General features: G+C 55.4%; 57 protein-coding genes (2 of these 57 cut by a window edge). 10 read left to right on the plus strand and 47 right to left on the minus strand.

The window, feature by feature from the left end; genetic code table 11:
• The 30 genes from DWY95_RS03920 to DWY95_RS04065 all read right to left on the minus strand — a co-directional run.
• Positions 1-77, minus strand: the 5' end (the start) of a protein-coding gene (locus tag DWY95_RS03920) for a hypothetical protein (protein WP_117497652.1). Its footprint begins 619 nt before the window's first position; the window shows 77 of its 696 coding nt (coding positions 1-77); the start codon lies at positions 75-77; its stop codon lies off the left edge, out of view.
• Positions 78-137: 60 nt separating this feature from the next.
• Positions 138-719: a sigma-70 family RNA polymerase sigma factor gene (locus tag DWY95_RS03925; protein WP_118502042.1), complete on the minus strand. Its 582-nt coding sequence runs from the start codon at positions 717-719 to the stop codon at positions 138-140.
• A 16-nt stretch (positions 720-735) separates the two neighbouring features.
• Positions 736-1,158, minus strand: a complete 423-nt coding sequence (locus DWY95_RS03930) for a zinc-finger-containing protein (protein ID WP_118523322.1) — start codon at positions 1,156-1,158, stop codon at positions 736-738.
• A 41-nt stretch (positions 1,159-1,199) separates the two neighbouring features.
• Positions 1,200-1,547 (minus strand): hypothetical protein, encoded by a 348-nt coding sequence (locus DWY95_RS03935; protein ID WP_118523207.1) that lies wholly within the window; start codon positions 1,545-1,547, stop codon positions 1,200-1,202.
• 91 nt (positions 1,548-1,638) lie between these two features.
• Positions 1,639-1,860, minus strand: coding sequence for a DUF6133 family protein (locus tag DWY95_RS03940; protein ID WP_118552417.1), 222 nt, complete (start codon positions 1,858-1,860; stop codon positions 1,639-1,641).
• 60 nt (positions 1,861-1,920) lie between these two features.
• The gene (locus DWY95_RS17170) at positions 1,921-2,067 is read right to left on the minus strand and encodes a hypothetical protein (protein ID WP_006873413.1); all 147 of its coding nucleotides are present in this window, start codon (positions 2,065-2,067) and stop codon (positions 1,921-1,923) included.
• A gap of 185 nt (positions 2,068-2,252) precedes the next feature.
• A complete protein-coding gene (locus DWY95_RS03945; RefSeq protein WP_050624192.1) occupies positions 2,253-3,131 on the minus strand; it encodes a hypothetical protein in 879 nt (292 codons plus the stop codon).
• The gene (locus DWY95_RS03950; protein ID WP_118523206.1) at positions 3,128-4,060 is read right to left on the minus strand and encodes a hypothetical protein; all 933 of its coding nucleotides are present in this window, start codon (positions 4,058-4,060) and stop codon (positions 3,128-3,130) included. Before DWY95_RS03950 ends, DWY95_RS03945 begins: the two co-directional genes overlap by 4 nt.
• Entirely contained in the window at positions 4,061-5,437 is a 1,377-nt protein-coding gene (locus tag DWY95_RS03955) for a CpaF/VirB11 family protein (RefSeq protein ID WP_029465907.1), read from the minus strand. It abuts the gene before it with no gap.
• On the minus strand, positions 5,430-6,224 hold the full coding sequence (locus tag DWY95_RS03960) for a hypothetical protein (protein ID WP_003499635.1): 795 nt from the start codon (positions 6,222-6,224) through the stop codon (positions 5,430-5,432). The genes DWY95_RS03955 and DWY95_RS03960 overlap by 8 nt, the downstream gene beginning before the upstream one ends.
• Before the next feature lie 27 nt (positions 6,225-6,251).
• Positions 6,252-7,091: an RcpC/CpaB family pilus assembly protein gene (locus DWY95_RS03965; protein WP_118552419.1), complete on the minus strand. Its 840-nt coding sequence runs from the start codon at positions 7,089-7,091 to the stop codon at positions 6,252-6,254.
• Between the two features lie 12 nt (positions 7,092-7,103).
• Positions 7,104-7,616 carry a prepilin peptidase gene (locus DWY95_RS03970; RefSeq protein WP_050624195.1) on the minus strand — a complete coding sequence of 171 codons (513 nt, stop codon included), beginning with the start codon at positions 7,614-7,616 and terminating at the stop codon, positions 7,104-7,106.
• Positions 7,588-9,285 (minus strand): hypothetical protein, encoded by a 1,698-nt coding sequence (locus DWY95_RS03975; RefSeq protein ID WP_118552421.1) that lies wholly within the window; start codon positions 9,283-9,285, stop codon positions 7,588-7,590. Before DWY95_RS03975 ends, DWY95_RS03970 begins: the two co-directional genes overlap by 29 nt.
• 80 nt (positions 9,286-9,365) lie before the next feature.
• Complete coding sequence (locus DWY95_RS03980; protein ID WP_118552423.1) at positions 9,366-9,935, minus strand: DUF6550 family protein; 570 nt, start codon at positions 9,933-9,935, stop codon at positions 9,366-9,368.
• Positions 9,936-10,009: 74 nt separating this feature from the next.
• Positions 10,010-10,510 carry a hypothetical protein gene (locus DWY95_RS03985; RefSeq protein ID WP_118552425.1) on the minus strand — a complete coding sequence of 167 codons (501 nt, stop codon included), beginning with the start codon at positions 10,508-10,510 and terminating at the stop codon, positions 10,010-10,012.
• An 8-nt stretch (positions 10,511-10,518) separates the two neighbouring features.
• On the minus strand, positions 10,519-10,941 hold the full coding sequence (locus tag DWY95_RS03990; RefSeq protein ID WP_207724132.1) for a DUF4320 family protein: 423 nt from the start codon (positions 10,939-10,941) through the stop codon (positions 10,519-10,521).
• 192 nt (positions 10,942-11,133) lie between these two features.
• Entirely contained in the window at positions 11,134-11,781 is a 648-nt protein-coding gene (locus tag DWY95_RS03995; protein ID WP_118552427.1) for an RloB family protein, read from the minus strand.
• Between the two features lies 1 nt (position 11,782).
• Positions 11,783-12,979: an ATP-binding protein gene (locus DWY95_RS04000; protein ID WP_118552428.1), complete on the minus strand. Its 1,197-nt coding sequence runs from the start codon at positions 12,977-12,979 to the stop codon at positions 11,783-11,785.
• Between the two features lie 194 nt (positions 12,980-13,173).
• The gene (locus DWY95_RS04005; protein WP_118552430.1) at positions 13,174-14,664 is read right to left on the minus strand and encodes a S1 RNA-binding domain-containing protein; all 1,491 of its coding nucleotides are present in this window, start codon (positions 14,662-14,664) and stop codon (positions 13,174-13,176) included.
• A 34-nt stretch (positions 14,665-14,698) separates the two neighbouring features.
• Positions 14,699-16,633 (minus strand): VirD4-like conjugal transfer protein, CD1115 family, encoded by a 1,935-nt coding sequence (locus tag DWY95_RS04010; protein WP_118552432.1) that lies wholly within the window; start codon positions 16,631-16,633, stop codon positions 14,699-14,701.
• A gap of 17 nt (positions 16,634-16,650) precedes the next feature.
• Positions 16,651-17,736 carry a hypothetical protein gene (locus DWY95_RS04015; protein ID WP_118552434.1) on the minus strand — a complete coding sequence of 362 codons (1,086 nt, stop codon included), beginning with the start codon at positions 17,734-17,736 and terminating at the stop codon, positions 16,651-16,653.
• A gap of 172 nt (positions 17,737-17,908) precedes the next feature.
• Positions 17,909-18,571 (minus strand): DUF6100 family protein, encoded by a 663-nt coding sequence (locus DWY95_RS04020; RefSeq protein WP_118552436.1) that lies wholly within the window; start codon positions 18,569-18,571, stop codon positions 17,909-17,911.
• The gene (locus tag DWY95_RS04025) at positions 18,572-19,099 is read right to left on the minus strand and encodes a DUF5697 family protein (RefSeq protein ID WP_187116957.1); all 528 of its coding nucleotides are present in this window, start codon (positions 19,097-19,099) and stop codon (positions 18,572-18,574) included. It abuts the gene before it with no gap.
• Positions 19,100-19,292: 193 nt separating this feature from the next.
• The gene (locus DWY95_RS04030) at positions 19,293-22,349 is read right to left on the minus strand and encodes an ATP-binding protein (RefSeq protein WP_118552438.1); all 3,057 of its coding nucleotides are present in this window, start codon (positions 22,347-22,349) and stop codon (positions 19,293-19,295) included.
• 33 nt (positions 22,350-22,382) lie between these two features.
• Positions 22,383-23,759: a C39 family peptidase gene (locus DWY95_RS04035; protein WP_118552440.1), complete on the minus strand. Its 1,377-nt coding sequence runs from the start codon at positions 23,757-23,759 to the stop codon at positions 22,383-22,385.
• Complete coding sequence (locus tag DWY95_RS04040) at positions 23,760-24,755, minus strand: hypothetical protein (RefSeq protein ID WP_118024153.1); 996 nt, start codon at positions 24,753-24,755, stop codon at positions 23,760-23,762.
• Between the two features lie 13 nt (positions 24,756-24,768).
• On the minus strand, positions 24,769-25,479 hold the full coding sequence (locus tag DWY95_RS04045) for a hypothetical protein (RefSeq protein ID WP_118552442.1): 711 nt from the start codon (positions 25,477-25,479) through the stop codon (positions 24,769-24,771).
• Between the two features lie 40 nt (positions 25,480-25,519).
• Positions 25,520-25,921: a hypothetical protein gene (locus DWY95_RS04050; RefSeq protein WP_003499603.1), complete on the minus strand. Its 402-nt coding sequence runs from the start codon at positions 25,919-25,921 to the stop codon at positions 25,520-25,522.
• Positions 25,922-26,171: 250 nt separating this feature from the next.
• Positions 26,172-26,723: a hypothetical protein gene (locus DWY95_RS04060; RefSeq protein WP_118024152.1), complete on the minus strand. Its 552-nt coding sequence runs from the start codon at positions 26,721-26,723 to the stop codon at positions 26,172-26,174.
• Positions 26,720-27,880 (minus strand): MarR family transcriptional regulator, encoded by a 1,161-nt coding sequence (locus tag DWY95_RS04065; protein ID WP_118552446.1) that lies wholly within the window; start codon positions 27,878-27,880, stop codon positions 26,720-26,722. Before DWY95_RS04065 ends, DWY95_RS04060 begins: the two co-directional genes overlap by 4 nt.
• A 720-nt stretch (positions 27,881-28,600) precedes the next feature.
• Here DWY95_RS04065 and DWY95_RS04070 point away from each other — a divergent pair.
• The gene (locus tag DWY95_RS04070; RefSeq protein WP_118552448.1) at positions 28,601-28,849 is read left to right on the plus strand and encodes a DUF6061 family protein; all 249 of its coding nucleotides are present in this window, start codon (positions 28,601-28,603) and stop codon (positions 28,847-28,849) included.
• A 71-nt stretch (positions 28,850-28,920) separates the two neighbouring features.
• Here the strand turns inward: DWY95_RS04070 and DWY95_RS04075 are convergent, their stop codons facing one another.
• The 7 genes from DWY95_RS04075 to DWY95_RS04105 all read right to left on the minus strand — a co-directional run bounded on the left by DWY95_RS04075 (position 28,921) and on the right by DWY95_RS04105 (position 33,613).
• Positions 28,921-29,457, minus strand: coding sequence for a hypothetical protein (locus DWY95_RS04075; RefSeq protein ID WP_118552450.1), 537 nt, complete (start codon positions 29,455-29,457; stop codon positions 28,921-28,923).
• Entirely contained in the window at positions 29,454-30,302 is an 849-nt protein-coding gene (locus tag DWY95_RS04080) for a metal ABC transporter permease (RefSeq protein WP_118552452.1), read from the minus strand. The genes DWY95_RS04075 and DWY95_RS04080 overlap by 4 nt, the downstream gene beginning before the upstream one ends.
• Positions 30,299-31,009, minus strand: a complete 711-nt coding sequence (locus DWY95_RS04085) for an ABC transporter ATP-binding protein (RefSeq protein ID WP_118552454.1) — start codon at positions 31,007-31,009, stop codon at positions 30,299-30,301. Before DWY95_RS04085 ends, DWY95_RS04080 begins: the two co-directional genes overlap by 4 nt.
• 14 nt (positions 31,010-31,023) lie before the next feature.
• The gene (locus tag DWY95_RS04090; protein ID WP_118552456.1) at positions 31,024-32,034 is read right to left on the minus strand and encodes a metal ABC transporter substrate-binding protein; all 1,011 of its coding nucleotides are present in this window, start codon (positions 32,032-32,034) and stop codon (positions 31,024-31,026) included.
• A 50-nt stretch (positions 32,035-32,084) separates the two neighbouring features.
• A complete protein-coding gene (locus tag DWY95_RS04095) occupies positions 32,085-32,387 on the minus strand; it encodes a hypothetical protein (RefSeq protein ID WP_118552458.1) in 303 nt (100 codons plus the stop codon).
• 261 nt (positions 32,388-32,648) lie between these two features.
• Positions 32,649-33,062, minus strand: a complete 414-nt coding sequence (locus tag DWY95_RS04100; RefSeq protein WP_118552460.1) for an EamA family transporter — start codon at positions 33,060-33,062, stop codon at positions 32,649-32,651.
• Between the two features lie 119 nt (positions 33,063-33,181).
• Positions 33,182-33,613, minus strand: a complete 432-nt coding sequence (locus DWY95_RS04105; RefSeq protein ID WP_097791649.1) for an RrF2 family transcriptional regulator — start codon at positions 33,611-33,613, stop codon at positions 33,182-33,184.
• Between the two features lie 326 nt (positions 33,614-33,939).
• Here DWY95_RS04105 and cysK point away from each other — a divergent pair, with 326 nt between their 5' ends.
• Both cysK and DWY95_RS04115 read left to right on the plus strand, forming a co-directional pair.
• A complete protein-coding gene (gene cysK, locus DWY95_RS04110) occupies positions 33,940-34,872 on the plus strand; it encodes a cysteine synthase A (RefSeq protein WP_118552462.1) in 933 nt (310 codons plus the stop codon).
• Between the two features lie 93 nt (positions 34,873-34,965).
• The gene (locus DWY95_RS04115; protein WP_118552464.1) at positions 34,966-35,907 is read left to right on the plus strand and encodes a tRNA-dihydrouridine synthase family protein; all 942 of its coding nucleotides are present in this window, start codon (positions 34,966-34,968) and stop codon (positions 35,905-35,907) included.
• 51 nt (positions 35,908-35,958) lie between these two features.
• Here the strand turns inward: DWY95_RS04115 and DWY95_RS04120 are convergent, their stop codons facing one another.
• Positions 35,959-36,204: an IreB family regulatory phosphoprotein gene (locus DWY95_RS04120; RefSeq protein ID WP_097791652.1), complete on the minus strand. Its 246-nt coding sequence runs from the start codon at positions 36,202-36,204 to the stop codon at positions 35,959-35,961.
• A gap of 186 nt (positions 36,205-36,390) precedes the next feature.
• Between DWY95_RS04120 and DWY95_RS04125 the strand changes: the two genes are divergently transcribed.
• Together DWY95_RS04125 and DWY95_RS04130 are read left to right on the plus strand one after the other, a co-directional pair.
• Positions 36,391-36,810 carry a holo-ACP synthase gene (locus DWY95_RS04125; RefSeq protein WP_118552466.1) on the plus strand — a complete coding sequence of 140 codons (420 nt, stop codon included), beginning with the start codon at positions 36,391-36,393 and terminating at the stop codon, positions 36,808-36,810.
• Positions 36,811-36,903: 93 nt separating this feature from the next.
• Positions 36,904-37,254 carry a type II toxin-antitoxin system PemK/MazF family toxin gene (locus tag DWY95_RS04130; protein ID WP_097791654.1) on the plus strand — a complete coding sequence of 117 codons (351 nt, stop codon included), beginning with the start codon at positions 36,904-36,906 and terminating at the stop codon, positions 37,252-37,254.
• A gap of 57 nt (positions 37,255-37,311) precedes the next feature.
• On the opposite strand, the gene DWY95_RS04135 is transcribed toward DWY95_RS04130, so the two are convergent.
• From DWY95_RS04135 to DWY95_RS04150, 4 genes are all read right to left on the minus strand, one after another.
• Positions 37,312-37,707: a metal-dependent transcriptional regulator gene (locus DWY95_RS04135; protein ID WP_097791655.1), complete on the minus strand. Its 396-nt coding sequence runs from the start codon at positions 37,705-37,707 to the stop codon at positions 37,312-37,314.
• A gap of 196 nt (positions 37,708-37,903) precedes the next feature.
• A complete protein-coding gene (locus DWY95_RS04140) occupies positions 37,904-38,458 on the minus strand; it encodes a Fe-S-containing hydro-lyase (protein ID WP_097791722.1) in 555 nt (184 codons plus the stop codon).
• Positions 38,459-38,508: 50 nt separating this feature from the next.
• Positions 38,509-39,348 carry a fumarate hydratase gene (locus DWY95_RS04145; RefSeq protein ID WP_097791656.1) on the minus strand — a complete coding sequence of 280 codons (840 nt, stop codon included), beginning with the start codon at positions 39,346-39,348 and terminating at the stop codon, positions 38,509-38,511.
• 12 nt (positions 39,349-39,360) lie between these two features.
• Positions 39,361-40,533, minus strand: coding sequence for a malic enzyme-like NAD(P)-binding protein (locus DWY95_RS04150; RefSeq protein ID WP_118552468.1), 1,173 nt, complete (start codon positions 40,531-40,533; stop codon positions 39,361-39,363).
• A 650-nt stretch (positions 40,534-41,183) separates the two neighbouring features.
• On the opposite strand from DWY95_RS04150, the gene tig reads away from it, so the two are divergent.
• The gene (tig, locus tag DWY95_RS04160; RefSeq protein WP_243082565.1) at positions 41,184-42,326 is read left to right on the plus strand and encodes a trigger factor; all 1,143 of its coding nucleotides are present in this window, start codon (positions 41,184-41,186) and stop codon (positions 42,324-42,326) included.
• Positions 42,327-42,392: 66 nt separating this feature from the next.
• On the opposite strand, the gene DWY95_RS04165 is transcribed toward tig, so the two are convergent.
• The 5 genes from DWY95_RS04165 to DWY95_RS04185 form a co-directional block, all read right to left on the minus strand.
• Positions 42,393-44,972, minus strand: coding sequence for a response regulator (locus DWY95_RS04165; protein WP_118552472.1), 2,580 nt, complete (start codon positions 44,970-44,972; stop codon positions 42,393-42,395).
• Complete coding sequence (locus tag DWY95_RS04170; RefSeq protein WP_118552474.1) at positions 44,962-45,789, minus strand: transporter substrate-binding domain-containing protein; 828 nt, start codon at positions 45,787-45,789, stop codon at positions 44,962-44,964. Before DWY95_RS04170 ends, DWY95_RS04165 begins: the two co-directional genes overlap by 11 nt.
• 22 nt (positions 45,790-45,811) lie before the next feature.
• Positions 45,812-47,551, minus strand: coding sequence for a diguanylate cyclase (locus tag DWY95_RS04175; protein ID WP_118552476.1), 1,740 nt, complete (start codon positions 47,549-47,551; stop codon positions 45,812-45,814).
• Positions 47,552-47,624: 73 nt separating this feature from the next.
• Positions 47,625-50,171 (minus strand): ATP-binding protein, encoded by a 2,547-nt coding sequence (locus DWY95_RS17305; RefSeq protein WP_243082568.1) that lies wholly within the window; start codon positions 50,169-50,171, stop codon positions 47,625-47,627.
• 4 nt (positions 50,172-50,175) lie between these two features.
• The gene (locus DWY95_RS04185) at positions 50,176-52,086 is read right to left on the minus strand and encodes a 5'-nucleotidase C-terminal domain-containing protein (protein ID WP_158577515.1); all 1,911 of its coding nucleotides are present in this window, start codon (positions 52,084-52,086) and stop codon (positions 50,176-50,178) included.
• A gap of 383 nt (positions 52,087-52,469) precedes the next feature.
• Between DWY95_RS04185 and DWY95_RS04190 the strand changes: the two genes are divergently transcribed.
• The 4 genes in view from DWY95_RS04190 to pelF are tightly spaced (at most 3 nt apart) and all read left to right on the plus strand, a layout consistent with a single transcriptional unit that may run on beyond the window.
• Positions 52,470-54,239 carry an NAD(P)-dependent oxidoreductase gene (locus DWY95_RS04190; protein ID WP_147365918.1) on the plus strand — a complete coding sequence of 590 codons (1,770 nt, stop codon included), beginning with the start codon at positions 52,470-52,472 and terminating at the stop codon, positions 54,237-54,239.
• Complete coding sequence (locus DWY95_RS04195; protein WP_118552482.1) at positions 54,236-54,970, plus strand: hypothetical protein; 735 nt, start codon at positions 54,236-54,238, stop codon at positions 54,968-54,970. Before DWY95_RS04190 ends, DWY95_RS04195 begins: the two co-directional genes overlap by 4 nt.
• A complete protein-coding gene (locus DWY95_RS04200) occupies positions 54,967-56,814 on the plus strand; it encodes a DUF2194 domain-containing protein (protein WP_118552484.1) in 1,848 nt (615 codons plus the stop codon). Before DWY95_RS04195 ends, DWY95_RS04200 begins: the two co-directional genes overlap by 4 nt.
• A gap of 3 nt (positions 56,815-56,817) precedes the next feature.
• Positions 56,818-57,671, plus strand: partial view of a GT4 family glycosyltransferase PelF gene (pelF, locus tag DWY95_RS04205; RefSeq protein WP_118552486.1) — the 5' portion only. The gene runs 607 nt beyond the window's last position; only the first 854 of its 1,461 coding nucleotides appear in the window; it begins with the start codon at positions 56,818-56,820; the stop codon falls past the right edge of the window.

Here is a 57,671-nt window from a genome sequence, read left to right on the forward strand (position 1 = left end):
ATTGGACAACTGCGGTTGCAGCCGTTTGTCCTTCGTTCAAACCGGCCGACCGCAGTGTATAGGGTTTTGATTGCCATATTTCGATACCTCCTTTTTATACATATCCCTTACTGTTATTGATGCTGATTTTCAACAAATCAAAGCAGGCAGGTCAAAAAGTCAGGGTCGTTGCGAAGTTTTTCCAGTGAGCGGGAAATCCAGGCACCCACATGGGAAGGAGGGACTTGATAGAGGGCGGCGATGTCTGTAATGCGCATTCCCTGAACCTTCAGTGCTAGCGCTTCGATGCCGAGTCTGGCAACGCCCTGATAGTTCTGTTTGCTGGCTTCCAGCAGATCAAGGGTCTCCAGACGAGAAAGGTGGGAGTCAAAATGGTCGTCGGGCTGGTCTATCTGTTCTCCATCTGCAGCCAGTTCGCCCTGTTCTCCGATGATTAGCCGACTGATGTGCCGTCCCTGACTACATATTTTGCGGCAGTAGGAGAGGAGTCCATTTTTCACAACCTTTTTGGCGTAGGTTGAAAACTGTGCCTGTCCGGCATGGTAGGTAAAGGCGGCCTTGCAGAGCCACAGGCACCCTTCCTGAAACAGATCTCCATACTCCAAACCACAGATGCCGGGATTTACATGGATGTTGTTGACAATGACCCAGTGAACGATGGACAAGTTTTTTTCTACCAGAGTCTGCTGGTCTTTGGTAAGCTTAAAGTTTTGCTTCATCAGGCTTCACCTCCGTTCAGGCAGCACGCCCGGATGTGTACGCCGGAGCCTGCTGACAGAGGGAAATGACTTGCTCACACATATATTCGGAAAACTGGCCGATGTGAGTCTGGCGCGCATCCAGCCCCAGCTTGGCTTGCAGCCAGATATAGACCTCCCATTTTTCCATATGGCAGTCCTGCTGCAGTTTTTTTAGGGCACGATGGGCCAAAATGCGTTTGTGGCGCAGATCGCCATTCGCCAGTGTCCCCATTGGGAGCAGTGTGCGCTCATGAGCACTGACATAGGCATTGCAGGCCGGCCATCTGTCGCAGACATACAGGTACTTCCCTCTGGTTTGCGGGGTAGATCCATACACAAGGCTTGCAGGTCGAAGAGAAGCGTGCGCATGACAGTACGGACATTTGATTTGCTTTTGTTTCAATAAAATCACCTCCATTACGCGCCGATGACGGCGGCATTGCGTCTTAACAGGCAGAATCATCCGAAGTAGTTATCCCGGTCTGGGCATAGCTGTAAAAATGGACATACATGGTCCGAAGAGGTATGCCATTCCAGAAACTTGGTATAAGCAGTCCGGAACGAGCGGCACTCCAGAATTGCAGAGCATTCTTCGGGGTCTACTGCTTCTCCACTCAGCTTCCGCACTGTCTGGACGGACAGAAAGATCGGCTGACAGCCTGCGTCTGTTGCCATCAGGAACCCCTCACAGGATGCCTGCCGGATCATTGGACAAAGTGAACCGCTGCAGCGGATGAACAGGGCGTTACGCCAGTTACCCCGGACTGCCTGCAGAAAGGAATAGAACTGACACGGTTTTTGATTCATGCTTTCACCTCCGTTACAGTACATTTGCATTTCTAAAAATAAAAAGGGGGCCAGCTGCAGAAGTTCTGCAAACTGGCCCCTGATTTGGTGCTTAGGAGAACAGACTTTCAATCTCCTCAGTGATGCGGGGGATGACCGTATCGTTGAAGATGAGGGTCAGAGCCGACAGGAGCAGCGCACCCAAAACTACGGCGATAATGATCTTGACGGCGTCCGAAATGTAAAAATCGCCGCGCTGATTGGACAATGCCATACGGCCGCAGTTGAGCAGATAGTTGGCTTTGGTATAGATACGGGTCGTGAATTTTCTCATGGGTAACCTCCTGTTATATGTTTGATGATTGAGTGGATGGTATATCAAGTCCACCGTCTGTTAAGCGCGGCGGATAGGCTTGATCAGATTGTTCTTGTTGGAACGGGGCCGGTTCGGATATGCTTTAGGCCGTTGGAACAGCAAGCAACGAAAGCGGCGTTTTTTGGTGCCGGTATCATTCGGCGGATAAAATTTCTTTTTGGGCATAGGCATTCTCCTGTAAAAAATGAAGCCGGGCTGATGAAACAGTTCGGCTCGGTTCAGATGAAAAGAAATGATGTGCCTACCGCTATGGAAAATCGCTTGGGTACAAATGCTCACCTCCCTGTGTATCTGTCTTCCATATGAGGAGCAGGTATGAAAACGCCCGGAAGTACCATGGCGGATGCCGATTAGCCAAAGAACGCCCCGAGCGAACTCATAACCTCGGTACAGAGCACCACCAGGTAGATGATCATAATGCAAATCAGCATCATCATAGAGTAGCGCTGAATCTTTTTGGGGCGCTTGGCAGCTTCCTTTTTCAGATTGTTCTGCTCGATCTGACGCATATCGAAGGTAATCATTTTGAAGTACATCCGCTGGTCATCACCGCGCAGGACACCAATCAGGCCACGGATCACATCGGATAGCATGGGGCTGCCAATGCGGGTTTCAAATCGAATGAGAGCATTTTCATAGTTGCCGGTCTTCATATCAGCAATGGTCTGATCCAGTTCGGCACCGAAGTCTTTCCCAGCCACACGGCGGTAGGAAGTCAGGATTTTAAGCACATCCCTATCATTTTCAAGGCTTTGTCCGACGGTCAAAGCAAATCGGGGAATCTCGCCCTCGATCAGTTTGCGGCGTTTTTTAACAAAATCAAAGGCTGCATAGTAGGTTGAAAACCACAGTGCCACCGCAAGGCCAATCAAAATAGGCACCAGCAGTGGAATAAGAAATGCCATGGGGATGGCACACAGGCCAACTGCCCCTGCAGTTACCCAGGCTCTGGCCGTATAGACCTCTGGGGTAAGCTGCAGACCTGCAATGTCCAAAGCGCGTTGCACCTTATTGCGCTTGAGCCGGTCCAGCCGCAAATAAGGGGCGATCCAACCGGCGATTTTTGTCACATAGACATCAAGCAGCTTTTCGTTTTTGGTGCCTTGCTGTTTGCGGGAGAGCATCATCATTTGTGAGGTCTTCTTGGTCGGGATGTCCACAAAGGCGCAGGTCAGGTTGTAAACGGCAAAACCGAAGAAGATGATGGCGATGAGCGCCAGAAAGGTCATACGCTGTCACCTCCATATTCGATGGGCTTGCTCAGTTTCATGATCTGGGTCAGCGCAAACAGGATGATGGCTGCGCAGATCGCCAGTGCAATTTTGCCCGGTGTGGTGAAGATAAGGGTGTGGAACCAATCCTCATTCAAGAAATAGAGCAGCGGCACATTGGCGATAACCAGAAATATCATAGTGATGGCTTCACGTCGCGGCCCTTGCATCATTGCCTCCAGTTCCGACTGCACCACACGCACATCGGAGAATTTCTGGTTGATGGTAGGAAGGGTATTCTTCATACTGCGGTCGGACTGGCACTGGATGAGGGTGCCGCACCATTCATGGAAGACCCGGTTGGGAATCTTCATCTTCAGGCTGTTGATAGCGCTGGTGATGTTGGCATTGATCAGTTCCGCTTCATAAACGAAGGCTTCAAAGTTGGCTTTTACCGGCTCATTGATATAGGGCAGGTTTTCCTTGACAGAACGGATCAGATCCTCGGTACGCAGGTAGGAAGTCGTGATGATGGAAATAGCGGTTTCCAGTTCTTCATTCAGGTGCTTTTTATAGCTGGCGGCAGTGCTGCGCAGATACCAGATCGGTATAAGAGAAAAACCGATACCCAGAATGGGCACCATGTACACATTCCCAATCAAAAGGGCAAGTACAGCCCCCACAGCGAACAGGATCAGGGACAGTCGTTTTACCGCTTCATAGCGGTCCGCCCGTCCAGTGCCCTTCAAGATCTGTTTCAGTTCGTAATCCTGATTAAAAAAGCCCTTGGCTGGTGTACCCAGAAGAACATTCAGTTCATCCGACAAGGTGGCGGATTTTCGCTGGGAGCGGAAGAGGGCGTCAATAAAATCACCCGGCTTCACACCAAACAGAGCCAAAAGCCCGGCACTGAGCAGGATAAAACAGATAAGATAGATCCATTGCAATTAACCCACCTCCTTTGGCGGCTGCATGAATTCTTCCAATTCCTTGTTGGAAATGCCATTGTCCAACAGCCTTTTTTTTAAGGAATCGGAGATCAAGCCGATTTTTTTATGGTGCCCCACCACACGGGTTTCACCACGGTCATCAGTTACATTGTCCTCCACTTCATATTTGTATAGGGAATGGGCGATCAACCGCCCGTCCTGGTAGTCCTCGCCCTCGATGATTTCCATGATCTTACGGGAACGGTCCTCCAGCTGCTTGGTAAAGACGATGATGGGATACGCCTCTACCATGATCTGCATGAGGATGGAGTCATCCATGTTGTACTTGCGTTTGGCAAGGGTCATCATCCTGCGGTAAGTACTGTTGCAGGAGTTGGAGTGGATGGTGGTACATACAGTATGGCCGGTACGGGAACTTTCGGCTGCGGACAGGCTTTCTGCCGCTGACCGCATTTCACCTACACCGATGACATCCGGATGCTTACGCAGCACCCGCTCCAGAAGAAAATCCTGATTGATGTTCAACGCAGGGTTCTCGCTGGGGCGGGTCAGCAGATGTACTACGGAATTAAGGATATTGCCCTGCGCATCCCGCTTGACCAGATCAAATTCGCGGCTGCCTTCTTCAATGGTAATAAGGCGCCGGTTATTGGGCACATTGGACAGCAGCCAGGCCATGATCGTGGTTTTGCCGGAGCCGGTGGAGCCAGCAATGCAGACGGACACCCCATATCGGATACAGGCAGTCAGAAAGTGAAGCATTTCAGCGGTGGCACTGCCGGAGTTCAGCAGTTTTTCTTCACTGACGGTCTGTTGGTTGACAATACGGATGGAGGCATTGACGCCTACATCTGCATCCACAATGGGAGTTTTGTCCACCGAAATGCGGATGTTCTTGTCCAGAAATCCCACAATGCTGGGCATGGTGTCATCAATGACCATGCCGCAGGCGTTGAGCATCCTGCGGATCACATCGATGGCGTGCTGGGGCGAACTGAATTTATCAGGGATCTTGATGCTGCGCCCACTGGATTCGATTACTTCAATGTCGTTGTAGGCATTGATGTTGACCTCCTCAACACCGGGTTTATAGATCCATTTCTTCAAAAAGGAGTAGCCGGCCATATCCTCATAGAGCTTGGAACACAGTTCTTTTGTAGAGAGCCCGTCAAGGGCATACTTTCGCTTGACAATGTAGTGTTCCATCAGTTCTTTGAGCAGGCTTGTGGCACGCTCTGCATTGCCTTCCCCGGCTTCGGCAATGGTGGAAGCATGGTTTTCGGCAAAATACCGCTGCACATCCTCCAGTACCTGGTCATAGGTCAGCTCCTGATTGGCGGCCGGTGTGAAGAATATATCATTCAAATTACTCATCGGCATCCTCCTCACATTCATACGCCGCATCATCCTCTGACTGCTCGGCCAGTTCCATTTGCTCCAGAATTTCCAGTACCTTGTTCAGTGAAGCAGTGTATTTGGGGTTACAGTAGGTGATAGCCTTGAACATACCGCCTTCGGTAGCACAGCGGTCGATCTCCTTACTGTAGGGAAGCAGGCCGTCAAACCCGCCAATGATATAGCCCATTTCATCCAAGGCGTGGAAGGGACGGGCCAGACCGGCGAATGTCATATGCTCAGAAAACCGGAAGCGCTCGTCCACAAGCAGAGGTTGATGGGCTTTCAGGTAGTTGATGCCCTTTAGGTCCGGGGTGAGGATACGGATGACCACATCGCCGGCTTCAATGGCGGCGGGAGTGAACACATTGGTCATGCTGGTGCTGCAGTCCAGAATGACGAAATCTACCAGTTTGGCGGCAGCATGAATGAGCTGCAGTACCATGGTATATTTGACCTCTGGGTAGCTCAGCGGGTTTTCTCCTGCCGCATAGCCCATCATCCCAATGAAGGGATAGTTTTTCAGCACTGTCACATGACTGGCAACCAGAGATGTATCAATCTCCACACTGCTCAAAACCTGGCCGATAGAGGTATTGGTCTGGATGATCTGCTCCGGCAGCCAGACCGGCAGCATAGGGACATTCATATCGGCATTGATAATGATGGCTTTCCGCTTGTCCCGGGTCAGGGCTTTGGCCAGAATACAGCAGAACATGGATTTGCCGCTGCCTGGGCTTCCCCAGACGGTGATAACTTTACCCATAACGAAGATCCTCCTTCCTTGATTTGATTATTCTGCCGAGGGTGCAGTTTCATTGGTGGATTGTGCAGTCTCTGCATTTACCGTTTCCTGGGGTTCACCTTCAGCGTCAGAATTTTCCGCATCTGCAGCTTCTTCCTCAATCAAAGTTTCGGGGAAGTAGATTTCCTGCAGAGTCTTATCCTGCTCGGCAAGCAGCTCATCTGCCAGTTTGTCATTGTTGCGGGAGATAAGAGCCACATGAGCTACGCCGTCATTTTCAAGACCGGTAATGATCTTCGCCTGTTCAGGGCTTGCCAGCACAGTGATAGTGGCTGACTGCTGCTTTTCTTCATCCTCCGTGGGCTCCTTGGCATTATCCACATTGATGCCGTCTGAGTCTGTAACGGACAATACTTTGACAAAACGCAGTTCCGGTACTTCGGCCGCCGTATCAAGAAAGTGGTAAATACGGATGATGTCACCGGGCTGAAGCTTGTCAGAGAGGCCGGAAGCAAGTGTTTTAACGGTCAGCGAGATAGCAACCTTACCGGAAGGGATGCTGTTGAGCGCCACATCGGACGAAACCGGTACAGAGCTGATCTTGCTGGTAAGGATATAGTCACCCACAGCCAAGTCGGCGGTAGCGTAAAGACCATTTACATCGGAGAGCAGATGGGCGATATTGGAGGGGAGGTTATAGCCGCCTACCTCAACCACCTCGGCATTTTCTGACGAGATTTGCTCGCCTTTCAATACCGGCTGGGTGATACGGACGATTTCCTCTTTTCCATTGGTCTGACGGGCGATGGTTGGAAGTGCCACAAAGGCGATAACTGCCGCCAACAGCAGAGAGAGGATACCGAAGATGAATCGGTTATTCAGTTTCATAAGCGTTGTCTCCTATCTTAAAAATAATTGGGCCAGGGTCGCTGTACAGCAGCCACAGGCGAGAAATGGCAGGAACGGGATAGCAAGGGGCTGCCCAGTTCGATAAAGCCGCCTGAGAAGAAAGATCACAGGCATTGCAGTAACAGCGGCAGTCAGAAAGACCAGCGCCATGCCAGAAGGGCCATAGACCAGCCCTAATATCCCGCAGAACTTGATATCCCCGCCGCCCAGACCGGTGCCGTTTGTTGCCAGTGCAGCTGCCAATGGAATACAAAAGCCGAGCAGGGCGCCTACCAGGGCATGGGTAGCGACCGGCCAGAGGAAGAGCGGCGGGAGCCCATGATTTAACAGGAAATACCCCTGCAGGACCGGCGCCAGAGCAGCTAAGGGGATAAAAAAGACGAGTGCCCAGTCAGGCACCCGTCTGTAAAGCACATCGTAGACAGCAAAGCCGGCCACCACAAAAAATATGGTAAGCAGGTAAGCTGTCCAGAGGTTATTCTCGATTGGTATACCAGTCATCATAAAGGCTCCCTTGGATCGAAACATAGTCATTTAGGTTGATGGATAACATGCCGTCAGGAGTCCAGGTATCCCACACCTGTGTATAGATGGTGTAGTCGGTGGCATCGGGGAACCACAGCGGTGTGAAATGCACTGTCCGGTCATAGGTGGAAAACTCGTTGGGCTTGAAGATGAATTTTGCACTTTGGCCGCCGGAACGCTGCAGAAGCCGCAGATAGGTCTGATACTGGAACTCAGGGAATACGGAAAAAGCAGTTTGAGGATAAGTAATGTGGCTGGTCGGGGCATCTGTGGACAGCGTTGCCCGCACTTCGGTTTTAACGCCGTACCCGCTTTTCATCGTCTTGCCGGATGCTGTGGGTACAATATCATCTGGCATTAGAGACATCTCGCCGCTGATGGAAGCGGAGTAGCCCGTATATTCGTATTCCCAATATCCTTCATCAACCCAGTGCCCGCCATCTTCACCGTGGTCGCACCATACCCATACAGGCACCCAGTAGCAGCTCCAGACGCCCCAGTTGGCAGTGAGCTTCTGCGTTTCATTGGGCAGGGACGGCACAGAGTAGCCGGGATTCGTGTCGGTTGCCACAGGGTCAGGCGGAATGTGCTCATTCAGATCCACGATCTTTGCGACAAAGGTATCCTGAGCGGTATAGGCGCCGCTGACAGATACTGTAATGGTCACGGTCTGTGGGGTGGAGGGGGTATGCCATTTGACCCAGACTACCTGACTGTCACCGGCTGGGATCACTATATCATTGACACGGTAGGTGGTGCCGAGAATATGGAAGGTAACCGATGCCGGATTATCCGGCGTCAGATCCTGATCTGTCCGCAGTGTGACGGCGGTGATCACATCCGTATCTACTCGGTATTCGACATCAGGGGCCTCAATTTCTCCTTCCGGCGGAGCTTCATCAAACCAGACGATACCAACGCCGAGGGTGCTGATGATGTCGGAATTGTTCTGCTTTCCAGTGGTGCTGCCTGTCCAGGCGGAGATGCCAAGGTCGCTGAATTCCAGGAACATTGACAGCGGCAGATTTTTATGGGTAAGCGAGGTCATGGTTTTCCGCAGATTGCCGCCGGACATCTGATCATACAGGCCGGCTTCAGTAGCTGTCATACAGTAATACTGGCCGTTGTGCGTGAAATAGGCAATGGGCTCGATCAGCAGCTTGTACTCGCCGGCAATCATCCGCTCATAATCGACTCCGGCTGCCTGAGCGACCATCATGCACGCATATTCAGAACAGAAATACCGTTTGACGGCTTCGATGTTGCTCTGCCCCTTGCTGCTGACGATTGTGGGCATAGATTGCGTAGGTCTAATGCAGGAATAGGCAACGCCGGACTGGAGGGAGAGGCCGGCGCCGCCCAGGTATTGCAGTTTGTCGACTTTCCCAAAATGGAGAAGACTGGTCTTCTGCGTCCGGTTTGAAAAGTCCAGCGGAGAAGATACGGCAGTTCCGCTGGATGCGTTAACAACAGTAATGCGGACGCCATCGTTGCCTGAGTTCCAGAAGTTGCTGCTTGTGCCGTGACCCATGCTGCCACCGCCGCCATCTATGTTTCCATTTCCGCCCGTTGCAAAGGCAGAGGAGGGGAATAGACAGAAAACAAGGGTAAAGCAGCATAGGAAGGCGAGAAGTCGTTTCAAATACATCACGCTCCATTCCTTTTGAAAATAGGAAGGCCGCCACAATCCTGTGACGGCCAAGTAGTGCCATATTCAGTTGTAGTAAATCAGCCCATATTGCCGACCTGTTTGTTCAGATCCCCATCGCTGTCACCGGTGGACTGCTGTACATCGCCGGGAACAACCCAGCCAAATACCGGATCGTATATAGCTCCATTTCCATTGCTGGAGCCTGGAGCCGGCTCATTGCTGGGCAGCGCTTGCTCGGCGGGCGGGGCAGTAACCTCCGGAACTGACGGGTCGGGATTGACGGTATGCTCCTGACCAGGATCTTTGATTTCGGTCTTACCTTCCGGCACCGGAGGAGGCGTTTCTTCAAGCTTTTCAGTATCGGTGAAGTCGATCACAATCTCATCCTCCGTTTGGGAGGTTACTTTGGGATATTCTTCTTCGGCATCTGTGGACTGGCCGGGAGCATAAGCATCTGCTCCATTATCACCATCTGTTTGTGTGCCACCATCTGACCAATCGCCGGTGACGCTGCTGGGTGGGGATTCATCCGGTCTAAAATCTCCGGTACGGTCGCGGCTTACGAACCAGCAGACACCCAGAATAGTGACGCAGAGGAGAGCCAGCGAGGAAACAATAAAGCCTTTGGATTGGAAAAACTTCTTCATATTTTACATACACTCCTTTTTTGCTGTTATATAAAGCCTATACGGTAGAATGTGCCGGGATTTCAACAGTATTGTTAGAATTTTGTGTTGTGGTAGCCTGTCAGCTCCACCCGTTGGGTGATAGCCGGATAACTGTGACCGAACATCCGCACATAGAACTCCACGTCACAGTAAAAGATGTACTCAACCCGTCCATCCTCTACATTGAACTCCAGACTGATGTTGGAAACCTTGTAATCCTCCGTTGAAAGCGGAATCTTGGAGTCCAGGCCGCCTGCCACTGTAGCCTCCAGCATGTCGGCATAGTCACTGCTGGAGTAAAGGGTATTTAGGTACTCTTCAAAGTTAGTTTCACGCTGGGAACGGTAGGTATCTGCATAAATCGTGCCGCTAAGGTTATTTAACTCCATTTTAGCGCCGTTGCGGATGTTGATGCAGGTGATCCGGATGGAAGCGTACAGGAGCAGGAAGGAAATCAGCATCACGATGCCTACCACAAAAAAGCAGGCGAAAAAGGTGATCTCGCCCCGTTCATTTCGCAGCGGCTGTTTCAGCCGCAGGAATATACGTTTCATAGGTCACCTCACTTCCAGTAGTGCTCACTGACGCCGCTGCCACGGGCAACCACTGTGATGTTTACCAGGTCAAAATTCCAGAACCCGCCCAGTTTGGCATCTCCCTCGATAGTAATGAAGAAGGGGGTGCCCAACTGGATGGCATTTGTCATACCGGATGGCCTGGGTGATGTGTAGGTAGCGTCAATGGAGTAGGAAATATTTTCGGCTCCTTCGATCTGAGAACTCAAAAATTCAAACAGCTCATCGGTCTCGCCGTTGACGCCGCCGGAAAGCTGGATCTGTTTGACCATCTGATCGGCGGCATGGTCAAGTTCCTGCTTGGTGGAAATGATGCTGAACAGGTCAATAATGAAGGCCAGCAGCAGGACGGCGATGAAGATGAAGACCACCGTACTGAAATAGTTGGCTTCGCCCCGCTCGTTGTTCAGCACTTTCCGGGCTTTTTGAAAGAGAATAGAAACCACCACCTTTACTGAAATTGAAAACAGCCGCTCCAAACCGGAGCGGCTGCTATACAAAGTTTTGACTGTACCAAGTATAACAGATATGGATTTACGGCGAAAGGGCAGGACTGTGCCAATGTAGAGACAATTTTGTGCCAACCATGTTTCTTTGAGACATTACAGCAGTGATTCCACCAGCTTATAGATGTCGGTAAATGGATTGACAGCAATTCCAAACGGTTTGCTGCTGTCATTTTGAAGATGGTATTGCTCTACACGTTTGGCGTTCTGAATCGCAATGGCTGTATGTTCTGCTAACTGGGTATATACATCGCCAGCTTTCTCATAATCAGGGAGATAAGTGGTCAATGCGTTTTTCACTGCGGGGTAGTCTTTGAAAAATTTGGTGGTGTACTGGAAATGCAACAGATACCAAAATTCAAAGCAGGGATTGGAGAGTGCAATATGAATCCCCTTCGCATCTGCCATTTTCCTTGCCTTGGAGAGCAGACTGTCCTTTGCAGTGATGGGGTCAGGGTTGTTGTAGTTCACATCGCCGTCTGCAACTACCCATACAGAGTCTCCCTCTGATACGGAAATCTGATTTTTGTTCTGATATTCCACGGCTTTCCTGATCAGGCTGAGGTAATCAGTTTCACCTCCGCTGGTGCGGCTGCCGACCACACGAATATCAATGTTTGTCTGACGGTTGCGGTAGTGTTCAAAATACTTAGGCTCAGTTTGAGAGCCCTCCGTCACAATCAGAATGACAGGCTTTATTTTTCTGCGTCGCTGTCCACGCTTTTCAATTTTTCCACGTGCCATTTTACAGCCCTCCCTTGATAAAGGGGATCGCACCATAACGGCCAATCAGATAGCCCTTCTCCACCTTGGCATCCTTGCGGATGGAAAAATCGTAAAGGGAGAACAGATCGGTAGCCGCTGTTTGCTCGTCTTTTTCGGTAAACCAAATCTGATCTCTCCTCAGCACATCCAGGTCAAGAAGATTGGTGTTGTGTGATGTGAAAATCAACTGGGCTCCATTTGGATTGAACTCCACGCTGTTAAAAAGCGAGACCAGATGCTTTGTCAGAAGAGGATGCAGATGAGCGTCCATCTCGTCAGCGACAAGAAGCGTTCCTTCATCCAGCACCTTTTTTACAACACCGATCAGTTTGAAATAACTGTTGGTGCCATCAGATTCCTCTGCCATGTTCAGCGCGTAGGAAGAAGTATTTCCCTCTGTATCCTGTACCGTGTGAATGGCCTCAATATTGGTAAAGATATCATTGTGCTGAGAAGGAGCGGGTTCTGTATCACGCATTTGAAGGGACTGTATGCCAAAATCTGCAACACGCAGCATAGAGGCGATCACATGCCGGTAATCATCATCTTTGAGCTGTTCTGCTTCAAGGCCGTAGGCGTCTGCAACAGAATTTTTCGTGATGATCTGGCAGGAAGCAAACCATTCCAGAACCGGAATCACTTTGGAATAGCTCCAGTTTGATGCGACAGACAGATAGAGCTTGTTGGCCGAAGTGCGATCCTTGAGAGTGTTTTGTTCATCGATATCAACGGTAAAGCGAAAATCTTTTGTGTCTTTTCGCTCAAAAATGAGTGCCTGCCTGCCATTGGGATAGTAATACAGATATTCTTCGATAACAGCTTTGTCTGTTACAGAAAAGCCATACGCATATCGGATGCCATTTGTGGTGAAGATGACCTCAAAGTTGCTGGGGCGAGAGGGTGTTTCCCGGTCAAACTTGAACGGCGAACGCTCAATGGTTTTGTGGAGCTGCTGGTTATGCGAAGTCAGCACATAATTTACCATGAACCAAAACGCATTCAAGACATTGGACTTTCCGGAAGCATTGGCGCCGTAAATCACGGCAGACTTCAAATGCTTTTTGTTTCCGTCCACAATCAGGTGCTCTGGATGTTCGTTATCCTTACTGGCAAGCAGGGATAACACGACATTATCTTTGATAGAGAGAAAGTTCTCTACACTAAATTGAATCAGCATAAAACAACCTCCTAAATCCTTGTTATAATATATTATATCCGCATTTTTGTGAAAAATCAACGCAAACGAAAAATAAAAATCTATATAGAGGATTTAAGAGAACAGTCGTGTGGAGAGGATATGCGGCGGGAGTTTCGGTAATGATAAAAAGCAAGCCTGGGAAACAGTTCGCCGCTGCTTCCCAGGCACTTTGCTTACAGGTTCTGACGGATGATCCGGGTGATAATACCTACGGCCACACCCCGCTCCATATCCAGACGGGTGACGGCAAAAGATACATCGTCCTTTTTGCCGGGCATCCGGTAGTCATAGCAGGAGTGGGCTACCGCATTGACACCGTTGGAGAGGCGCACATAGACAACACCCTTGTGGACATCTGTGACACGGCCGGCATACTTGCCCTGGATACGGCACTTCTGCAGGTTGTCTCTGTCGGTGTTCTCGGAAATACTCTTGATGTCAGCCTTGATGCCCAAGTCTTCCAGACTGTTGCGCCGCACACTGAGAATCCGGACCAGCACCTCATCGCCTACGGAAAAACGCTCATGGGCGTCACCGATCCAGTCCCAGGCAAGGTCACGGGCAAGGATGGAGGTTTCAACGCCGAAAACTTCCACGCGCACAACCTTTTCAGCTACTGCAATCACACGCGCCTGGACGATGCGGCCCTCATAGACACGGTACATACCGGCAGCATCCGTATCCAGATAGAAAATCTGGCGTTTGCGCAGCATGGCCTCCTTGCGGCTGGCAACTACGCTGCGGGTTTTGGAGTCGATACCACGCACGATGAAGTCAATGTCAGCGCCGAGCATGTTGCCAAGGATCTTATTTTGGCGCAGCATAAGGTCGGCGTATTCCTGACCGGAAGGGCTGCGGCCCAGATTGATCATCATTTCCTTGATAGGGATAATGACACGGAACCCCTTGTAATCCACAACTGCCACCGTCTTGCGGTTGTCCAGCTGTTCAATGCCGCCCAGCTTGCCGGTGATGATCTTGCGGGTGCGGTAGGCATTATGGATTTCATGCCAGATTACATCATCACGGTCTTCGGCAGTCTCGACATCATCCCGGCTGCGGATGGTAAGGACGGGGGCCTCGCTGCGCTGGGGGCGGGGCTGACGCCGGGGAGGAGAAGGAGTGGGTGCAGGAGCGGCAGCTTCCTCCACGGCAGGAACATCAGGCTCCACAGCAGGTTCCTCCGTATCAAGAATAGTGTCGGCTGTATCCACCGGCTCGGCGGTCTCGGCATGGATTTCCTCTGTGACAGTTTCTTCAGGAGCAACTGCTTTTTTCTTCTTTCGGCTGGTACGCTTGGGAGATGCAGGGGGTTCCTGCACAGCGTCGGCGTTATCTTCGTAAACATCAGGCGGCTGCACATCAGAGTCTTCCGGCATATCAGTGGGAGCAGCGCTTTGATCGTCTGTTTCAGCAGGCGTATCCCCGAACATTTCCTCCTCGGTAAGTTCAGGAAGGGGATCTTCAGCCATATCTTCGGCAGAGGTGTCCTCCAGGGGCTGATCCATCTGCCCCAGCAGTTCGTTCAAATCCAGACCATCGCCAGCGTCAGCAGGAAGGGATTCAGGTTGAGCGGTATCGGCCAGCAGAGTTTCGCCTTCCGACATAACGGTTTCGGTAACAGGAGCGTCCTGTTCCAGAAGTTCTTTTTTCTTGGTTGCCATAGATTAAAACCTCCTATGAATTTGATAGTTTTGTTCAAGACAGGATGGAATCCTTGTCTGTGGTGATAATGCCTTCCGGCGTACCGGCAGATTTGGGAGCCGGAGCCTCTTTGGGTGATTTATCTGTGGGGGATGCCGGTTTGGTGGCTTTGCGCTTTGCCGGTTTCTTTGCTGCAGGAGCCGGTTTCGGCGCAGGCTGCGGTGTTTTGGCGGCTTCTTCTTCCAAGCGGCGCCATTCCGGCACATGGGCAGATGCTTTGCAGGAACGCAGGTACTTGGCTTCCGGGTGTTTGGAGTAATCCATTTTGTCTACCTGCAGAACCTTCTTGCCACGGATGATGATGAGCGCCTGATCCAGCGGGAGCCGCAGGACTTCATCAGGAGTAAGTACAGGGCGTTTTCCAACACCGGAGGTCTCACGAAACTCCGGTGTATAGTTGGAGATACGCCAGGTGCCCAGCTGTTTGGATTTACTGGATACTGCTACAGAGGCAAGCCCTGTCCTGGCAGAAATAAATTCGGCAGTAAGCTGGTCTGTACAGCCTAAAAACAACTGCGCGTCACAGTTTCCAATGATTTCCTGCCACAAATTCTGCGGGTATCTGTTCTGCAATCCTGCGAGATTTTGGAACACACAGGACATGGAGATATTCCGGGAGCGTATTACGCTGAGCCGGCGGGAGAGGTCTGGGATTGTGCCGCACGCTGTCAGTTCTTCCCCAAGGATATGGACAGGCACAGGCAGTTTGCCGCCCTCGCAGTTGTGGTCTGCATATCGCACCAGTTTGATGAAGCAGAAAGATAGAAACAGCGAGGCCAGAAAATCAAAGGTGCTGTCCTGGTCGCTGGTAACGAGGAAGTAGGCACAGGGCTGCTGACCCGGAAGTTCCAGATCGATCTCATTCTTAGCGGTAATTTTTTTGATCAGCTCAGACTGGAATACCTGCAGGCGGCTGCCCAGACCGATAATCACGCCGCTTCGCACTGTGTCGCTGGCCTGCTTGAACAGGCTGTAGGGTGCTTTGGCAGGGTGCGTGGAAGGAAGCGCCTCGAACAATGTGTCAAGTTGGGATTCCCCATTGAGAGTCAGCAACCGGTAGACTTCGCCAATGTTGCGGTTTTCTTCCGCATAGCCTTGATCCACATACAGTACCAAGGCCTTGAGCAGATTCATCTCGCAGGCATCCCAGAAATGGTCGCTCTTGCCGTTGTTCGTGGTGTTCTTGATGATGACATCTACAAAAAGCTGGGCCATTAGTTCCTGTCCCTCAACTTCGGCAAGGCAACACCAGGAATCTGAGTTTTCAGGCGAAACGAGGTTGAATACCTTGACACAATAGCCCCGGCTGCGGAGAAATTCGCTTGACTTCTCGTACAATTCCGATTTGGGATCGCAGATGATCAACGATTCTCCGGCGCCATTTTCGCCTCGGACAGTGGCCTGAAGGATACGGTTCATACAAAACGAACGGGTTTTCATGGAACCACTGGCGCCGTAGACTGCCAGATTACTGTTGATTCTGGTATCTTCCGGTATGCAGACTGCTTTGCCATCCAGCATACCCAGTACAACACCCTTGTGTTTGCGCAGATCGGGCACCAGATCCAGTACGCCGGACATCTCTTTGCGGGACATCCAGCCGGAGGTGCCATAAGTGCCTTTGGCGGAGTAGGAGAAATTACGGTCTTCGTCATACTCGCCGGCATCACCATATCCCATGCGCATGACCATGATGAGCAGCACTGCTAACAAGCCAATGCAGATCAAAATGCCATACACGCCATAAGGCGGTCGGAGCACAGAGGAAAGGCAGAGAAGGAAGTCGGGCGAAGCGGCCAGCGGTGAAGTACCATCGCCGGGAATACCGCCGCCCTGTTTCCAGGTTGCATAGTTACCCAAAAGCTGTGCCAGAAAGCCGCCTGCGTATAGGATTGCAAGAATGGCAAAGGGCGCTGCAATCAGGCTCACGATCAGTTTTTTCTTGTTTATGGGAACAACCTCCCCTCGAATTTTGTGAAGTCAATGGTCTGGAAGCGCACCCGAGAACCGCAGTAGCTGCGAAGTACCTCTGCCTGGAAGTCAAAGCAGATCAGTGTGCCCGGGCGCTCGGATAGTTCGAGAGAGGTGTTAAAGCGTGCGATACGGGGCAGATCGCAGAAATAGCCAAATAGGACTGGTGAGCCATCCGGTGAAATGCCGTCATGCTCAATAGCCAGTCCGGGCTGCCTCGCAGTAAGACCTTGGAGCAGAATGCGATCCAGCTCCGCAGTTTTCCCAGGGTCGCACAACAGTGCAAGTATCACCTCCCCCTGATGGTCGTTGGTAAGATAAAGAAAATGCTCATAGCTGCCATCCAGCATGAAGAAATCATGTTTGCGTCCTCCGGTGCTGGTCAAAATCTGGTAAGCCAGATCCATGCTGTTGCCCAGAATCAGTCCATGAACATCCTCATGGCGAAACTGTGGGGACAGGCGCTGTTGGCAGATTACGCTCCAAATCAATGCCTTGACCCGCATTTCCGATTTGTAGCGCCACTTCATCAGGGCGCTGCTGCTGTTGTAGGTCACGAAGATGCCGGAGGGCGCAAGGAGTATTCCAGTGGAGCGGGAACTGCGGATCTTCGTGGTGTCGATCCCCATTTCTTTCACTTCTCTGGAACTGAAAAAAGCAGGATAGACAATCCTGCCGCCAGCGTAACCCTCCGGCGCAAAAATTGCCGGTTTTTCATCCTGATACACACATACACCCGCATTATCCATGGTCACATAGGTTTCTGCCAGGCGGTGTAGCCGGAGTCTTCGGTCAATTTCGCATTTCAAACGGTTGGTGTCGGTATCTCCTGTCAGGTAGCTGGCAAACCTGTCCGGCCGACTTTCCAGCAGAGTGGCTTTGGCTCGCGGCCCCAGACGGTAGCCGCGCAGTTTATCCCGGTAATAGGTACGCAGCAGCCCGTCTTTTTTCAGTGCAGTGACAACAGACTCCAGATAATATGGACTGCCGGGAAGTCTGTTAAGCTGGTCTGTGGGGAACTCGCCGGAGATGGCAGTCAGAGAGAGAAGCCTGTACGCCATCGTGTCTGGCTGTGGGAATTTCCCAAGTGATCACCTCCTTGTGGTGTGTGGCTTTTACCGAGACTGCAAGGAACTTCGGTAAAAATCCGTGGTGTAACGACAGAAAAAAGCCCCGAAATCCGGAGCGAAATACGATGTTGCGGCAGGTCGGACAAGCAATGGCTGAAAATGCTCAAAAATCCGAGATGGATTTTAGGGTGTTTTCATGCTCAGCAAGCCAGGCGGGAAACCGCTTTTTTTCCATGACACTGATTCTGGTACAGTCCTTTTCGCCCAGCGCAGCGGTGTTGTAGGCATCGCAGAGCAGGCCGGTATCGTCAGCCATGACGAAGGTGGAGAGGACATCCAGAAGCTGCTTTTCTTCCAGATTGTCGTAGTCACGGATACGCCGGGTGGGAAGGCACTGGTCATAAACCTGCGTAAAGCACACCACACAATCGCTGAAGCGGGGCATGGGATGCTCTTTGGCGTATTGCTCCAATGAGAAGTAGAACGGGTCGAGCAGAAACTCAGTGTTTTGCCTCTGCTTGCGTTTTGGGAGCAGCCCGGGCAGGGTGACCTCCAGTACACCGTCCTCATAGATAACCTCAATTCCGTGTACAATACCGGCGGATGTCAGGTAATCGCCTTTGCGGATGGTGGTGCTGGAATATATCAAATGCCGCAGCCTGCAGGCAATTTTCTCTGCCCGCAGGGCGGCATCAGTGGATAAGACTTCATAGTTGTCCGGATAGCGCTGAATATCCGTGGTATCCATCGCGTAAAGAGCATTGCTCAAACGGGATATATCATCAAGAATGCTTCCAATCCGGTGCGAGATGATTTTTCGTTCCAATCAAGTTCCTCCTGTTTTCTTAAAGTAATGCACCTGGCCCGCTGCATCCACGGTGCAGAAACCGGAAATGCCAGGGCAGTCAATGCGGCGAATGTCTTCCGGATTATCGACCAAAATGATGCGGCGTCCACCGCTGCGGTCATCCCGAAGCGCATGGTTGATTAGGGCCTCCTGGCCGGAAGCTGCGTAGACGATTTCGTATAGTTCACCGTTTGCAAAGAAGATAAGCTTGACCGGAAAATCACCGGGAGCATGGTATTCCACCTGCCCGATAAAATCCAAGAGTACCCAGGCAGCCCGTATCAGGGAGCTGTCCGATTTTGCTGCCCAACCAGACGGAAAGTAACCGCCTGTATCAGTTTGAAAAATACGGCCCTGCTTTTGCAGATGGGAGAGCAGGGTCTTGATGATTTCTTCTTTGCCAGGGTGAAAGCAAAGAAGCTGCTGCATATTGAGACCGGGATACATCGTGACGATCCGCAGCAGAGCCGCAGCTTCATTTCCATAGATTTCAGCCCTGGTCCTCATGGGTATCACCTCCAATGGCGTAATATAGGCGTATTCAAGACGCATTAAATAGGAAGGAAAGCCAGTCAGTGTAAGCTAAAAAGATGATCTGGCTGGCAAAACTGGCTTTTAGGCGTAATACAGACGCAAAGCAGACGCATAGCGGCGTCTGGAAGGAAAGTTGCACATGGGAATCACCTCGCTTTTCAAATTGTTATATCTGCTGTTCGGCAGATGCGGATTGTTCACGGCGTTTTCGCTCTACGATTTCACGCAGCTCGCGGCGGTCGGTAGTGATCAGATCCTTTTCCAGAGGGCTGGCTTTGAACTCCACCATAATATTGTTGTTATTGGTAGAAATCAGACCGTGACCTCTTTCAAAGTGAGTGATCTCCATTGTTTCAGCATCGGACAGGTGCAGGGCTTCCTGTACCCGCTGGGCTTCGTCGTCCTCCAGATTCAGAATGATCTTGGTCTTGGAGTTGTTGATGATGCCCTTACCAAATCTGCCGCCGTCAAGGTCAAAGAAATCGGCAAGATCCTGGCTTGCAAAAATCGAGGCGCCGCCGTAACCGCGTATGGTTTTGGCAATTTCCAAAAGAAAATCGCCGGCCAATCTTACACCAGCAGCACCGGCGCCGGATAGAAGCTGCCAACACTCATCAATGAAGATGGCTTTTTCTTCTGTACGGTCGGCTTTGGCTCTGTCCCAAACAAAGTCCAGCGCCACAAACATACCTACGGTGAGCAGGTCTCCGGTGAGGGAGGAAATATCCAAAACAGTGTACTTGTTGTCGAGCCGAACATTGGTCTGCTTATTGAAGGTGCTGGCGCTTCCGTTTACCAGACGATTTAGGATGTGGGCCATGCGCATCGTTTCCTTGGAGGTTTTCAAAATTTCGTACAGGTCACCAAGCACCGGCATCTCACGGTACTGGCCGGGCTTTGCAGGGTCTTCCAAAGAGGCATTATCATGAGTGATGCCTTTTGTGTTATAGGTACGAACAAGGGCTTCGTCCAAAAGCTGTCGTTCCTCGTGAGACATATCGGGGATCAGCAGACTGAAAAATATGTGGAGCTGCTGGATCTTTGCTGCAAGTTCAGATAACTGGATGCCTGGACCGTCCAGAAGTTCATTCACCGAGCGGTCTACCCGCCGAATCTCCATGACATTGATGCAGTGGGGACTGGCCGGTGAAATCTGGATAAAGGAGCCGCCCACATTGGAGCAGGCGCGATGGAATTCATGGCCTTTTAGGGGCGCAACAATGAAAATGGGGATATTTTTCCGCCTCATTCGCAGCGCCATCAACTGCATGGTAAAGGTTTTGCCGGCTCCGCTCGTGCCAAGGATCGACATATTGGCGTTCTTATAGACCGCAGAATTGAAGATGTCCACGATAATAAGGGAACTGTTGTACTTGTTGACGCCCAGCAGGATACCGTTATCATCACACATCTCATAGGATGTAAAGGGATAACAGCTTGCCGCACCGCCTGTCAGCAGGTTGCGCTTACCCCGCTCATACAGTTTCTTTTCCATTGCCACCAATGGCAGGGCAGATAAAAACGCCTGTTCCTCCCGAAAATGGCAGGTGCAGGCGTTCATGTCCTGTGAGAGCAGGAGCTTTTTCATTTCGCTGACCTTCCATTCCAAGTCTTCCTCGTTGGAGGCAGTAATGGTAATCAGCAGGTTCAAGTAGTAGAAGTCCTCGTTGTTGGCAAGACCCTCTTTGAGAAAGTACCCGCTTCGGATAGCACCATCAATGTCATCAAAGTCGGTGTTGGTGTCGCTGGCGTCCTTGATTTTGGAACGGTTGATACGCAGCTGCTGTCCGACTTTCTGGATGATGGTTTCTTTGGGCTGACGGGAGAGGAACATATCCATATCGATCCCATCACCGGCATTGACGATAAGACTGAGCCAGCCGGCTGGAACCTGCGTTTTGTAGCCATCAGAGGGCACCAGCAAATAAGCATAATACAGACCGTCAATGCAGATATGGTGACCGTGCGTGAAGTCAATGCTTTTTGGCGCACAGAATTCGGCGGCAGGGATATGGTCGATCTCACTGTCGCGCCCTTTGGCAAGGTACTCAGCCACAACCTCCTGTGCCCGGACGGAGAGCGGCTTTACAGCACTTTCATTTCTGCAGAGCAGGTTATAGAGGACATCTACGGTAAACTCATCCCAGTTTTCCGGAACGATGACCTCGTTACCGCACTGACGGAGGTAGTTGGTAGCAGTATGGACTGCACTTTGCAGGGCATTGATTGCCTCGCCTTCTTCATCAGAGCGCTTGGTGTTGCTCCACGGCTCATATTCAAAAATCAGGAAGAAACGTCGGGTAATTGCCTCACGGGAACCGATCTGCTGAACGAACTGGAGGTAGTCTTCCTGCATGAGCAGACACTGTTCATTGGTCTCCTGTTCCATCTCCTTCCGAACGGTATCCAGATGGCGGTTGATCTCTGCCCGGCGTGTCAGTACCTTGATTTGCAGCTTGATGGGGCTGATTTTCAAGTAGGAGACAAAGGAATAGATGATGTTCCGCTGTTCCTGGGCGCTGCGCAGCATAAAATTGATGGGTACTACCTCGACGACCTTGACATAGCGGTGGTCTTTCGTGTAGATGATGCCGTTTTCAATTTTGGAAATCGGCAGATAATCTGCTACCGGGTTAAGGCAGGCGGGCTTCGGCTCCTGAGTGCGGATAGGGCGTTTTACTTTGCGCTCCTTGGAGACCTTCTTTTTTTGCTTGGCGGCTTTCTTCTCCTTGGCAGGCTTCTGCTTTTTCACAGGACGGAGTTTTTGGCGGATCTCGTAGCTACGAACCTCATCAAACTCCGCTGGGAAATCCTCTCTGCCGGAGCGCCGTGACCGCCTGGGAGCCTTATCGGGCTTGTGTGCCTTCTTTTTAATATGCTTGCCGCCATGCTCTGTCGCAGGAACCGCATCTTCTGCGCTGTTACCGCCTACAATGCGGCGGTTTCGCAGGTACTTTATGAAAATCAGCAGAAAAGAGGAAAGGCTCTCACCGGAAACTCCGATAAGCGCCACCAATGCTGCTGGCAGTGCGGTCAGGCACAAAGCGATGATACGGGCAGTCAGGCCAAGAGGGAGCAATGAAAAAACCGGCACGCCAATGGCAAATGCCAGGATGCCGGCTTCAATCACATTGCGGGCTTTGAACATACCACCGAAGAAGGTGCCTGACTCGATGAAATTCGGTGGTATTATGTAGGTATCTCGGTCGATTTTATGATTCATGATTAACCTCGTTTCCGAAGCCGGGCGGGCACATCAGCCGATAATCCAGAACGGACCGCCAGCTCCAGCGCGCCGGCTGGCCTCATTTAAGATAATGGACAGATCCCAGAGCTGTTCGCTCCGTGTGTAACTGGCAGGGTCAGCCACCATGATCTTGCCGTCTTTTACGCCACGCAGGACAATGAAGTGACCGGAAGAGGTAAAGTGGCCTTCAGACATGATCGCTACTACCAGTTTACCATTAGCCAGTGCGTCTGTGATGCGCTGTGGTTCCGCAGTGGTACAGCCGGAAACCGGAAGCCCCCATTCCCCAGCGGCGGCAGGTATCAGCGCATGGTAAGAACCACTGCTTTTACACCAGTAGCCGTTGTTGTAAGACCACTCGGCCATCTCCACAGGGTCAACCATATCGTCCGTCAGAGAGGACACCACGATTGCCATAGCGGTAGGGCCGCAGCCATAACCGCCAATATTGTCCGTACCATATGCTTTACCGGCATAGCGTTCATCCAGTTGATTGTAGTAAACAACAGGTGTGATCCCGTCAGTGAAAGTAACATCGCCCAGAGCGGTGATGCTGTTTCCGGTCCACGCTTCCAGATTTTGCAGCAGACCATCGCCCAAGAACAGGCTTAGGTTGGAAGCGTAATCAGATGCAAGCTCCTTTTGGTCATCGGTAAGCTGGAATACAACATCAGAAAAATAGGACTCACCGTTGTAACGGACAGTATAGACCATCCATGTTTCGGACACCGTTGTTTCTTCCCCAGTCTCCGGATCAGTCACGGTGCTCTCACGAATCTCTTGCTTGCTGGTGTAGGAATATAGATGCTGCTTGTTTTCCCGCAGGGTGGCGGCAAGGTCATTCAGAGAAATGCTTTCAAAATCCTTGTCTTTGGCCGCACAATACTGAGAGATAAACAGGTTGGCGTTATAAATGGGACCGCCGGAATAGGCATTTTTGACCTCCATATGGTCGGCTCCCGATGCCGCAAAGTCAGCTTCGATCCGGGCAAGTACATCATCCAGTGCCTCGCCCAAGATGCCGTTGAGGGTAAAGGTGATCTCGTTGGCGTTCTCAATAATCGCTGTTTCGCTATTCAAAATCGGAATTTCGGGGTCAGATGGCGAAAAGGCATTGGTCAGTCCGCCGAAAATAAGACCGGGGAGCATGAGAACAAATAATACCGGCAGCATAAGCAGGGCAATGACTGCCACAATGATTTTCCCGATATGCTTCCGGCCTGCCCACACTGCGCCTGCAACTGCACCGTAAGGACCGCCTGCGGCAGCGCCTTTGGCAGCGGAGGAAATAGCTTTTCCGGTTTTGATTGCGCCGCGGATGGTATGCGCTGCGGAGGCGCCGGTCTCCACAGCTTCGGAAAAACCGCTTTTTTGATCTTCTGGCATTTATATCTTGTCCTTTCTCCTCGGGGCTGGAGGCAGCTTTTTGACAATGGACTCGTTGAAGGCGATAGAACCGTCAGGAGCCATATAGGGCGATTTGTCAACAGCATCCACAGCGTACTGCTTATACCATGCTGTGCCATCCACGGCATGAACGGTGGTGTACTGGCCTTCCGGGGCAACATATTGGTCTGCGTGGTACATACCAAAGGAGATGCCTTCGGGATGTTCCTCGGTCACTTCTGTTCCGGTGATGCGGCCGCCGCCGATTTCGACATTTTGGAAGGTTGGAATATTTTCAGCTCCGGATTCCAGTGCCGCATATCCCATGTAAGAGTGCAGGGCTTCGGCGGCTTTTTCACCGGAAATGGAACCCATCTGGCTGATACTGCCCGTGGCTACGCTGCCGATTACATTGTTGGCAAAATTGCCGCCCTTACTGACGGAAGAAGCGTACATATGGCCGCCGATCCCTCCGGCTGCAGCATCGCCTAAAAGACTGCCAAGACCGGAAGGCTTGGAGCCGGGAGTTGTGGTGGCTGTTTTGATGGCGCTGTTTGTGACTTTTCGGCTCACCACTCCAGCAAGACCGCCGCTGGCAAACCCTGCTCCAAAGCCGCCGCTGCCTTTACCACCGTTTGAGTTGACATTGGTGGAACTGCTGTTTCTCCCGCCGCCAAAGTGGTGACTGGAAAAGTTCTTGATGCCGCCGATGCCTCTGGCAGCAATCATAGCCTCAGCCAGCATGCTGCCGCCGGTATGTCCTACATTGACACCAAGACTGGAGAGGAAGGAATCGATTTTCTGGCCGACTTTGAGAAAGCCGATAGCACAGAGAAACCAGATAAACACATTGCCGGAAACGGCTTCTTTTCCCACAGCGTCTACCTGAGCCTGCACATCGCTTTCGGAGATAGCGGCAAAAGCCGGCTGGCAGAGCAGGCAGGAGAGAATTGCGACTGTAAAGGCCGCAAACAAAATTTTTTTGAGTTTCTTCAAGGATAAGACCTCCTTACAACGAAAGCGGGTTCGCAAGGAAGGACCCCACCATGCTTGTGAACAGGCGCAGGCACCAGGCGTTCATGACCAATAGGAAAATTTGGCCGCCAAGCATCCGGCACCAGGATTTCCAGATGTTTGCTGTGGTCTGGCTGGCGCCCATAGAAAAAGCCACAGGAGCCGTGTAGACCAGTACACCGAGCAGCACATACCGTTCGGCTGCCTCGAACAGAAGTTTTAGGTAATTCCAGGCCAGGATGAGAACCAAAATCAAGGTAATCAGCGCCACAGCCCCATTGGCACACACACCGATGATGACCAGCATCACGGAATTGAAGTCTGCAAAGCTTAATGCAGGAAGGTCGGACTCCATGATCCAGTGGTAGGGGGTGCCGCCGATGGTAAGAACAATATTGACGATCTCATCTGAAAAGAGCGTCAGCAGGATAAAAATAACGGAACGGATACTCAGCTTTATCGGGTCTTCTGCTTCCACACCTGCGCCAAGACCGAAGTTTTTGAATAACTGCCAGACCCAGTTGAGCAGGATGATCCCGATTGCCAGAGCCACGAAAACAGAGTACATAGTCTCTGCTGCGGGAAAATAACGCAGAAATACAGCCATATCACAGCCCAGCGCACCCAAAACCGATGTGGTCACCAGATCAAGACCGGCCATTACCTGTTCTGCGATCCATTCCACTATGCCGTCTAAAATGCCCATAAATGCAAGCCTCCTTTCCGGCGAGCAATCAGACGGTCAATCAGCCTGTCCATTGTCCGCCACTAAAGAGCGGCGTCACATATGCCATGATAAAGCCCAAGCCATTGAGGATAGCCCAGGTGATACAGATTCGTTTGAGCCAGGCGCGGCTTTCATCCACCGTCCGTCCGGAACGGGAGAAGTTCATGAGCAGCAAGGCTACCGAAGCAGTGACGATGGCGGCGATAGTGGAGATGGCAAGGATTTGGGTGTATACATCCTGCATGATCTCTTTGGCCTTGGTCCATACATCTGTTGCCGCATAAGCCGGCTGACAGAACATCATGGACATCATCACACACAGGAAGGCGCTGTAAGCCACTTTGGGCAGCGAAAGCCTGCGCTTGGACTGGGTATCCGGCTCCTGAAGCTGCGGAGTTTGAGGGGTTTTCGTTTTCTTCAATTTGCGATCCTCCAATTCTGAATGATTTTTTGATGCTCAATAGGGAACAGAAAAACCCACACCTGTCAAAACAAATGTGGGCTTTCAAATGGTCGGGCGGCCATCTGGGCAGCAAAAAAGCACCCTGATGAAAGGTGCCGTTACTGTCCTGTTCGGTTTTGGGTGCAAGTTTGAGCATATTCAGTTTAACACATCGGTATTTACACTGAAAGAGCAGAACCATGCCAATTTTGTTCCCGAAATGTGCCAATTATTTGCCCGATTGTCCGGAAGGTGATTTTGTCTCTGGAAAGAACTGTTCCAGCATGTCTAAACTGTCCTTGGAGGTATAGCCCCAAAGGACGGAACTGAGGGCTTCAATAGCTTCCCGGCGTTTGCGGTAGTAGGTTCTGAAACTGATGTCACGAATGTGCGGCCGCAGGGTCTCGATGATTTCCTCAACATTTTTGAGCTGCTGGGGCGAGAGGAAGGAGTAGTACAGTAGCCAGTAATATGCCTCACCGTTTTTGTGCTTGGTACGCAGCAATTCGACTGCGGAATCCAGCAGCTTGAGCATTTTGTGGCTGCGTTCAATGCATTTGGCATGATGCTCGATGTCGCTTCCGGCCAAATCAGCGCCAGCCAGATAGACTGAATCCAGAAAATCCTCGATGGAGGTGCCATACTCGATCTCAAACTTGGTGCGGACATGCTGGACAGAAAGCTCCAGACTCCACACAACATCCCGGTATTTTTTCAGCAGTTTCCAGGTATCATGGTACAGGGGATTATCAGCAACATCAGGTTCAACAAATTTTCTCATTTCAGGTTCCTCCTATTTTCGTGCTCCTCAAAGGGAGTGAGTGTAAGTTCAAAAGTGGCGATTGAAGTGTTTGTGCCGCAGAGGATGGTCAGACCAAAGTGGGCTGTGGATTTCCCTCGCGCACGCGGAATCAACTCTTCCCAGCAGTCGTCCGATAAGGGATATAACTTATAGCGGGAGAGCGGGCAGGAAAAGCAGGAAATCCCTTGCGTAGATAGGATGTCAGCCATCTTGCGGAGTATCGTTTCAATGTGCGATTTTGAAACGCTGGAAAGTGCATCCGAAACAATGACCTCATGCTCAGAGATGGAATGGCTCTCTTCGGTTTCAGCAGTTTCCGGAAGCTCCAGATGAATGTTTAAGGTCATGGCAACTTCCTCCTTGTCGATTAAAACATCGGAAATCTCAAACATGGTGGACAGGTAGTTCTGCAGGTAGATCACGCTTCCATGCCGGCCGGGAAATGACATGATAGAGATATACCCAAGACCGTCCAGCTTTTTCAGTATCCGGCATACGGTAGCGCGTGACAGCCCCCAGCGGCAGGAGAGTTCGGTATAACTGACCAACGGGTTTCCTGTACCATTGCGAAAGTAGGCTACCGGACCGACCTCTGACCCTTGCACCTGCGTATCGTTGTAGACAGCGGATACCCACAGATCCAGAACGATGTCCATTTCAGAGCAGCGGGCAGAGCTGACCAGTTCCAGGGCAACAGAGACTGGCAGGAAGAAAAAACCGGTATCCTTTTGGCATGGGGCATTGTACTCCAGTGCGGAATTGTGGCGGGCCCAGTGGAGGATTTTATATTTGACTACATTGCCACGGCCCAGCAGTGTATAGGAAATCAAGTGCTGATTCTGAAGGGTATCCAGCATGGACAGCGCCTGCCGATGAAAGCGGGTGCGGAACCAGCAAGACAGTTCCTTGACGGTGCACACCCATTCGCCGGGCGAGACTGTATAACTGATCCCGTCAATACGGCGGTATGAGGTGCGGAAGTTTGCATAGCTGCAAAGTACAGTAAAATGAAAAAGGCCGGAGCCTCCGTTTATGCGGATGCTCCGGTCGTTGATCAGCTTGTGGATGAACTCACGATAAATTCGGCATCGTGGGTAATCTACCACTTGTTTAATTTGAAGTTGGTATTCTGGCATGACAGTCTCCTCTTTATTATGTATTATGTATTAAAGGTGGGGCAATAAAAGTAATAAAATGTTTCGATAAAATCGTTGACTTAGATGGAATTGAAGGTTATTATATAATAATGTATGCGTCTGCGGTTAAACAATCAAGCCGTTCTTTGTGTAGAGATCATGCTAGATATAGCATCCTGAGTAACGCAGCAAATTTTTGCCATTTCTATGCCAGCGATATGCCATAACAGGCGCACTACAACTTTCTACAACTTTTCTACAACTTTTGAAGCGAAAAGGACGGCACAAGAGGACACGAGACGAATGAAAGAAATTTCACGAATCGAGTATTGTGCGGGTTTTGAACCCTTACAGAGCGGCATGGAACAGGATGAAGGGAGCCGAATTTTGCTCCCCACGATGAAGCCGATTGAGCAGTAAATTTCCAATTTAAGCAAAACAAAGCCTGAAACTTCTTGATAAACCGAGAAGTTTCAGGCTTTTTCTTTTGATGGATTTCCAGCGAGAACTACGCCATACGCCAATTTTACGCCAAACGATGTAGGATTTTGTGCAGAGCAAAAAGAGCGTTGTTCGCATCTAGCGTAAAATTGGAGCGTGTGGTGGATGGATGTAGACCTGCAAAGGACTGCATCAGAAAGTGGATTCATGGATTTGCAAACGGACAGCCGGAACTTTCCACCGCGAAAGAAGCAAATGTGAAGAACTTGGAGGTTTCCTATGAACAAACTGCTTTCCTGCTGCTACAACATGGACACCAACCGGGTAGAATCCCGGTTCGTCGACGGCTCTGCTGTTGCCATCGACTGCACCGCCATTGAGGACGAGTACGGCAATACCCCGGCACAGCGGGCAGAACTGGACTGGCTGCTGTACAACAAACCTCTGGAATACACACAGCTTGTGCTGAGTGGGGAGATTGAGTACTATCTGTCACTGGGATGTGAGCATGGCAGACTGGAAGATTAAGCCCAACATAACAACAAATCCCGGCAGGTGTTCTACAAGGTAGGCACTTGCCGGGATTCGTTTTGTTTGATTTACTTTTCCCTTACTCCATCCACCAGATGAAAATAATCATAATAGGGCGTAGTATAGGTTTCATACCGCCCCACTACGGTAATGGTTGTGCCTTCTTCCGGGTAATCGCCATCGGTCAGCACGAACTCCACTCCCTGCTGGCAGCAGGCAAGCGCATCGTAGATGACGCAGGAATGGTACAGCTCACCAGTCTGCTCATCTGTGTACTCCTGATATTCGCCCGTCATACGAACAATTTTATCGGTGTAGTTCTCCGGGGTAACGAGCATATTGTAAACTTCTGCGTTCACAACCGTATCGCTGAGTAAGGTCAGGTCAATGTCTGCATCCATACCGGTGTGAATATCGCTTGCGCCAGCAGTGCTGCTTTCCGGGAGCTGCACAGAATGTTCCGGGGCGGGTGCAGTAACAGCACTAGAAGATGCAGACTCCGGCAAGACCGTCGCCACGGAAGATGCCGCTTCGGGCTTTGCACCGCAGGCGGTCAATGCAGCGGCGGCACAGAGCAGCAGAAAGCCCTTCAAAAGTCGTTTCATGATGCCCTCCCCAGCAGTTTTCCGGCCAGACAGCACAGGCCAAACGCCGCCATGTCAACCGCAACAATGGTCGAACCAACCGGCGTTCCGGCCAGGACGGAAGCCACGATGCCCACAAAGGCACAGCTCACGGACAATACCGCCGAGCAGATGGTGACAGCGCGGAAATTCTTGCACAGGCGCATCGCCGAAAGAGCCGGAAAAATCACCAGTGCAGAAATCAGCAGAGAGCCGACAAGGTTCATTGCCAGCACAATGATGACGGCAATGACAATGGCAATCAGCAGATTGTATCCGTTTGCATTGGTTCCGACGGCCTGTGCAAAGGTTTCGTCAAAGGTGACTGCAAAGATCTTGTTGTAGAACAGCATAAACACTGCGACCACGATGATGGAAAGCCCGATGCAGAGCCAAACTTCCGATTTTGTCAGGGTCAGGATCGAGGTAGAGCCGAACAGGGTGCTGCACACATCGCCAGACAGATTCGCCGAGGTCGAGAACAGATTCATCAGCAGATAGCCCATTGCAAGCGCGCCAACGGACACCATAGCAATGGCAGCGTCACCTTTGATTTGGGTGTTTTGTCCGGTATGCAGCAACAGGACTGCGCAGGCCACAGTCACGGCCAGCGTCAGCGGCATATGGTCGGACATTCCCAGCACGGTCGCAATGGCCATGCCGCCGAACGCCACATGAGAAAGGCCATCTCCGATAAAGGAAAACCGTTTCAGCACCAGCGTCACGCCCAGCAGCGAAGAACACAGGGCAATCAGAACGCCCACGATGAGCGCATAGCGGACAAAGGGATAGTTCCAGTAAAAGATCAGCTTTTCCAACACGTTCATACGGCACCGCCTTTCCCAGCCGCAAACAGCCGCCCCTGCGGGCTTTGCAGATACGCTTCCCGTGTGCCGAAAAAGATCGTTTCACCAACATGAAGAATGTGGCTTGCGTAGCAAACCGCAGCCTGAATATCGTGGGAGATCATCAGGACGGTAATGCCCTCCTGCTGGTTCAGTTTTTCAATCAGATGGTACATTTCCGTAGTCACTTTTGGGTCAAGACCGGAAACAGGCTCGTCCAGAAGCAGCATTTTCCGGGTAGCGCAGAGGGCGCGCGCCAGCAAGACGCGCTGCTGCTGACCGCCGGAAAGCTCCCGGTAACAGCATTTTGCCAGCGATCCGATCTGCATTTTGTGCATGGCATCCTGCGCAAGCTGCTTTTCCTCTCGACTGTAAAATGGGCGGAGTCCACAACGGCTCTGGCAACCAGACAGCACGATTTCCTGCACCGACGCTGGAAAATCCCTCTGCACGATGGTCTGCTGAGGCAGATAGCCGATCTCGTTCCGGCGCAGGCCATCGCCCATCTCGATTTGCCCGGAAATAGGCTGCTGCAAACCGAGCAGAGTTTTCATCAAGGTACTTTTTCCTGCACCGTTTTCACCAACTACACAAAGATAGTCGCCTGCGTGAATCTCAAAGTTCAGAGGATCCAGAATGGCCTTTCCCTCATAGCCAACGAGAAGGTTCTTACAAATGAGCTGAGACATGACGGTTCCTTCCTTTAGTTCAGAGCCTGTTTCAGCACATCCAGATTGCTTTCCATCACGGAAAGGTAGGTCGTGCCGTTTGCCACATCGGTGGATGTGGTGGACTGCATGGAATCCAACGTCAGGATGGACTGATTCTTTTCGGCGGTATTCTGCACGATAGTTTCGGCAATTTTGTGCTGTGCGCCCTCAATGGTCAGTACACAGGGCAGCCCCAGTTCATCCACTTTGCCAGCAAGGAAAGAAATGGTCTCAAAGCTGGCTTCCGTTTCCGCAGAGCAGCCTGCAAACGCGGCATAATAGCTCAGACCGTAATCGTCCACCAGATAGCGGAACGGGAAACGGTCGCCGAACAGCACAGTTTTCCGGGCGGCATTGTCCACCACCGTCTGATATTCGCCATCCAGAGCGGCCAGCTTTTCCAGATAGGATGCAGCGTTAGTAGCGTAGGCATCTTTGTTAGCCGGGTCGATTTCTTCCAGTGCGTCGGTGATGGCGCTGCAGAGAGTTTCAGCGTTCTTCAGGGATAGCCAGACGTGCTCATCGTACTCCGGCTCATCTTCGTCCTCGGATTCTTCTTCCTCGGCCTCCATACCTTCTACGACTTCTTCCTCTTTTACCTGCTCACCCAGCACATCCAGAAGGTTGATGACCTTCATGTTCTGGTTGGTCGCTTCTTTCAAGGCATCTTCGACCCAGCCATCCGATTCGCCGCCAACATAGAGGAACAAGTCACAGTCCGAGATTTTAATAATATCATCTGCGGTGGGCTGATAGCTGTGCAAATCAACGCCATTGTCCAGAAGCATGGTAACTTCGGCATGATCGGCCTTATCGCCGAGAATTTCGCGCACCCAGTCATACTCCGGGAAAATAGTCGTGACGATCTTCAGCGGCTTGTTGCCACTCTGCAATGCAGACGGTGCAGGAGCGGACGAAGATGCGGCCTTCCCACAGCCGCCCAAAATACCAGCAGCCAGTAAAAGGCAAAAAAATACAGCGAATATACGTTTGAGTTTTTTCATAGAAATGCGCTCCATTGTTTGATATCAAGAATCATACGGACAAGCATTTCTTAATCCGACAGTTTTACCTTTAGTCGAATCGGTGTTTTTATCAGCAAAAGCGGAGAGCAAAGCGACAGCAAGGCCGCCAACACAAAATGCGGCACGGGTGTTAGAATGAACGGCCCGGAACCATCTTTTCCGGCGTGCAGGATATTCTCGCAAAGTTTCAGCTGTGCGCAGACGGCGCAGTCTGCCCCGGTACAGTCGTGGTTGACTTCTTCCGCGCAGAATGTCAATGCACCCAAAACGGCCAGCAGGAAACCAACCAGCAGGATCCACGCAGCGCAGCGTTGTTTTGCAGTGCAGTTCATTCCATTGCCCTCCTTTCTTGAATTTGCAACTTGATTGCAAATTGGATTATAGCAAGGCAACATTGGATTGTCAAGTGGAAATTTTTGCGGACACTACGTTTATCGGAAAGTCGTTGTCAAGAGGGCTGGCACCGTTTAGCCCTCTCTCTTTTTACCAAAGTTTCCCTCGCACCTGACCGCGACACAGCAGTCCGGAAGAAAAACCAAAAAGGCTGCGGCACAAAACAACGTGCCGCAGCCTTTTCCCGCTTTCATACTCTTTTATAATACCATGAACAAAGTCCCCGCAGCAATGAGCGCACAGCCGATCAGGCTTTTGGCCGTGAACGGCTCATGCAGGATGAAAAATGCCAGAGCCAGCGTGATGACCACGCTCAGTTTATCAATGGGGACCACCTTGGATGCTGAACCGATCTGCAATGCGTGGTAATAGCACAGCCAGCTTGCACCGGTGGCAAGGCCGGATAGGATCAGGAACAGCCAGCTTTTGTGAGAAATGTCCCCGATGCCGGTCTGCGTCCCGGTCAGAAACACCATGCCCCAGCTCATCAGGAGCACAACGGCGGTGCGAATGGCCGTGGCCAGCGTGGAGTTCACGCCGTCAATGCCGATCTTCGCAAGAATGGAAGTCAGTGCGGCAAATACCGCAGAGCCCAGCGCAAAAACAAACCACATAAAATATTCTCCTTTTCCTCACACTGCCATGGAATGAAGGCTGGCGTGGGCGCGGCTGGTATGACGGCCTCTGTGGGGCCGCTCTGTGCTCCCTGCGTTTTTATGCGGGGTGATGCAGATCAGATCACATAATCATTTCCCGCCTGTTCTGGTGCGGCGAGGTCGGCGAGGGTGATCTTGCCGAAGTAGTCGGCGATGAGGTCGTTCAGACCTTTCCACATCGTATAGGTGCGGCAGTTGGCCATCCGCTCGCAGGCCGGGGCTCCCGGCGTCAGGCAGCTCACCGGGGCAAGGCTGCCCTCCGTCAGCAGCAGAATCTCCGCCACCGTGTACTGGTCCGGGCTGCGGGTCAGGCGGTAGCCGCCGCCCTTGCCGCGCAGCCCTTCCAGAAAGCCGTTCTGCACCAGGACTTTCAGGATGTTCTCCAGATATTTTTCCGAGATATCCTGCCGCGCAGCGACCTCCTTCAGCGGGACATAGCGTTCGGCCTGATGCTCGGCCAGGTCGATCATCACACGCAGCGCATAGCGGCCTTTGGTTGAAACGATCATAGTGCACTCCTTATTGTATAGCAACCTCTCCGTCTCACCGTTGGTCCTGCGGAAATGGGCAGCAGCCGCAGGCGACAACGCCGTAGACCGGCCCGCCCGACCTCCGAACAGGGGAGATGTCACCGCAGGGGAGGGAGAAATTTTGATTTTAACCTATTATACAATGGGGTTTATAACTTTTCAATCTGTTTTTTGCACGTTTCCATTGACAACCGGGGCAAAGAGGGCTATAATACCATCAAACCCACAAACGATGTTGGTTTACAGGAAATATGGAAAGACGAAATCGTTCCGGGCCGGGCGCCCGCAGAGGGAGGAACATTCTTATGAGCAAGATTTATACGTCCGCAGATCAGTTGATCGGTCACACTCCGCTGCTGGAGCTGACCCACATCGAGAAGCAGGAGGATCTGAAGGCCACCATCCTGGCAAAGCTGGAATACTTCAACCCGGCGGGTTCGGTCAAAGACCGCATCGCCAAGAAGATGATCGACGATGCAGAAGCCACTGGCAAGCTGAAGCCTGGTTCGGTCATCATTGAGCCGACCTCCGGCAACACCGGCATCGGTCTGGCCGCTGTGGCGGCGGCCAAGGGCTACCGCATCATCATCGTCATGCCGGAGACCATGAGCGTGGAGCGCCGCCAGCTGATGAAGGCTTACGGCGCAGAGCTGGTCCTGAGCGAGGGTGCCAAGGGCATGAAGGGTGCCATTGCCAAGGCCGATGAGCTGGCAAAGGAGATCCCGAACGCCTTCATCCCCGGTCAGTTCGTCAACCCGGCCAACCCCAAGGCGCACATTGAGACCACCGGCCCGGAGATCTGGGAAGACACCGACGGCGAAGTGGACATCTTCGTGGCAGGCGTCGGCACCGGCGGCACCGTCACCGGTGTGGGCCAGTACCTCAAGAGCAAGAACCCCGGCGTCAAGGTCGTGGCCGTGGAGCCTGCATCCTCTCCGGTGCTGAGCCAGGGCGTTGCAGGCGCACACAAGATCCAGGGCATCGGTGCCGGTTTCGTCCCCGCTGTGCTGGACACCAAGATTTACGATGAGATCATCCCCGTCACCAACGAAGACGCCTTTGCGACTGGCCGTCTGATCGGCCACAAGGAGGGCGTTCTGGTGGGCATCTCCTCCGGTGCGGCCGTCTGGGCTGCTCTGGAGCTGGCAAAGCGCCCCGAAAACGCAGGCAAGAGGATCGTTGTCCTCCTGCCCGATACCGGCGACCGCTACCTGTCCACGCCGCTGTTCGCCGAATAACCCGCAAGATCGATCGATGCCGCTGCGCAAAACAGATGCGCGGCGGCATTTTTTGTGCTACAATAGAGCCATTCTAACATTGTGAGGTCTTCTATGAACTATTACGCTGCCCCGATGGAGGGGCTGACCGACCGCATCTGGCGGCAGGTGCACCAGAAATGGTTTGGCGCAGCCGATGCCCCCACGCGCTACTATGCGCCGTTCCTGTCGCCGCCGGAAAACCGCGTCCTCATCCCGAAAAAGATGGCGGAGCTGGCCCCGGAGGCCAATGCAGGCACGGTCGTGATCCCGCAGCTGCTGGCCAGAGACGGCGAACTGGCCGCCTGGATGATCGGCGAAGTGCGGAAGCTGGGCTACACGGAAATCAACCTGAACTTCGGCTGCCCCTCCGGCACGGTGACAGCCAAGGGCAAGGGAGCCGGGATGCTGCGGGACCCCGCCCGGCTGGACGCTTTTCTGGACGCCGTCTTTTCGGCGGTGGAGGGGCCGGTCTCGGTCAAGACCCGCATCGGCGTTCAGAAGCCGGAGGAGTTTGCGGCTCTGCTGGATATTTACAATCATTATCCCATCTGCGAGCTGACCATCCATCCCCGTGTGATGAAGCAGCTGTACCGGGGCGAGGCCGACCGTGCCGCCTTTGCTGCGGCGCTGCCGGAGTGCCGGATGCCGGTCTGCTACAACGGCGATGTCACGACGCCGGAAGCACTGCACGCGCTGGAAGCGGAGTTCCCGCAGCTGTCGGGCATCATGGTGGGGCGGGGGCTCATCGCAGACCCGGCCCTGTTCCGCCGTGCGCGGGGCGGCGCACCGGCTTCCAGAGAGGAACTGCGCGGCTACTGCGACGACCTCTACCACGGCTACACCGAGGCCTTTGGCGCGGCCAGCTGTGCCGTCAGCCGGATGAAGGCGCACTGGTTTTATCTCATCCATCGGTTCGAAGGGGCCGATCCGCTGGAAAAGCCTCTCCGCAAGGCCCGCGAGGGGTGGGAGTATGAGACGGTGGTGAACCAGATCTTCACGCGGCAGATGAACTGAAAACAGCCCGCCGTCTTCTGCGAGACAGCGGGCCGGAAAGGACAAAGCGGATCAGACGTTCAGGTAGCTGCGGAGCAGAGCCTGCAGCAGGTCGTCCCGGTCAACTTTACGGATGAGGGAGCGGGCTCCTTTGTAGGTCGTGATATAAGTGGGATCTTCGGACAGGATGTAGCCCACCAGCTGATTGACCGGATTGTAGCCTTTTTCCTTCAATGCGTCGTACACTTGCTGTACGATCTCATGAATTTCGTCGTCCTTTTTGTCGTGGATCGAAAAAATAGCAGTTGCGTCGCCCACGCAGTACACCCCCTTCGGTATTTCTATCCACGCCCAAAGCGGAAGTGGAACTAGAACTATAGTTCATTGTACACGAAGCGAGTGTAAACTTCAAGATTCCAGACTCTATTTGCACATATTCACCAAAATCAACGGAAATTTTAAGTCAAAACAACGGGGCGTTTGCCCTGGAAAGGGGAGGATTTCATGCTGTTCGGGGTAGGATGTGATCTTTGTGAGGTGGCACGGATGGAAAAAAGCCTGTTTGGGGCGCACGGGGCGGCGTTTGAGGCGCGGGTGTTTGGCACCGGGGAGCGGCAGGCGCTTGCGCTGGCCGAGTGTCGGGCCGACCCTTCTGCCCGCAGGTGCACCCACAGAGCCGCCAGCGCCGCTGCAGATTTTGCGGCGAAGGAAGCCTTCCTCAAGGCGGCGGGCACCGGCCTGCGGGAGCCGTTTTCGCTCTGCGAGATCGAGGTGCTGCGCCTGCCCTCCGGGGCACCGGTGTATCGCTTCTCCGGGCGGACGGCGGCCTGGGTGGAGGAGCATCACGTGACGGCCCGCCTTTCCCTCAGCCACGACGGCGGGATGGCGCTGGCGTTCTGCGTTCTGGAACAGGCGGAAACCTGATCCGCTCCGCTGCATAAAATGGAAGAAAGCCCCCGCGTGCATACCGCCGCCCGGCACAGCCCATACTAGAGGCAGACAGGGAGGGTTGATTCCATGGAAGTACACAGAGGAGAAGTTTTCTACGCAGACCTTTCGCCGGTGGTGGGGTCCGAGCAGGGCGGCATCCGGCCGGTGCTCATCGTGCAGAACGAGATCGGCAACCGCCACAGCCCCACCGTCATCGCGGCGGCCATTACATCCCGGCTGGACAAAGCCCGCCTGCCCACTCATATCAATATCCGGGCAGCGGACACCGGCCTCGCCAAGGACAGCGTCGTGCTGCTGGAGCAGATCCGCACGCTGGACAAACACCGCTTGCGGGAGCGCGCAGGGCAGATCACGCCGGAAGACCAGAAACGAGTCGATCAGGCACTGGATGTCAGCCTGGGGCTGGATGCCTACTGAAGATGTGAAAACAGAAAAGGGACTGCCGGTTCGGGCAGTCCCTTTTGTGGTTTTGGGTCAGTCTTCGTTTTTCAGGGTGCTCTCGGCGTCGTGGAGCAGGGCATACTCGCGGATCTTTTCCAGCGTCTGCTCGCTGAGGATATGCTCTGCCTTGCAGGCGTCCTCTGCGGCGATGTCCTCTTCCACGCCCAGCTGCACGAAGAAGTGGGTCAGCAGCCGGTGGCGGCTGTAAATGCGCTCGGCGATCTCGCGGCCCGGTTCCAGCAGGGTCAGGTTACCCTCACCGTCCACCGCAATGTAGCCGTTCTCCCGCAGCTTTTTCATCGCGATGCTGACGCTGGCTTTGGTGTAGCCCAGTTCGTTGACCACGTCGATGGAACGGACGCGGCCCATCCTCTGATTCAGCATCAGGATCGTTTCAAGGTAATCTTCTGCGGATTGGTGGATCTGCATGGTTATCGGCCTCCTGCCTTTCTTGATTTCCGGCCCGGAGCAGAAAAACGCACATCGGTTCGGTTTGTTATAGGATACCACATTCTGCCGGGGGATGCAAGTCGTTCGGCGGAAGTTTGCTAAAACAAACTAGACTTCTTCTGCATGATTTTGCTATTTTGACCGGAAACAGGGCCTGAAATCTTGTGGAACGTGCTTATCTGGACGCGCGGTAGGCTTCCGGGCCGGAGAGATAGAGGTCGCCGCCGTGGGCATCCAGAATGACGGTCAGGGGCATCTGCTCCACGGTCAGGCGGCGGACGGCTTCGCAGCCGAGGTCCGGCCAGGCGATGACTTCCAGCGTTTTGACGCTCTTGGCCATCAGGGCACCGGCCCCGCCCAGCGCGGCCAGATAGACCGCGCCGTTGCGCACGACGGCTTCCTTGACGGCGGCATCCCGCTTGCCCTTGCCGATCATGACCTTGTTGCCCAGGTCCAGCAGGCGGGGGCTCATCGCGTCCATCCGGCCGCTGGTGGTGGGCCCGGCCGAGCCGATGACCGCACCGGGGCGCTCCGGCGTGGGGCCGACGTAGTAGATGGCGCTGCCTTCGAGGTCGAAGGGGAGCGGCTCGCCCCGGTCCAGTGCTTCCAGCATCCGTTTGTGCGCCTGGTCGCGGGCCGTGTAGACCACACCGGACAGCAGAACGGTGTCGCCCGCCTGGAGCGGGGCCAGGTCCTGCGCGGTGCAGGGGGTGGTCAGTTCGTATTGCATGTTCATCAAGCCTCCTAATAGGCTCACGCCTTTGACGGAAAGGGAATCGTTTACAGCGTCGCGCTGGCGCGGCGGGTGACATGGCAGGAAACGTTCACGGCCACGGGCAGACCCGCCACATGGGTGGGCATCTGCTCGATGGCAAGGCCCAGGCAGGTGGTCCTGCCGCCAAAGCCCTGCGGGCCGATGCCGGTCTCGTTGACGGCGGCCAGCAGTTCGCGTTCGAGGGCAGCATAGTAGGGGTCCGGGTTGGGGATGTCCAGCGGGCGGAGCAGAGCCTTTTTGGCCAGATAGGCGACTTTGTCGAAGCTGCCGCCCACGCCGATGCCCAGCACGATGGGCGGGCAGGGGTTGGAGCCTGCCAGCGTGACCGTCTCCAGCACGAATTTCTTAAACCCTTCCACGCCGTCGGCCGGTTTGAGCATCTGGATGCGGCTCATGTTCTCGCTGCCAAAGCCCTTGGGGGCCACGGTGATGGTGCAGCCGTCGCCGTCCACGAGGTGGACTGTGATGGCGGCAGGAGTGTTGTCGCCGGTATTGCCCCGGCGCAGGGGGTCGGCCACGATGCTCTTGCGCAGGTAGCCGTCGGTGTAGCCCCGGCGGACGCCCTCGTGGATGGCGGCCTCAAAGCTGCCGTCGATGTGGACATCCGTTCCCAGCTCCACGAAGACGCAGGCCATGCCGGTGTCCTGACAGATGGGCAGAGCCTTCTCCTGCGCCGCACCGAGGTTCGACCACAGCAGGTCGAGGGTGGTTTTCGCCAGCGGCCACGGCTCTTCCTCCCGCGCTCTGGCCAGAGCCGCTTCCACGTCTTGGGGCAGGCGGGTGTTGGCTTCGATGCACAGGCGGGCGACGGTATCGGTGATGGACTGTGCGGAGATCGTCCTCATGCCGCGCCTCCTTTACAGACGGGCCACGCCGGTCTCGCGGGCAGCTTTTGCCACGGCAGAGGCCACGGCCTCGGCCACGCGGGGGTCGAATGCGCCGGGGATGATGTTCTCTTCGCTGCGGTCCTCATCCGTGATGAGGTCGGCGATGGCGTAGGCTGCGGCCAGCTTCATGGCATCGTTGATGTCCCGTGCGCGGACGCTCAGGGCACCCTTGAACAGGCCGGGGAAGCAGAGCACGTTGTTCACCTGATTCGGGAAGTCGCTGCGGCCGGTGGCCATGACCCGCACACCGCCTGCCTTGGCCTCGTCAGGCATGATCTCCGGGGTGGGGTTGGCCATGGCGAAAACGATGGCGTCCGGATTCATGGTCCTGCACAGCTCGGTGGTCAGGATGCCGGGGCGGGACACGCCGATGAAGACATCGGCCCCCTCGATGGCCTCCTTCAGGCCGCCCTTGATCTGGCGGGGGTTGGTCACTTCGCCCAGCCAGTTCTTGTGGGCCTCGGCGCTGTTGCAGCCCTTGTACAGGGTGCCGAACTGGTCCACCGCCACGATGTCTTTGGCACCGGCGGTCATCAGCATCTTGATGATGGCCGTGCCGGCGGCACCGGGGCCGTTCAGGACGATGTGGACATCCTCCATCTTTTTGCCCACCACGCGCAGGGCGTTGATGAGCGCAGCCGTCACGACGATGGCGGTGCCGTGCTGGTCGTCATGGAAGACGGGAATGTCCAGCTCACGCTCCAGCGTTTCTTCGATCTCGAAGCACTCCGGGCTTTTGATGTCCTCCAGATTGATGCCGCCGAAGGTCGGGGCGATGGCCTTGCAGGCCGCGATGACGCTGGCGGCGTCGTGGGCGTCGATGCAGATGGGGAAGGCATCCACGCCGCCGAATTCCTTGAACAGCACGGCCTTGCCCTCCATGACCGGCAGACCGGCTTCGGGGCCGATGTCGCCCAGGCCCAGCACGGCGGTGCCGTTGGACACGACGGCCACCATGTTGCTCTTGAAAGTGTACTTGTACACGTCGTCGGGGTTCTCTTTGATCTTGCGGCAGGGCTCGGCGACGCCGGGGGTGTAAGCCGTGGACAGGTCGTCGCGGGTCCTGACCTCGACCTTGCTCACGATGCCGACTTTGCCGTGGTGGCTCTCGTGCATTTCGAGAGCGGCTTTGTTGTAATCCATGGATGTTCCTCCTTGTGTTGATGTGCTTCTCTTATTATAATAAAGCCGCAGGCCCGGCAGCGCAAGAGGATTTTTGCGTGTGCGGGGCGACAGCTTGACAAACGACGATAGAACGATTATACTACAAATAGAAAAGGCGCTGGCCCAACAAACGGCTAGCTCCCTACCAGCAGATCAAAAGAATGACCGCCAACGGGTGCTAAACGTGGGGCGGTCATTTCTTTTGTCCATTTTTTGTGCGAAACTCTCGGAATCGGAGCACGATGTCGATCGTGTCGTAAACCGTTGTGACGAGGAACGTCAACAGCGCAAGAATCTCGGTCAATGTCATGGGTACATTCCCCCTTTCGGCCAGAGCCTCCGGGGAGAAACGTTCAAAAGTCGCCCTCCCGGCGCCCTGTTTATGGAAACAAAGCCATCCGGTAGGGAGTTGCCGCCTGCGTTCTGGACACAGCGCCTTGCCGCTTTGCTGCGGCAATTATAGGATATCACAGCTTTTGACAAAAAGCAACGACCTCACGTGGCAGGCAGCGTGAAACTTGTGGAAATTTCGCAAAATCCTTTTCTTTTTCATTTTTACCCTTTATAATAAAATCTGTCTGAAAAAAATTGCAGTTCCCGGCGGCGTCCGGGATACAGGAGGTATCCACTTGAAACGAATCATCTCGAAGGCAGTCTGCCTTCTCTGCGCCGGTGCACTGGCGCTGACGGCTGCGGGCTGCTCGAAGTCTGCGGCGTCCTCTTCCGCATCGGCCGGCTCGGAGGCGTCTGTCTACGGCAGCGCTTCGGATTATAACTACCAGAACTTTGCTTACAGTGACGGTCTGGACGAGAACGGCTACTGGTCCGGCATCCGCGCACTGGATTATGTGACCCTGCCGGAGGACTACGCTTCCATCCCGCTGAAGAAGGCGGACATCGAGCCGACGGAGGAGGACGTGCAGTCCCAGATCGACAGCCTGCTCAGCCAGAACACCACCACGCAGCAGATCACCGACCGTGCCGCCGCCGACGGAGACACCGTCAACATCGACTATGTGGGCACCGTGGATGGCGTGGCATTTACCGGCGGCACCTACAGTGGCTACAGCCTGACGCTGGGCAGCGGTTCCTTCATCGACGGCTTTGAAGACCAGATCGTGGGCCACAAGCCCGGCGAGACCTTCGATGTTAATGTCACCTTCCCGGACGGCTACAGCGACTCCACCGACGCTGAGGGCAATACGGTAGTCCTGAGCAACAAAAAGGCGGTCTTCTCCGTCACGTTGAACTACATCAGCGAGGAGATCCTGCCGGAACTGACCGATGCCTGGGTCGAGGAGAATTTCAGCAGCACCGACGGCGTCCACACCGTGGAAGACCTGCGGGCCGAATACCAGAAGATGCTGTATCAGAACAACCTGAACACTGCGGTGATGGATTATCTGCTGGCAAACTCCACCTTCAAGGACCTGCCCAAAGAAGTGACCGATTATCAGGTCAACCAGTGCCTGAACTACTACTATACCATGGCTCAGTATTACGGCTATGATCTCGACAGCTTCCTGCAGGCTGCTGCCGGTTACAACAGCGCCGACGACCTGCTGGATGCCATGAGCGACAGCATCACCGAGTATGCTCGCGAAGCGCTGCTCTATCAGGCAGTGGCTGAGGCGATGGACATCGCCCCCACCCAGGAGCAGATCGACACCTACTCTGCCTACACCGAGACCTACGGTGCCAACTACTGCACCATGGTCGCGCTGATGGACGCCGTGTCCGAGGCGCTGACCACCGGGGCACAGGTGAAGTAAAAAAGCCAAAAAGAAAATACCGCCGCGCAGAAAATAGCTGTGCAGCGGTATTTTTCGTTTTTTGGGTTATTTTTTCAGGGCATCTGCGAGGACGCGCAGCAGGTGCGGGACGTCCAGCGGTTTTGCGATATGGCCGTTCATGCCGGCCGCCAGCGCGTTCTGACGGTCTTCTTCAAAGGCGTTTGCCGTCATCGCAAAGATGGGGATGTTGGCCTTCTCGGCGTCCGGCAGGGCGCGAATCTGCCGCGTGGCCTCGTAACCGTCCAGATTGGGCATCTGGATGTCCATCAGGATCAGGTCATACTGGCCGGGGGCCGCCTGCTTTATCTTTTGGACGGCGACCGCGCCGTCCTCGGCGGTATCCACCACAAAACCGGCTTCTTTCAGGATCTCCAGTGCGATCTCACGGTTCAGCTCGTTGTCTTCCACCAGCAGGAGCTTCTTCCCCTTGAGGTCGGCCGCAGTGGGTTGAGCGGGCTCGGAGGCAGGCTCTGCACGGAACGGTTCGGCCAGAACGCGGCGCAGCTCCGAGAGGAAGAGCGGCTTTTCGCAGAACGCGGTCACTCCGGCGGCGCGGGCCTCGTCCTCGATGTCCGCCCAGTCGTAGGCCGTCAGGATGATGATGGGGCAGCGATTCCCGATCACCTTGCGGATCTGCCGCACGATCTCGATGCCGTTCATGTCGGGGATCAGCCAGTCGATGATGTAGACGCTGAACTCATCGCCCTGCTCCACCGCATATTTGGTGCGGATGACCGCTTCCTTGCCGGAGATCGTCCACTCCGGCCGCATCCCGATCTTGGACAGCATGGTGCTGACGTTCAGGCAGGTGTTGGTATCGTCGTCTGCCACCAGGGCGCGCAGCCCTTCCAGCTGGGGGAGCTGCTTGGGCTCTGCTTTCTGCCCGCTGCGTGTGAAGCAGAGGGTCACGATGAACTCGCTACCCTTGCCTGGCTCGCTCGTGAGGGCGATGGTGCCGCCCATCAGATCCACGATGTTCTTGGTGATGGACATTCCAAGGCCGGTGCCCTGAATGCCGCTGACGGTTGAGCTTTCCTCCCGGCTGAACTCCTCGAAGATGTGCTTCTGGAACTCTTCGCTCATGCCGATGCCGTTGTCCTTGATGCGGAACTCATAGCAGACGCAGCCCTTGGGCGCACCGTTCTTCTGGGCGATGCGGATGCTGATCATGCCGCCGGTGGGGGTGAACTTGATGGCGTTGGACAGGATGTTCAGCAGGATCTGGTTCAGCCGCAGCGGGTCGGTGATGATGTCCTCATCCTCAATGTCCATGGTATCAATGAAGAGCGACAGCCGTTTGGCTGCAACATTGGGCTGGATGATGGAGCGCACATCGTGGACAAGGTCGGGCAGATGCACCGCCTTTTCCTCGATCTTGACCTTGCCGCTCTCGATGCGGCTCATATCCAGCACATCGTTGATGAGGGAGAGCAGATGCTGGCTGGAGGTGGAGATCTTTTTCAGGTAGTCCAGCACCTGCTCGCGGTTGTCGATGTGGGTCGCCGCCAGCGAGGTGAAGCCGATGATGGCGTTCATCGGGGTGCGGATATCGTGGCTCATGTTGAACAGGAACTCCCGCTTGGCGCGGTTGGCCGCGCCCTCGTGCTGGAGCGCGATCTCCAGTTTGCGGTTCTGCTCTTCCAGCTGGGTCTGATATTTCTTCTCCTGCTCTTTTTTCTGCTGCTCCATCTCCTGCACCGAGCGTCGGCGCAGCATCTGCAAGACCGAAACGAGCAGGATGTAACAGACCAGTGCCGTTAAGACCAGCGTGAGCGACTCGTGGAACACGGCTTTTTCATCCGTGTACGCATAGAGGTCGAACGACCGGCCGTGGCTGTACATGCCGAAATAGCAGCCGGAGCCGTTCCAGCCGTGGGTGGGCGTCAGCTTTTCCGCAAGCCCGGTGCTGCGGATCTCCTGCACCGGCGGGCTTGCGGTGGTGTCCTGCCCGATCAGCTCCGGGCGGTTGGACGCAATGACCTGATTGTTCTGCACGATGAACAGGGTGCCGCTGGTCTCTTCTGGGTAGCCGTCCAGAATGCTCTGGACCGACAGTGCCGTCCCCTCGACAAATTTGGCCGGGGTGCAGCGATAGGCCAGCAGGATGACCTCTTCGTGGTCGGCCCGGTGTGCCGCCACATCCACGGCAGACCCGTCTGCCAGCAGAACGCGCTTCAGGTAGGTCTTCTGCGGGAAGCGGAAGACGTCCAGCGCGGTCTCCTTTTTGAGCCGGTCTTCCAGCTGGGCATAGCCGATGCCGTTCGCTGTGTACTCGCACAGGAGTGTGCCGTCCGGGCGCAGCACGGAAATGCCGGTGAGCCAGAGCGTCTCGGTCTGCTGTTTCAGGCAGTGCGGGTCAGAGAGGTCGAGTGCGGCGTCACCGGCCAGCTGGTGCACCGAGACCGCCGTGCGGCGGAGCGCCTTGGCCGTGATGGTATCGTTGTACTGCTCAAAACTGGTGGACTGCGATTTGACGAACTCGATCGTCTGGCAGAAACGCTCTTCGGTCGCATGCAGGGCTTTCCAGCCGGAAGCCAGGACGACCCCCGCCATGAGGAGCGCACCGACGAGAATGTAGAGCACCCAGGTCCGCGTGTTCGGAGTGGTTTTGTTGTTACGCGTCAATGGTGTCCACCTCCAGATACTGCGAAGCATGTTCCAGGTATTTGCCGACGATCCGTTCCAGTGTGCCATCCTCGCGCATCTGCGCAAAGGTGTCATTCAGCTGGTGGTCCAGCCCGCGGCTGTCATTTTTGGCAAAGGCAACGCCCAGCCCGGTGACCAGCAGCGGCTCTTCGAGGATGCGGAACACCGCGTTGTTGTCTTTCATGTATTGCAGGATGGCCGTCTCGTGGGCGGCGATGGCGTCCACATAGCCGCAGGCCAGCATGGCATACTGCACACTGCGGTCTTCGATGCTGAACACCTCGACGGTCTGCGGGATGCGCGGGTCGGAGCCGCTGAGGAAGATGCCCTCTGGCTTGGAGGTGCTCTGCACCATAACGGTCTTCCCGGCAAGGTCGCTGAGGGACTGGATGCTGCTGTCGGCGTTCACGGCCACGACCTGACGGCTCACCATGTAAGGCCCGGCCCACCGGTAGAGCGTTTCGCGGCCCTGCATGGAAAAGCAGCCCCAGATGCAGTCGATGGCGCCGCTTTCCACAAGGGCGGTCTTCTGCTCCCAGTCGATGACTTCAAATCGTGCAGCGTATCCCATGCGGCGGAATGCCTCGGTGGCGATCTCCACATCGATCCCGGCCGGGGTGCCGTCATTGTTCAGATAAATATAGGGCGGGTAGGTGTCGCTTCCGATGAGGATCTGCGGCAGACCGCTGTTCTTCGCGTCCGTTCCGCCGCAGGCAGTCAGGCCGCCGAGGACCGTCGAGGCCGCCAGCAGGGTGCATCCGTTCAGGAATGCACGGCGTGAGAGGATGTGTTTCATGGGGACTTTCGTTCTCCTGTTGTTATTGCGTCCGCTGCTGCAACTGGACTTTCAGGTCGGTCTGCACATCCGTCAGGCATTGCAGCAGCAAAGGGTTGAATGCTCCGCACTCGCCGTTCAGGATCATCTGCACGGCTTTTTCGTGAGAGAAGGCTTTTTTGTAGCAGCGTTCGCTGGTCAGTGCATCGTACACATCGGCCAGCGCGACCAGCTGTGCGCTGATGGGAATTTCATCGCCCTTCAGCCCATCCGGGTAGCCGCGCCCGTCCCAGCGCTCGTGGTGCCAGCGGGTGATCTCGTAGGCGGTCTGCAGCAGCGGCTGCTCGTTGAAGTCTTCCAGCTGGTGCAGCATCTCGGCCCCCAGCATACTGTGGGTCTTGACGACCTCAAATTCTTCCGGGGTCAGCCTGCCGGGTTTGTTGAGGATCTTTTCGTCGATGCCGATCTTGCCGATGTCGTGCAGGGCGGAGGCCAGCGGGATGTTGTCCTGCTGCTCGGCGGTGATGGGGTACTGGCTGCTGATCTCCAGCAGGCGGTGGAGCAGCAGCTCGGTGATGATGCGGATGTGCCGCACATGGGCGCCGCTCTCGCCGTTGCGGAACTCCACGATATGGCTCAGCACACCCACCAGCATATCGGTGTTGTTTTCGCGGGCGCGAATCTGGTCCGACACCATCTGCACCAGCCGCCGCTGCTTGGCGTACAGCTTGATGGTGTTGGTCACGCGGCGGTAGACGATGCGGGCATCGAAGGGGCGGGTGACGTAATCGCTGGCCCCCAGCTCATAGGAACGCCGGATCGCGGCGTCGGAGTCGTCGCTGGAGATCATGATGACCGGGATGTCCTCGATGGTGTGGTTGACGTTCATAGCCTTGAGCACCTCGAAGCCATCCATGACCGGCATGTTGATGTCCAGCAGCACCAGTGCGATGTTCCCGGCCTCCGCCTGCATTTTTTCCAGGCATTCTTGTCCGTTTTCTGCTTCAAGAATGCTGTAATCGCCGCCCAGGATCTCCTTTAGTATCATGCGGCTCATTGCGGAGTCATCCACAAGTAAGATCTGCGACTTATTCTGTAAAAGTTTTTCCAGCGCTGCAAGACTATGCCCCGGAACCTCCACCATGACGGCATTCTTGCGGCCCTTTGCCTGATACATCAGCCAGTCTGCACGGCGAACGATACGTTCCACAGGGTCGGTGATGGACTGGATCGTTCCACCGATGCTCAGAGAAACACGGAAATGCGGATAGCCGGGTACGGATGCCATCTGCGCGGCAGTGCAGATCTGTTCCAGTTTGGTTTGCAAAAAGTCTCCCGGAATGCCGGGCAGCACCAGCAGAAATTCGTCCCCGCCGTAGCGGATGAGCAGATCGGAGCTGCGGATGCAGGACTGAATGGCGCTTGCCACCGTTTTCAGCGCCACATCTCCGGCGTAATGCCCATAGGTATCGTTGCAGATCTTGAAATCGTCCACATCCATCAGCGCGATCCCTGCCGGGCCGATGGATTTACGGACGACTTCCTCGTAATAGCGGCGGTTGTATGCGCCTGTCAGAGGGTCTTTGTAGAGTTCTTCTTTGAGCTTCTGATCTTGTGCCGCACGCTGCTCGGTGGCTTCGTCCAGCTGTGCTGTCTGATTTCGGATCAGCTGCGCCAGCTTTTGATTCGCGGCATCAAGAGCAACTTCCTGTTGATGAAGTTTTTTCAACAGCCGCTGCTCGCGCTTTTTGTAATAGCCCTCGATCTCGGAAACTGTATTCACGTTCTAACCTTCTCCTGCATCATTTACATCGTTTGTGTGCTTGTTCTGCGGAAACGCGCTTGTCCGCTATTTATTATCGGGGGGGGGTAACGCGGAAGCGCTTGACGGTCTGTTCCAGCGCGTCGATGTCCACGGGCTTGGACAGATGCTCGTCCATCCCGGCTTCCTTGCTCTTCTGCATATCTTCCAAAAAGGCGTTTGCCGTCATGGCGAGGATGGGGATGACCTGGCCCAGCGGGTTTGCGCTGCTGCGGATGCGGCGGGCGGCTTCGAGGCCGTCCATCACCGGCATCTGCACATCCATCAGGATCATGTCATACTCGCCGGGCTTGACGCGGACAAACGCATCCACGATCTCCTGCCCGTTGGGGCAAATTTTGCAGTGTGCGCCCTTGGATTTCAGCAGCAGCTCCAGGATCTCGGCGTTGATGGCGTTGTCCTCGGCGCAGAGGAAGTTCATCCCGCACAGGGGAGAGACGTCCTCCGGCTCCTCCGGGAGCGCCTGCGCCTCTGGTACCGCGTCCGCTTCGGTGTCGATGGGGAATTCCAGCACGACCTCAAAGCGGGTGCCCTTGCCGGTGGCACTCTCTACGCTGATGGAGCCGCCCATCAGATCCACGATGTTCTTGGTGATGGCCATGCCCAGACCCGTGCCCTGCACCCTGTTGGTGCCGGAGCGCTCCTCGCGGGTAAAGGGGTCAAAAAGGGTCTTCTGGTAAGCCTTGCTCATGCCAATGCCGTCATCCTGTACCACAAAGCGGTATTTGGCGTAGTGCTCGTTCCGGGGCAGCTCTTCGACCTCGAACCGGATGTGCCCGCCGCGGGGGGTATACTTGACCGCGTTGGAGAGAATGTTCATCAGCACCTGATTCAGGCGGGTGGGGTCGGCCAGCAGGTTTTCGTGCCGGAGATGGGTGGAGACGGTGAAGGTCTGCGCCTTTTCGCTGGCCTGTGCGCGGATCATCGTGCTGAGCTGGTCGAGCTGCTGGGAAAGGTGCATCGGCTCAACGCTCAGGGTGGTCTTGCCGCTCTCGATGCGGCTCATATCCAGAATGTTGTTGATGATGCCCAGCAGCAGCTGGCCGGAGCTTTCCAGCTTGTGCAGGTGTTCGGCCAGCTTTTCCGGCTGGTCCAGCTCGTTCTCCATCAGGGTCGTCAACCCGACGATGGCGTTCATGGGGGTGCGGATGTCGTGGCTCATGTTGGAGAGGAAGTCCGTCTTGGCCTGGCTGGCCTTTTCGGCTATTTCCAGTGCGGCTTCCACGGCCAGCGTGGTCTGGTGCTCGCCTGTGCGGTCAGACAGATCCACGATGCACTTTTTTGCACCCTGTACCTCATTGATAAAGCCGGTCACGTGGATATAGTGTGGCTCGCCGGTCTCCTGATGGATAAACTCCCGATCCCATTCCTGCTGCGTACCCTGCTCCATCTGCATCAGACCGTCCAGCCGTGATGTGCAATTATCGCCCTCGGCAGAACATAGAACGTGGAAATCCTCTTGCACTGCTTCGGGGGAGATGCCCAGAATGCGCCGGACGTTGGGGCTGATGTATTCCACCTTGCCGGTGCCGGTGTCGATCATCAGGAACACATCGTCCACGTTGCGGGAAAGGCTTGAGAACAGTTCTTCACGGGCCAGCAGCTGCTGATCCTTTTTCCGCAGCTTTTGCCGGTTGCTCTGCACCACCAGCAGCAAAGCTGTAACAGCCAGCATTCCCACGATGCTGCTCATCACGGCCATGGTGGTGTATTGCAGCCGGTTCATATTGGCGTTCACAACGCTTTTGGGAACAATGCCAAGGATCGTCCAGTTCTGGAAGGAGGCAGAACCATAAACCATGTAATAGCCGATGCCATGGATGGAAAACTCAAGGTTGCCGGTCTTCCCGGCGGCAAAAGCCTTTTGCAGGGTAGTGATCTGTTCTGCCGTAAAACCAGCCGAATTCCTGAGCATGGCAAGGATGTTGTGCACACCGCGCATGTCCGCACTGCTGCTGTCCAGCACCACACGGCCATCCGGCAGCACAGCAAAGGTGCTGCCGTGCCCCTCAAAGGCAGAGATCTTCAGGGAGTCCACCAGATCTTTGTTGTTGTAGGTGACGGCAATGGCTTCGTACGCAAAGCCCTGATAGCTGCCTTTTGCCGTAGGGACTGCAAACACCATGATCTCCGGCTTGTCCGGGACCACCGAGTTTGCCACGATAGGCTGCTGCTCCAGGATCAGCTGCGACAGCGTCCGACCCAGATCAAGATAGCCCTGTTCGCCGTCCAGCGTGATATAGGAGCCATCCCGTGAGACGAAGAAAAAGTCTGTAAACTGGTATTCTTCTTTTGCCTGTGCAAGGAAAGCGCAGACATCGGCATCGCTTTGCGCACGTTCCAGATAAGGTGTCCACATCCGCATGACACCCCAGTTGAAGGATACCTTATTGTAAAGGGTCTGGTTTGCCTGATGGTAGATCTCGGTAAGGTGTGCCGTGCTTTCCTCGTAGATGGTTTGCTCCATGAAATCCGTAAAGACAACAAAGCTCGTCAAAATACCGACGCCGAGCAGCAGTGCTGCTAAAACTGCGAGGATACGGTTTTTTATCGTAGACCACATCTTAGTTTCATTCTTCAAGAGTTTATTCTCCCTGTACAATGGTCAGATACTCGGAGGGGGCGGGGAACTGCTTGCTGACCGCCAGCGAATCCTTCAGGCAGGAGCGGCTTTCTGCCCCTTCAATGGCGTATTCCGTCCGCTTGGTTTTCAGGTTCTCCGGCATGGGGCAGTTGCAGTAGGCCTCATTTTCTATCCACACATCCGTGCCCGCCACAAATACGGGATAGGTGGCGGTATCGTCCAGCGGTGCACCGTTGATGGTGACTTCTTCCAGACGGAACTTGCCCAGCTCGTATTCGGTCACCTTGTATTCCATACCGCTGGTCACGGGCATATAATTCCGGTGACGGATGGGGTTTGCACCGTTGTCCTTCACGTTTACCAGCCACTCCATCATCTGCCGCAGCTCTGCACCGGTATATTCACCCTGCGAGACAGCGTAGTTGCCAGCCATCACCCACAAAAGCTGCTGCTTGCTGTAATCGCCGCAGTAGATGGAGGTGGACACCAGCGGCGAATAGCCGACTGCAATAGACGCATCATAGGTGGCGCGCAGGACGTTCATCAGCGAGGAAGCCGCAGCGCTGCCGTGGTCGGTCATGTCGATGGAGTATGCGGTGTTCTGGGTGAACAGCACCTCGGCTTCGGGGTCTGCTCTGGGGGTGACCAGCTGCTCATTGAACGCATCGTATGCGGCCCTAGCATCGTATTCGCCGGTGATCATTTTGTGCCCTACGTCTTCCGAAATGCGGAAGATCTCGGTGGAGGCCAGACGCATATACAGATGATTTGCGCTGATGATATCCGCAACGTGTTCCAGAGAAGCGGAGGAGGTAATATTGATCTCCTTGTTATAAGAGAGCACGGCAGCACCGCCAGCCATCTTGCTCTGCCCCTCTGCACTGTACACAGCCTCAAGTACCTTCAGCACCGCAGCCAGCTTTGCCTCGTCCTGCGCTACGGTGTTGGAAACTGCCGCCTGACACATGGGGTAGGTCAGCAGCCAGCTATCGTTGGCAGTCTCGCCGAAATAGGGCAGAATCGATGCGTTAAAGCCGTACTGGTCAGGCATTACATCCGCTATGCCTGCTGTGGTGCGGATCATGGCGGTCTGCCGCGCATAGAAAGGCTTGGCGATGGGGTTCAGCTCCAACCGATCGTCACCGGGCTGCACCCGCACATCCTTGAGAAACTGCTCGTATTTTTCAAAGACCTTCGGCCATACCACATCGTCCAGACCGGTGGAGCCGTCCTCGGTCTCGCTCTCGTAGTTCATGCGCCATGTGGTGCCCTCCAGGCTCATCAGCTCCGGGATCGCGCAGCCCTGCATGGTTTCCAGACAGGTGTAGTCATACCGCCAGTCTGCCTGATAGCCCTTGATGCCGATCGCTTCAAAGGCCTCGATCGCCGCCACGAACTCGGCATAGTTGGTGGGCAGGGGGATGTTGTACTGCGCAAACAGATCAACATTGGCAGCCGTGCCGTCCACCTCGGCGCACATGGGCAGCCAGCGGATCGCACCATCCGGCTCCTGATTGTTGTTCAGGTAGCTGGAATAGAAGGTGCCTGCGACCTCGGTAGTGCTCAGGTCCATCAGGTGCTCTGCCAGAGGTGCCGCATCGTTCAGGGAGAAGCGGCGGCAGGTGATGATATCCGGCAGCTGCTCCGCACGGTTCAGCAGGTCGCGGTAGTAGTCCATGGTGTTGAAGCCCTGAATGAAGGTGAACGCATACTCCGGGAATTTTTCTTCCAGCCACGGAGTAAGCGCTTTCATCATGGAGCGATCCCACAGATAAAAGGTGATTTGAATTTTGCCGTTCTGGCTGCTGCTCTTGTCGGCTTCAGCCTTGCCGCCGCAGGCGGTCAGCGCTGCCGTGGCTGCCAGCACACCGGTGGCCTGTAGAAACGAGCGGCGGGAGAGCTTTTTCATCATACTATCGTCCTCACAGTTTCCTGATATTTCCAAGGCTGTCATTTTTTTATTTTACAGCAAAATTGGAACAAACGCAACATAAAGTTCGTTAATGTTTCTGCAAATCCATGTGGATTTTGGCGAAATGCGGCGCAGCGGAGCGACCCGAAAGAAGACGTGCGCCTCCGACTTGTGTGAAAATGCTGCGCCCAAAAGGCTGTCGGATGCTGCAGAATGCGCGGGCAAGCATCCGAAGTAAATCGAAACAGTGAACAAAAATATGCGTATTGTCGCATCTTTTTTCTTGACCTTGCGGCGGACACCGCTTATAATTGCCCTAGCGGAACGCCCCTGCCGGAGAGGGGGCGGGCCGGTAGAACGTTGAGGATGAGTGAGGAACTGCTGTGGAGATTCTATTGACCGGGAACACCTGTTTCGTGACCCCTGCCTGGGTGGAGATGGCGTTCCCAGAGGACCATGTCCTCATTACCTGCGCACGGGGCCAGCCGCACCCGCCGCGCATCCGGACCATCACGCTGGACAGCAAGGAGCGCATCGGCCAGCTGGTGGACAGCTACGAGTTTGACCGCATCGTCTATTTCTCGGAGTATCTGACCCCGCACAGCGAGCAGGAGGGCGAACTGGACCGCCTGCGCCGTGTTTTGCAGGCCAACCGGGAGCGGCCCAGCCAGCTGCTTTATTTGGCTGGGCCGGAAGCCGTGCTGACGCCGTTCATCGGCAAATCGGTGCTGGCGCAGGCGGCGGAGGCTCTCTGCCGCCATTACGCCGAGACGAGCAGGGTGCAGATCAAGGTGCTGCACCTGCCCTATCTCTACGGCACCGACTGCACCGGTGCGCCGGTGGGCATCGCGCAGCTGCTGACCCGCCCGAAGAGAGGGGAACTGCATTTTGAAGAGCAGGCCCTTGCCCCGGTGGCGGCTCTGTGCATGGAAGACCTGTCCGAGCTGGTGCTGCGGGTGTTCGACAACTGGACGCCGGAGTGGGAGAGCCTGACCGCCCCGGTGGTCTTCCACTGGAACTATGAGCAGCTGGGCGAGGCGTGGAAAGCCCTCTGCCCCGGCCTGACCGTGACCTACGGCAGCGACCTGATCCGGGAGTACCCGCCCGACGACGGCCAGCTGCGCCGGGCGTATGGGTGGTTCCCCCGGTACGACCTGCTGGACGACCTGCCCCGGTTCTTCCGGCAGGAAAAGCAGCCCCGCCGCAAAAAATGGCCGGAACGGCTCAGCGGCTTTGCCGCGCGGCACCGGCTGCTGGTCCCGGTGCTGGAACTGCTGGGGGCCTGGGGCGTATCCGAACTGCTGGTGCGGATGACCAGCACCCAGGCACAGTTCCGGGTGGTGGATTTCCGGCTGGCGTTCATCGTGCTCATCGCCGATGTCTACGGCCTGAACGCAGGCGTGGCGGCGGCGTTTCTGGCGTCGCTCTCGCTGGCGGCGGGCTATTGGGCCGAGGGCGCGTCGCCGCTGCTGCTCTTCTACGAGCCGTCCAACTGGCTGGCCTTCCTCGTGTATTTCGTGGTGGGGGCGGTGTGCGGCTATGTGCAGCTGCGCAGCGCCGAGGACCTCCGCTTTGCCGAGGAGGAGCAGAAACTGCTGGAAGAGCGGCTGCGGTTCGTGCGGCAGCTGTATCAGGATACATTGGAGGACAAGCGCTCGTTCCGGCGGCAGATCCTGGGCCGGAGAGACAGCTTCGGCAAGGTGTATGCCGTGACCAAAGCGCTGGACGCGGCCCCGGCGCAGGAGCTGCCCCAGAAGATCGTGGAGGTGCTGGAAGATGTGCTCGAAAATCACAGCGCGGCGGTCTACCGCGTGGACGCCCGGCGGCATCTGGCCCGGCGGGCCGCCTGCAGCGCGGACTTTGCCGCCCGCTGCCCGCAATTGTTGGAAGGCACGGGCCTTGGCCCGGTGCTGCGTGGCATCGAGCAGGACGGGCTGTGGGTGAACCGGGAACTGACGCCCGGCCTGCCCATGTTCGGCGCGGCCGTGCGGGAAAACGGGGAGCTGCGGGCGCTGATCCTGCTGCACGATGCGGCAGGGGAGCAGCTGTCGCTCTATTACCAGAACATGTTCCGCATCCTCTGCGGGCTGGCCGAAACGGCCATGGTGCGGGCCGGAACGAAGCCCGCAGCAAAGCAGGAGGTGCGGGTATGAGACGGAACGGACTGCACGCAGACCTTGTGGAAAAACTGCGGGTAGACGATGAGCTCCACCGCAGCATCCGGGTCGAAGACCGGGCCGGCACGGCGGCAACGGTGCCGCTGGAAGAGGCGCTGATCCTGGACACTGCCGAGCAGCGGCGGAAGCTGATCCTGTCGGTGCTCACGGAGGACCCGGTGCAGTATTACGACCTGCTGCAGCAGGCCCGCATGAACGACGACAGCGAGGTGGTGCACTACGCGGCCACGGCCATGGCACAGATCTCCAAGCAGGCGGACCTTGCCTTGCAGCAGGACGCCCGCCGCTTTGCCGACGACCCGAACGACCGGGAGGTGCTGGCGGCTTACGCCAACGCGCTGGAACGCTCGCTGAAGCTGGGACTGGCGCAGGGCCGCGCAGCCGAACTGCAGCGCCGACAGCTGGAGCGTCTGCTCAAGCTGCAGCTGGCCGACAGCCCCAGAGAGGAGGGCTACAGCGTCGGCTGCCGGTTGGCAGAGGTGCAGCTGCAATTGCAGGAGTACAAGGCTGCGGAGCAGACGCTGGAAGAGCTGGTCCGCCGCTGGCCGGTGCGGGAAACGCCCTGGCTGCTGCGGCTGCGCAGCGCCGCCGCCCGGAAAAGCGGTGCCGAAGTGCGGAGCATCCTGCAGCAGATGGAGCGCACCCAGGTCTACCTGAGCGCTGCGGGGCGGCAGGAACTGGCGTTCTGGAAAGGAGGTGCCGCATGAACCGGCTGTGGAAGGGGCGGTTCCGGTGGGGCAGGCTGCTGCTGGTCTGGCTGGTGTTCCTGTTGCTGGCAGGGGCTTTGTTTGCGGAGCGCAGCGGGGTGCAGTACACCGCGGCCCATGTTCAGATCGGGGCGCTCGACCATGCCCTGACCAAGGAAGAAGCACTGGCGGGGCAGGCCCCCGTCTGCCTGCTGCTCTGCGACAGCCGCCAGGTGAGCGTGGCAGAGGCAAAAGAACAGTTGGAACAGATCCTGCAGGATATGAAGGTCCCCGCCGAGGCCGCAGACCTTGCCGACACCGCCCCGGAAGCACTTCCGGCCTTTGAAAACTACGAGACCATCGTGGTGTTGGTGCCGAACTTCGAGCCGCTGGGCCTGCGCCTGCTCGACCTGATGGACTGGGTGGAGCAGGGCGGCAATGTCCTCTTTGCGATGACGCCCGAAAAGTGCGGGGCGTTCGATGTGGTGGCCCAGAAACTTGGGGTGCTGGCCTCGGCGTGGAACTGCAAAACGGCCGAGAGCATCGTGCCGGCCGAGGGCTTCCTGCTGGGCGGCGGGCAGCGGTATGAGCTGAGCGACCCGTTCGAATCCTCCATGGCGGTGCAGCTGCGGGACGATGCGGCGGTGTATGCCGTCACCGGGGACGAGGGCGTCCCGCTGATTTGGAGCGCCGAACTCGGCAAGGGCCGGGTGGTGGTGGACAACATCGGCGTCTACGACAAGGTCATGCGAGGCTTTTATGCGGCCTCGTACAGCCTGCTGGGGGAGGCCTGCGCCTACCCGGTGCTCAACAGCGCCGTCTTTTTTCTGGACGACTTTCCCTCGCCGGTGCCGGAGGGCGACGGCCAGTACATCCGGCAGGATTACGGCCTGAGCATCGCGGATTTCTACGCCAAGGTCTGGTGGCCGGACCTCGTCCAGCTGGCCGAGCGGTTCGGCATCCGGTACACGGGCGTCATGATCGAGAACTATGAGGACGACACTACCGACCCGCCCCTCCGCCAGAGCGATACCCAGCCGTTCCGCTATTTTGGCGGGCTGCTGCTGCGGCAGGGCGGGGAAGTGGGCTTCCACGGCTACAACCACCAGCCCCTCGTTCTGCCACAGACCGATTACGCCGGTCTGTACGACTACAACCCATGGCCCAGCGCCGACGCCATCGTCGCAGCCATGGACGAGCTGACGGCGTTCCAGCGGGCGGTCCTGCCCTATGCCGCCGGTTCGGTGTATGTGCCGCCGTCCAACATCCTGTCGGCCTCCGGGCGGGCGATCTTAGGCCAGCGGGTGCCGCAGGTGCGCACCATCGCCAGCTCCTACCTCGAAGACGGCACCGACCTGCCCTATGTGCAGGAATTTGGCGTGGCAGCGGACGGCATCGTGGAAGAACCGCGCATCGTGTCCGGCGGCATGGTGAACGAGCCTTATATGCAGCTGGCCGCGCTGAGCGAGCTGAACTTCCACTTCGTCAGCACCCACTTCATGCACCCGGATGACCTGCTGGACGTGGACCGAGGCGCAGCGGAAGGCTGGGAGGTCTACAAGGGCGGGCTGGAACGCTACCTGACCTGGCTCTCGACGGCAGCGCCCGGCCTGCGGATGCAGACGGCCAGCGAGTGCGCCGGGGCCATCCAGCGGTTTTCGGGCGTGAATGTGACGCTGCAGAGCGCCGCCGACGCCTGGACCCTGACGCTGGGCAATTTCACCGACGAAGCGTGGCTGCTGTTCCGCGCGAACGAGGGGGTGCCCGGCCGCGTGACCGGCGGGCAGCTGACCTGCCTGACCGGGAAACTCTACCTGCTCAAGGCGGAAAACACGGTCGTGACCATCGAACGAAAGGAGGGGTGAATCATGCGCATCTGTCTGGTGCTGGAAGGTTCCTACCCGTATGTCTATGGCGGGGTATCCACCTGGATGCACAGCTGCATCCGCTCCATGCCGGAGCACGAATTTGTTCTCTGGGTCATCGGTGCGAACGCGAAGGACAGAGGCCGCTTCGTCTATGAGCTGCCGCCCAACGTGGTGGAAGTGCACGAAGTATTTCTGGATGACGCGCTGCGGCTGCGCGGGGAGGCAAAGCCGCAGCCGTTCACCGAAGAGGAGCAGGCCGCGTTGGAGGAGCTGGTGCGGCTGGGCAGCCCGGACTGGGCGGTGCTGTTCCGGCTGTTCGGCGAAAAAAAGGCGCACCCGCTGGCCTTTTTGCAGAGCCGGGCGTTCATGCAGATGTTCACAAAGATCTGCGCGGAGGAGTACCCTTACACGGCCTTTGCGGATGCGTTCCACACGGTGCGGTCCATGCTGCTGCCAGTGCTCTATCTGCTCACGGGGGAGGTGCCCAAAGCGGACCTCTACCATGCCATCTGCACCGGCTACGGCGGGCTGCTGGCCTGCCGGGGCGGCAGTACCTTTCACCGGCCGGTGCTGCTGACGGAACACGGCATCTACACCCGCGAGCGGGAGGAGGAGATCATCCGGGCCGAGTGGGTGCGGCCGGATTTCAAGGAGCGGTGGATCCGATTCTTCTACATGCTGTCGGAGCAGATCTACCGGCAGGCGTTCCGGGTGACGAGCCTGTTCACGAGCGCCCGCAGCATCCAGATCGGGATGGGGTGCCCGGCGGAAAAGTGCGTCGTCATCCCGAACGGCATCCCGTACGAGACCTTCTGCGGCATCCCGCTCAAGGCGGAGGACGGCTGGGTGGACAT

It is taken from the genome of Faecalibacterium sp. AF28-13AC (genome assembly GCF_003478405.1).
In the GTDB taxonomy this organism is placed as follows: Bacteria; Bacillota; Clostridia; order Oscillospirales; family Ruminococcaceae; genus Faecalibacterium; species Faecalibacterium prausnitzii_E.

Coding starts and splice junctions, on each gene's coding strand:
- DWY95_RS03980 (WP_118552423.1), bottom strand. CDS start 9,935: ATGAAGAAGTTTTTCCAATCCAAAGGCTTTATTGTTTCCTCGCTGGCT.
- DWY95_RS04030 (WP_118552438.1), bottom strand. CDS start 22,349: ATGAATCATAAAATCGACCGAGATACCTACATAATACCACCGAATTTC.
- DWY95_RS04170 (WP_118552474.1), bottom strand. CDS start 45,789: ATGAAACACATCCTCTCACGCCGTGCATTCCTGAACGGATGCACCCTG.
- DWY95_RS03960 (WP_003499635.1), bottom strand. CDS start 6,224: ATGGGTAAAGTTATCACCGTCTGGGGAAGCCCAGGCAGCGGCAAATCC.
- DWY95_RS04130 (WP_097791654.1), top strand. CDS start 36,904: ATGGAAGTACACAGAGGAGAAGTTTTCTACGCAGACCTTTCGCCGGTG.
- DWY95_RS04135 (WP_097791655.1), bottom strand. CDS start 37,707: ATGCAGATCCACCAATCCGCAGAAGATTACCTTGAAACGATCCTGATG.
- DWY95_RS04025 (WP_187116957.1), bottom strand. CDS start 19,099: ATGAGGACCAGGGCTGAAATCTATGGAAATGAAGCTGCGGCTCTGCTG.
- DWY95_RS03995 (WP_118552427.1), bottom strand. CDS start 11,781: ATGGCACGTGGAAAAATTGAAAAGCGTGGACAGCGACGCAGAAAAATA.
- DWY95_RS04195 (WP_118552482.1), top strand. CDS start 54,236: ATGAGACGGAACGGACTGCACGCAGACCTTGTGGAAAAACTGCGGGTA.
- DWY95_RS04200 (WP_118552484.1), top strand. CDS start 54,967: ATGAACCGGCTGTGGAAGGGGCGGTTCCGGTGGGGCAGGCTGCTGCTG.
- DWY95_RS04140 (WP_097791722.1), bottom strand. CDS start 38,458: ATGCAATACGAACTGACCACCCCCTGCACCGCGCAGGACCTGGCCCCG.
- DWY95_RS04080 (WP_118552452.1), bottom strand. CDS start 30,302: ATGAACGTGTTGGAAAAGCTGATCTTTTACTGGAACTATCCCTTTGTC.
- DWY95_RS04150 (WP_118552468.1), bottom strand. CDS start 40,533: ATGGATTACAACAAAGCCGCTCTCGAAATGCACGAGAGCCACCACGGC.
- DWY95_RS04185 (WP_158577515.1), bottom strand. CDS start 52,086: ATGATGAAAAAGCTCTCCCGCCGCTCGTTTCTACAGGCCACCGGTGTG.
- DWY95_RS17170 (WP_006873413.1), bottom strand. CDS start 2,067: ATGCCCAAAAAGAAATTTTATCCGCCGAATGATACCGGCACCAAAAAA.
- DWY95_RS03985 (WP_118552425.1), bottom strand. CDS start 10,510: ATGAAACGTATATTCCTGCGGCTGAAACAGCCGCTGCGAAATGAACGG.
- DWY95_RS04095 (WP_118552458.1), bottom strand. CDS start 32,387: ATGAACTGCACTGCAAAACAACGCTGCGCTGCGTGGATCCTGCTGGTT.
- DWY95_RS03930 (WP_118523322.1), bottom strand. CDS start 1,158: ATGGAGGTGATTTTATTGAAACAAAAGCAAATCAAATGTCCGTACTGT.
- DWY95_RS04085 (WP_118552454.1), bottom strand. CDS start 31,009: ATGTCTCAGCTCATTTGTAAGAACCTTCTCGTTGGCTATGAGGGAAAG.
- DWY95_RS04015 (WP_118552434.1), bottom strand. CDS start 17,736: ATGGCGTACAGGCTTCTCTCTCTGACTGCCATCTCCGGCGAGTTCCCC.
- DWY95_RS04100 (WP_118552460.1), bottom strand. CDS start 33,062: ATGTGGTTTGTTTTTGCGCTGGGCTCTGCGGTATTTGCCGCACTGACT.
- DWY95_RS04105 (WP_097791649.1), bottom strand. CDS start 33,613: ATGATCGTTTCAACCAAAGGCCGCTATGCGCTGCGTGTGATGATCGAC.
- DWY95_RS03925 (WP_118502042.1), bottom strand. CDS start 719: ATGAAGCAAAACTTTAAGCTTACCAAAGACCAGCAGACTCTGGTAGAA.
- DWY95_RS04000 (WP_118552428.1), bottom strand. CDS start 12,979: ATGCTGATTCAATTTAGTGTAGAGAACTTTCTCTCTATCAAAGATAAT.
- DWY95_RS04115 (WP_118552464.1), top strand. CDS start 34,966: ATGAACTATTACGCTGCCCCGATGGAGGGGCTGACCGACCGCATCTGG.
- DWY95_RS03935 (WP_118523207.1), bottom strand. CDS start 1,547: ATGAATCAAAAACCGTGTCAGTTCTATTCCTTTCTGCAGGCAGTCCGG.
- DWY95_RS04065 (WP_118552446.1), bottom strand. CDS start 27,880: ATGCCAGAATACCAACTTCAAATTAAACAAGTGGTAGATTACCCACGA.
- DWY95_RS03965 (WP_118552419.1), bottom strand. CDS start 7,091: ATGAAACTGAATAACCGATTCATCTTCGGTATCCTCTCTCTGCTGTTG.
- DWY95_RS04005 (WP_118552430.1), bottom strand. CDS start 14,664: ATGGCAACCAAGAAAAAAGAACTTCTGGAACAGGACGCTCCTGTTACC.
- DWY95_RS03975 (WP_118552421.1), bottom strand. CDS start 9,285: ATGTATTTGAAACGACTTCTCGCCTTCCTATGCTGCTTTACCCTTGTT.
- DWY95_RS04035 (WP_118552440.1), bottom strand. CDS start 23,759: ATGCCAGAAGATCAAAAAAGCGGTTTTTCCGAAGCTGTGGAGACCGGC.
- cysK (WP_118552462.1), top strand. CDS start 33,940: ATGAGCAAGATTTATACGTCCGCAGATCAGTTGATCGGTCACACTCCG.
- DWY95_RS04070 (WP_118552448.1), top strand. CDS start 28,601: ATGAACAAACTGCTTTCCTGCTGCTACAACATGGACACCAACCGGGTA.
- DWY95_RS04075 (WP_118552450.1), bottom strand. CDS start 29,457: ATGAAACGACTTTTGAAGGGCTTTCTGCTGCTCTGTGCCGCCGCTGCA.
- DWY95_RS03970 (WP_050624195.1), bottom strand. CDS start 7,616: ATGATGACTGGTATACCAATCGAGAATAACCTCTGGACAGCTTACCTG.
- DWY95_RS04145 (WP_097791656.1), bottom strand. CDS start 39,348: ATGAGGACGATCTCCGCACAGTCCATCACCGATACCGTCGCCCGCCTG.
- DWY95_RS03940 (WP_118552417.1), bottom strand. CDS start 1,860: ATGAGAAAATTCACGACCCGTATCTATACCAAAGCCAACTATCTGCTC.
- DWY95_RS04060 (WP_118024152.1), bottom strand. CDS start 26,723: ATGAGAAAATTTGTTGAACCTGATGTTGCTGATAATCCCCTGTACCAT.
- DWY95_RS04045 (WP_118552442.1), bottom strand. CDS start 25,479: ATGGGCATTTTAGACGGCATAGTGGAATGGATCGCAGAACAGGTAATG.
- DWY95_RS03955 (WP_029465907.1), bottom strand. CDS start 5,437: ATGAGTAATTTGAATGATATATTCTTCACACCGGCCGCCAATCAGGAG.
- DWY95_RS03945 (WP_050624192.1), bottom strand. CDS start 3,131: ATGACCTTTCTGGCGCTCATCGCCATCATCTTCTTCGGTTTTGCCGTT.
- DWY95_RS04090 (WP_118552456.1), bottom strand. CDS start 32,034: ATGAAAAAACTCAAACGTATATTCGCTGTATTTTTTTGCCTTTTACTG.
- DWY95_RS04125 (WP_118552466.1), top strand. CDS start 36,391: ATGCTGTTCGGGGTAGGATGTGATCTTTGTGAGGTGGCACGGATGGAA.